Source organism: Streptomyces jumonjinensis, from assembly GCF_009600885.1.
In the GTDB taxonomy this organism is placed as follows: domain Bacteria; phylum Actinomycetota; class Actinomycetes; order Streptomycetales; family Streptomycetaceae; genus Streptomyces; species Streptomyces jumonjinensis.
This window is the reverse complement of the sequence record NZ_VCLA01000199.1, coordinates 39,653-95,704: the sequence shown is the minus strand read 5'-3', so window position 1 is coordinate 95,704 and position 56,052 is coordinate 39,653. Positions and strand designations below refer to the sequence as shown.

The following is a 56,052-nucleotide window of genomic DNA, read 5'->3' as shown; positions in this document are numbered from 1 at the left end:
CTCGCCGACGCCGGGTTGCCCCGGGAGATCGCCGAAGTCGCCGGATCCACCGAGTACGACGAGGCGGTCCGCTCCTCACATGCGCAGGCGATCGCCCTGGCCGGCGGCGATGTCGGCACCCCGGTGCTGTCGGTCGCCGGACAGGACGGCGAACGGGTCGGCTTCTTCGGCCCAGTCGTCTCTCCGGCCCCTGTCGGGGAGACGGCCGGACGGCTGTGGGACGGCTTCCTGCTGATGGCCGGTGTTCCGGGCTTCTACGAGTTCAAACGCCCCCGCACCGAGGAACCCCGCTTCGGCCTGCCCGGCTGAAGCCCCTGCCGCCGCCGGCGGTGCACATGGCGCAGGACGGCCGCGGTGAGCGGTCGCGGGCCCGAAGCGGCACCATGAGGGCCGCGGTGGCATGAATACCCGGGTGACGTCAGGGCACATGGGGAAACGGGCCGGGACGGCGGAGGCATGGCATCTCCGGACCGGCCCCGACCAGCACGGGGCCGCGATGTACCGCACCCGCCCGGGCGCGAACTGACCGGAATGGCACGGTGCCTGGCCGACGCCCGGCTTCCCGATGGCCGCTCGCTGTCATTTCATTGCGGAAGCTGAGACTCCGACTAGGAGACGAGCGGTGCCTGCGGATGCCGGCACAGCGCAAGAAAGGGGAGCGGGCACAGGTGCTGATGGAGCGCGACGAGGTGTTGGGCACGGCCGTGGCGGCTGCGGAAGCCGCGCGGGCGGGCAACGGACGCTGGATGCTGCTCTCGGCGGCGGTGGCCGGCATGGGCCGGACCGCCGCGCTCGATGCGATCGTCCGGCGGCAGGCCGCCGACGGCGCCATGCGGATCGGGTGCGCGCGTGGCGTGCCGGAGGAGACGGCGTTCCCGTTCGGGCTCGTCCGGCAGCTCTTCGCGGACGATGTCGACGTTCCCTTCTCGGCTCTCGCCGGGCCGGACGAACAACGGGTGTTCCACCGGCTGGTGACGTGTGTGGCCCGGTCCGCCGCTGAGCGTCCGATGTTGCTTGCGGTGGACGACCTGCACCATGCCGACGAGGCTTCCCAGCGCTGGATCGGCTATCTCGCGCGCCGTATCGCCGAACTTCCTGTCCTGCTGGTGCTCACCGCGTGCGCCGACCCGTCCGGTCCGATACCGCTCCCGCCCGCCACGGGCACGTCCGTCGACCTCCGCTCACTCAGCGCGTCCGCCGTCGTCCGCTTCGCCCGAGCCGCCGGCCTGGGTGAGGATCAGGCTGTGACCTGCGTTGACGCGAGTGCCGGCAATCCGGCCCTGGTGCAGGCGCTCGTCGCCGACCTCGGTGACGGGCCACTTCCCAACTCGTCGTCCGCCCCCGCACAGAGCCTTTATCGCGACACGATCACCGACTGGATCCGGCACCGGGTCGATCCGCACTCACGCCAGGTCTGCCTCGCCCTCGCCGTCGCATCCGAGGACGGGACGCCCGCCGAGCCCGATCTCCTCGAACGGATCCTTGACCTCTGCCCGCACGAGCGCCCCCCGAGCCCGAGTTCGATGCTCCGTCTCGGCAGGCTGCTGAGCCATCCCCTCGCGCGGGAAGCCGTCCTCGCCGCCGCCGAGCCGGGAGAGATCGCCGCACTGCACACACGCATCGCCGAACTGCTCGACGAGAGCGGGGCAGCCGCGACGGCCGTGGCCTCCCGGCTCCTGCACGTCGACCGGCCCGGCGAAGTGTGGATGGCCCGCTCCCTGGATGAGGCCGCGGAAGACGCGGTGCGCGCCGGTCGTGTCGCCGAGGCCGCCGCGTACCTGCGCCACGCGCTGAGCGGTCCGCTCGATCCGGACCGGCGCGCGACCTTCACCATGCGCCTCGGTGCCCTGGAGCTCCCGCACAGTGCGGCTGCCGGTATCCGCAGGCTCCGCACCGGACTGGAACTGCACACCGATGTCCAGGAGCGGGCGACTGCGGCGACCGCCCTGAGCGCGGCCCTCGTCGCGGGCCGAAGTCCCGACACCGCGCTACGGGTCCTGCACCAGGCCAGCCGCATTGCGGATGACGACGAGCTCGTGAAGGTTCTGCAGACCCTCACCGCCCTCGTCTCCTCGCACGACACCGCCGCCTGGCGCGGCGCCATCGCCGGCCTGCGCGCGCTCGCGCCGACGGCACCCGCCGCCATCGAGCCGCTGGTGTGCGGACTGATCACCGAGTACGAAGCCGGAGCCGGGCTCTGCTCGGCGGCCGAGGTACTCGCCCGGGTCCGGCCGCGCCTTGCGGCACCGGTGGACCCGCGTCTGCGGACCGCCTGGCTGGGCAGCGCGGCCACCCTCCTGCAGTGGGCGGACTGCTTGCCCGAGGCCCGCGAGCTGGCCGACATGTGCCTGCCCGCACCGCCCACACCCCCGGACCTGACGGACGTGGGCCTGCAGTGCCTCCTCAGCGTCCGGGCCGAAGCGGCACTCTGGGCGGGTGAATTCCACCGCGTCATCGCCGAGAACGCCGCCCTGGTGGAGGCATCCGCCGGGCAGGGCGTCCGCCTGCCGCATCTGACGGCGATGGTGGCGACCGCCCGTTTCGAGGTCGGCCGGCGTGCCGAGGCGTGGGAGGCGGTGACCGCCGTCGGCCCGTCCGGTGGCGACAGTTCCTGGGAGTGGAACGAGCTCAGCTACACGCGGGCCCTGCTGCACGCGGCGGACGGCAACTGGCAGGCGGCTGTCGACGACTACCTGGCCTGCGGAGCCGGCCAGAGCGCCCATGACTTCGTCAGTCCGATCGCCACGCCGTGGCGTTCCGGAGCGGCGCTCGCTCTGGGGCGGCTCGGGCTGCGGAAGGAGGCCCGCGAGCTTGCCGAGGAGGAGCTGCACCACGCCCGGACCTGGGGAACCGCGCGTACGGTCGGCCGGGCGCTGCGGGCGTACGCCGCAGCCGTGGGCGGCAGGCTGGCCCTGGAGTCGCTGACCGAGGCCGCCGAGCTGCTCAGGCCGAGCCCCGCGGCCGTGGAGTGCGCGGAGACCCTGGTCGATCTCGGCCGGGCCCACATCGGGGCCGGCAACGGCCGCAAGGGACGCGAGGCGCTGCGTGAAGCGGACGCCGTGGCGCTGCGGCTGGCCGCGCCCGCTCCCGGGACCGGGGGCCCGGCACTCTCCGGTCGTCTCCTCGACATGACGGAGAAGGCGCTGCGCGAGGGCCGGGCGCGCAGACGGCCGCAGACCGGGGACGGCGGTGAAGCGCTGACCGCCGCCGAGCGGCGCATTGCCGAACTGGCGGCCGAAGGGCACACCAACGCCCAGATCTCCTCCGTGCTGTGCCTCACCCGCCGCACCGTGGAGTCACACCTCACCAGCGCCTACAAAAAGCTGCAGATCACCCGGCGTACACAACTGGTGGCGATACTGGCACGGGACGCGGAGACGGTGCGCACCACGGCTGTCACCCCGCTCGCAGGGGTACTTGGCTGACTGGGCCGGACAGGGGCCGCGGTGCCACGGTTGCGCCCTTCCCTCTCCCCGCGAACATGGGATGGGAAGGGCCACCCGGTGCCGCGGCTGGATCCCGATCTTGTGAAGGCATTTGCCGATCCGGCTGTCGGTGAGGGGGAGCCCTGGGTGTCCCTCCGGGAACAGCCAGGGGGCATACGTCCGGCAGTACCTCCAGTCCCCCGATGAAAGCAACCGTCCGGCCAACGGTTCAGCCGCCCTCGGCGCAACCCTCTGCGTGGCCGGTGATACGTGGTGCCGGCGAGGGTTGTCCCGGCGTCGGCTTCATCGAAGAGGGGCGAGGCCGTCATCGACCGAGGCGAGTGCCACGGCGTAGCGGTGTGCGTCGTCGGTCCACCAGCGGTCCAGCCGCAGGCCCGCCGCCTCCAGTTCGGAACTGATTCTTTCCTGGGAGAACTTGGCCGATATCCCCACGTGCAGTCGCTCTCCGGCCGTGAAGGACACGACGCGGTCCAGCGCGGCGAGTGTGACGGTGTGGGAGCGCCGGGCCCGTAATGCGTTCTCGATACGTTTCTGCCGCGGGTCCCACGTGACATCGTGGTCGAAGTCGTGAAGGCGGAAGTTCGCACCGAGCTTCCGGTTGAGGACCGTCAGGCCGTTCTTGACGAAGGCATTGGTCACTCCCGCCCGGTCGTCGTAGGCGGCTATCAGGGTCTTCTCGTCCTTGACCAGGTCGATGCCCAGCAGCAGTCCGTCGCCCGGCCGCAGCTGGGCCCTCAGGGTGGCCAGGAGCTGTCGCCCCCCGGCGGGCTGGAAATTGCCGTAGGTGGCGCCGAAGAGGGTGAGCAGGACGGGGGCGTCCGCCTTGTCCAGGCCCAGCGGTGCGGTGAAGTCGGCGACGCGCGGCCGGACGTCCAGCTGCGGATGGCTGGCGCGCAGGGCTTGCTCGGCGCTGCGCAGACCGGCGTCGCTGACGTCGACGGGCACGTACTGCTCCAGGCAGCCCTCCGCATGGAGGGCGTCGAGCAGCAGCCGGGTCTTGCGGCCGGAGCCCGCGCCGAGATCCACCAAGGTGCGGGCGCGCGTCAGGGCCGCGATGTCCGCGCCGCGCCGGGCGATGATCTCCCATTCGGCCTCGTCGAGGTAGTACTCGGGCTGCTGGGAGATGGCCGCGTAGAGCTCACTGCCCCGGGCATCGTAGAGCCACTTGGTGGCGAGGCGCTTGGGTGTGCCGGTCAGTGCGCGCAGGATCTCGTGGTGTTCGGCGACCGCCGTGCCGGGGGCCGCTGTGCTGCCGGTGGGCAGGCTCATGCTCTCTCCAAAACGAGAAGCGGGGGCATGGTCAGGCGGTGTGCGCCCAGATCAGCCAGTGGTATCCGGAGTCGGAGGTGTCCGCTCTGGCGGGCACCGGCGGCATCCACGCCGCGGGCGGATTGTCGGCCTGGGGGCGTGCCAGGTCCTTGACCGTCCAGGTACGGGCCTCCCAGCCCTCCGCCTTGAGCTGTGCCACGGGATCCGTCCAGCCACTGGCCCACAGCACCCCGAGCTCGTCCAGGCTTGCGAGGACCGGCGAGTAATGCGTCGCGGTGAAGACATCGGGGTGGACGTGATCGCACCACAGCCGGCTGTCAGGGGCCGACATGTCCCGTACGGTGCGCAGCAGGGTGTGGCAGGTCTCGGAGTCCAGATAGGGCAGCAGCCCTTCGACGATCCACAGTGTCCGGGCCGTGGGGTCGAATCCGGCGTCTTCGAGCTGTTGCCTCCACTGACCGCTCAGGTCGGCGGCGACCTCGACCCGGCGACAGCCCGGCTGGAGGGAGAGCCCGGCCTGGGCCAGCCGACGCTGCCTGGCTTCCAGGAGAGCGGGGAGGTCGACCTCCATGTAGAGGAGGTCGGTGGGCAGTTCCAGCCTGAAGGCGCGGGATTCGAGGCCCGCGGCCAGCGAGACGACCTGCCGGATGCCGTCCTCGACGGCCATCCGGACTGCCTCGTCCCCCATCCGGGCCCGTATCGCGACGACGGGAGGCGAGTACCCGAGCACGGACACCACGACGTCCTGCCACTGCTGGCGTTCGGTGTCGGTGCACAGCGTGAAGGGATCCTCCAGGATGCGGTCCGCCCGGACGGTCTCCAGTTCCCTGGCAGCCGCGGTCCACCCCGCGGTCGAGTTGATGCTTTGCACAACGCTCCTTAGGACTCAATACGTGTGGGCCGGCCGCCGCCGGGTCACCTGTTCAGGCACGGCCAGGAAGCAGCGCAACGGCTGGTGGTCTGGGCCGGGATGTACTGGCAGCGTGCCGAGTCGGATGTCTTCAGTGGATCGCTCATGGAAGGTGGGACCGGGTGTCGGAACACGTGATGTCGCTCCAGTCGCGAGCCAGACGACGCATCATGGAGAAAGGTCGGGGACGGAACACGACACCGCCCCCACCCTCCCGGATGACTCGGTCCCTGCCGCTGTGAGAGACCCACAGGAGGCCCACTCTCACGACGCCAGGCCGGGCCGACGAAGATCGTCCCGCGACGCAACCCATCCTTGCCGCCTGCCCGGGCGCTTGCCATCGTGGATAACCACAAGATCAAAGCCGGCAAGGACTGCCCCCGGTGTTGCCGACCGGCCCCGGCCGCCCGCCTGCTCCGAGCCGGATCCCGCCATGGCGGCCGTCCTGATCACGTGGTCCCGAGGACGGCTCCCCGGCCCGCCCTACCAGCGTCCGGCCCACCAGAAAGTGGGTAAGAGAAGGGTTGAAAGCCCAGCTCAGCCAGGCCGGCGCGCTGGATCAGCCGGGCCGCCGGGGCGGACGGGAACGATGCCCCGGGCCCCGGTGAGGAGTGCCGGGGCGTGCGATGCTGCAGCCGTGGGGAGGCACCGGCGGCCGGACCCGGGAACTCCGGGTTATGCGAACTGGCCGGGTCGGCAGTCACCGGCGGGCTGCTGGACGATGACGTTCAAGCGGTTGAAGGCGTTGATGAGTGCGATGGCGCACACCAGGGCGGCGAGCTGCTCCTCGTCGAAGTGCTCGGCGGCACGTGCCCAGACCTCGTCCGTGACGCCGCCGGCCGCGTCGGAAGGTGCAGGCCCGGCACCGAAGCCGCCTGCTCATCGAAGCCGAGATCCGCGCCCTGGAAATCTCCCCGGAACGCACAGTCACCGACATCCTGCGCACCGGCCGGACCGCTGACCGGCACGCCGTCGAGATCACCACGGTCATCACCCCGGCCCACTACCTCGTGATCGAGCACACGCTCACCTGATGGCCCCATCCGGCCGGTGGTCCTGCGTCTGGGGAGCGGTCACACCAGGGCCCTTCGTCCTCCGCAGGCCGGCGGCACGTGACCGTCTGGGCTCCGGTGATTTCAACCCTCATGGGTGACAGAACCGAGAGCAGGCCGCAGAACGACGGGGCCTCTGCCCGACGGCACCCGGGGCCCCGCACTGGCCCGCCCCGTCTCCAAGTCGCCCTCGCACCCGGGCCGCGTCCAAGCCGTCCTCGCCTGAGAGAAGCACTGAGCCCGACTGGCGCAGCGGGCAGCATGACGAACGCCGGGAGAGTACACGCTCAGGATCGTGTGGCGGTTCCGCATTCCTCGCCGGCGGACTTCCGCATCCGTTCGTCCATCGGCGTGCTGCGGTCGTACGGGTCGACGCGTCGACCGGCCCCCGCGTCGACCGGCTGCTCGGCGCCGAACTGCGGGGTGAGATAGCCGGTGACGGCGCCGCAGCCGCCGTTGGTCATGTCGACCGAGTACGAGACGAGGGACAGCGTCCCGGGCACGGTGACCACCTTCGCGGGATCGTCCCAGTTCACCACCACCTCGCGCCGCACGACCGTGCGCGCGACCTCGCCGCCGCCCGCCGCCGGAGTGACCGGGTACACATAGGTGACATCGGCGGCCACCTGGAGGGCGCCGCGCTCACCCTCCCGATAGGTGATGCGGCCCCGGGTCCTGACCTCGTCCCCCACGAGGCGCACACGCGCGTCGTCGAACCGGCTGAAGAGCAGCAGCGGGTTGTTCTCCTCGTCCGGCGCGCGGAACGCGGTCGACAGGAAGTCCTTGACGTCCTGCTGACGCGGGTTGATCAGGGCGATCGCCCGTCCGGGGCGCTCACCGCGCAGCACCCCCGGGTCCAGGCTGGACGCGGCGAGAAAGTCCCGGGTCCGGTTGAGGGCCTGCTCCACCTGAGCTGTGCTCATCCACCCGGTGGCCTTGGCCGCGGGCACCGTGATCCCGACCGTGCCGCTCGCCCAGCGCGCCGCAGGCGACCCCCTGAACGGCTCCTCCAGTGACGGCCGCAGGGCTGTCTCCGCGGACGGCGGTCCGCCGGGGCGCTCCGACTCCGCGGCGAGCGGCTCCCCAGCCCCGTCGCCAGCACCGAACCAGCCCGCGACCCGCCCCGGATCCACCGCCACCACGAGCAGGGCGACCGCGGACAGCAGCCCGACCGCGTACCACGCCTTCCTCCGCTTCGGCCGGGCCGGAGAGTACGCGCGCCACGTCTCCGGCTTCCCGGGGTTCTCGCGCAGCCGCCGCGCCACCACCCGGGCCCGCGCCGACGGCTCCTCGGGCGCACCCGGCGCGCCGTCCACCGATTCCCGCAGAAACCGCTCCCACTCCTCGTCGGACACGGACGAACCGCCCTGCCCCCCACCCACACTCACACCCGGCTCCTCACGTCGCCCACAGCTCCGACGCCCCTCTCAAGATCAACCAGCGGATCGTCTCACGGCGGCTCCGGGGCCGGCCTCCGGCCCGTGTGCCCGTTCGCAGACTCTGCCGCAGGCGTCCGTATCCCCGAGGTGGCCAGGGACCGGCTTGCCGCGCAGCCCACCGATGACCGTCCCGACGGCGCGGTCATCGCCACCACCGCCCCGAAGCTGTCAGGCGCAGCCGAGCCTCCGTTTGGGCGCGGGCCACAGCTCGACGCCGTTGGGGGTGCGGATGTACACCCGGGAGGTGTCGGGCGTACGGAAGAGGGCGCGCTCGCCCAGCCGGAAGCCGGTGTCGCGGGCGTCGCGCGGGAGGGTGACATCCCCGTCGTACCGGGTGGTGAACTCCTCGGGGGAGAACACCCCCTCGGGGTCACGGACGTATGTCTGCTCCTCCCGCCCGTCGTTGAGGCTCAGGAAGTGCGCCGACTGCCAGTCGCAGTGCTCGGCCCCGGCGTAGCCGGTCATCCGGGTGATGGGGACCCGGCGACCCTGGGCGTCGGTCCAGATCTCGTAGTCCCTGGAGTCGGTGTAGCTCGCCGGCAGTTCGGCCGGGTCGCAGGAGGCGCTGGTCTCCGGGCCCCAGCCCGGACGGTCCGGCCGGTCCTTGGCGACGACGACCGCGACCTTGGTCTCGCCCTTCACGTCGAAGGAGTACAGCACCCGCTCCCCTTCCGTGCGCTCCACGCGATAGCCGCTCCTCGGGACATCGGGCTGCTCGATGTCGAAGTAGACCTGCAGGCCCTCCTCTGGGGTCGATCCGCCGTCACCCTTGCTCCAGGGGTCGCTGTTCCCGCCGCCGTACACCTCCCCGTCGCACTCCAGCGCCCGCCCGGCGGCGCCGGAGGCGTCCCGGATCTGCCGGGGGTCGTCCTCGTCGTCCCCGCTGACCTCCTCGACCGGCACGTCCAGCGGCCCGTCGTACGGCTTCGCCGGGGGCGTGCCCCCGATCACCGGCCCCCGCGCCGCGTCGTCGTACGCGGTCTCGCCGCATCCCGCGACCGTCGCCGTGACCGCGAGCACTGCCGCCAGCGCGCCGCCCAGACTCTTGCGCATATGTCCGCCCCCTAGGAGTTCGATGTCCGCGGTGGTCGGACGGATCACCCGACCCGCCGGTTCCACCGGCCGCACGGCGGCGGCCGGGCCAGAGGAAGAGGTGGCGGAAGAAGGATGACTGGCCCGACCTTTCTGTCGGCTGCGCCGGCCATCTGGTGGGCCTGCTTACTGCTTGCCGGCCTCTTCGGCCTTGATCACTTCTTCATAGCGCTGACCTGCGGGAAGCTCGGGATTGGCAGCTGCAGCCGGGTAGAGATCGGCGCCCTTCAGAAGCTCTTTGACCTCGGTGGCGGTCCTACCCTTCAGCGTCTGGTACATGTCACCCACGGTCTTGGCAGCCGAGAGGGTGCTACGGGCGCTGCCTTCGACCTCGCCAAGGCCGACACTGCCCCCCGTCGAAGGGGAGTACGCCGCCGTATGCGGCCGGCTCGTACTCGCTCGTGTCCTCGTCCTTGACCAGCACCGCGATGTAGCTGTGCCCGGACTCGATGCGCGAGGCGCCCTTGAGGTTGAACTCCCGCTGTCCGGTGTCCGTGTCCCACCACAGTCCACCCAGGTGGGTCGTGAACGACTTCGGCAGGGCGGGCGCGCCGTCGCGGTTGTAGAGGACTTCGTCCACGACAATGCGGCCGGTGCGGAGACGAAGAGAGGCCGGTGAGTACGCTGTCCCAGCGGCAGGCGCGGGGAGTTTCCCGGTGACGCCGATGACGGTGCGGCGTCCGCTGTGGCGGGTCAGGCATGCTTCAAGGACTACGGCGAGGGCAAGGTCCTCACGAATCCTCGCCCGGGCCGCGGCCGACACCCGGCGCACTCGCCCCGCAGGCCGGCCCCGCCCCGAAGGGCCGTCCGCACCCGGGCCGCGTCCACGTCATCCAGGGGGGCACCGCCCACCCCACCCAGGCGCTGCTCATGGCTGATGCCGAAGCCGCCGACTGGCTCACCACCACGCCGACCGAAGAGAACTGACACCAGCCCAGGGCACACGATAGGCCCCGGGGGACCAGCCATGACATCCTCCGGGGCCCGGCTCTTCGGCATCGGTCCGGTTCAGTCGTGGCCCCGGGTGTCGTGGTAGCGGGCGCTGGTGCGGTGCCATTCCCGGTTCCCGGCGAGCCAGGCTTCCAGCCCGTTCAGGAACAGTCCCAGCTGCGGAGTCGCGCAGCGCATGAGGTCGCGGCACTGGTCGTCGAAGGCGGCCATCAGGTCATTGTGCAGACGCACGCCCTGGGCGTGCGCTTCCTGGTACGAGCAGCCTTCCTCGGCGGCGATCGCCTCGCGGACACCGAACTGGTAGACGCCTGCGTCGCTCTCCTTAAGCGTGGAGTGCAGGTCGTTGACGACGACGGTGATGAGACCCGCCAGTTTCACGGCCCGGCGTACGGGCGGGTGGGAATACAGGTCGTGGGAGAGCTCATAGCCGTCGACGATGTCGATGAGCGTCAGGCACGGGGTGAAACTGTTGGCCTGGCGTGATCCGAGGTACTCCCAGACAGGTGCGATCTCTTTGCGCATGTGCCAGTTGGATTCCTGGGCCATCGCGACGAAGAGGGCCAGGTCCTCATGGCGGACCCGGGCGACCTGCTGCGGTGTGGCGTACCGGGCCGTGTGATCGATGTAGTCGCGCAGGGCCACCAGGACCGGGTCCGCGCGCATCGCGCGGTCGGTGTCGCGGTCGTAGCGGTCGGTCAGGTAGGGGCGGTCGATGGCCGACATGGCCACCGACAGCCGCCGGGCGACCTGGTCGAGGGCGGCACCGGCCCGGACGTCGTCGACGTAGTAGTCGTCCAGGGCGAACAGCGCCGCCATGGATTGCCCGGCCAGGAACAGCCGGTCCCGGTCGTCGGTGTTCGGATGGGTCAGCATCACGTACCGGCCGAAGTCGCACTTCTCCAGATAGTCGAGGTGCCCGCCGTAGAGGCCGATCCCCTCGGCCCAGGACAGCAGCATGGCGTTGATCTGCCTGCCAAGCCCCTCGTCGACCCGGAACGGGGGCGGCCCGTCCAGCCCGTCGTCGTCACGCACCGACGCCGGCCGGGGGCGGAACATCCGCGCGGCGGCGGTCCCCAGCCCGGACGGCCCGGACAGCGCCCTCGCTCCTAACCAGCAGGTCCGCTCAGCACCGCTCATGCCCATTGATTACCCCCACCAGATAGACCTGGGGACGAGAGTGCCAGTCCCCACCGGCCCCTGCCGGGCCCACGCGAGCCCTTCACCCGTTCGGGGTGCCTACAACCCAGATGAGTTACGCAGCGATACACGCCACCTGCCCGCAGGCATAGGGGTTGGCGATCAGGGGCGCGTAACTGTGGCCTCCCGGGGGAGTGGCACCCCGCCATTCGAACCTCATGGCCTTCCTCGCCCAAGCCACCCCTTACTGAGTGTTCGGTCTGGTGGTTTGTGTTCGGCCCCGGGTCAGGTTCCGCGCCGGTTCGGGGTGGCTTCGCCGGTGAGGCGGCGGGCCATCAGGTCGGCCATGCTGTTCTTCGGCAAGAGCGGCGAACTCGCCTCCAGCCGCCATGACCAGCAGGAACTGTCCATCCTTTTGGGTCAGCCTGCTCACCGACGAGGACCGCCGCGCGCTCACCCCGGTGTTCTGGATGCACATCCAGCACGGGCGTTCGTGTCCGGAGGTGGGGCAGTCGTCGCTCTCCTCACCGGTGGCATGGTGGCTGCCCCTACCGCGCCTGCTGTGCCCAGTGAGTGCCCGCGCTCGGTCGCGCATCCGGTGGAGGACCCTGCTCTCTGCCTCTTCGACGAAAATGGGTTCGAAGGAAGGATGCTGAAGTTCCGCGAGTACGGCTGTCAGAACCTGGGCTCGACATGGGGATTCGACGGCAGGGCAGATTCGTACATCGACAACACCTACCACCGTGTTGTGCTCTACTACGGGGCGAACTCCACCGGAACTTCGATCGCTGCTGGCGCACGATCAGTAAGCAGCGATCTCGGTAACGCCAGCAACAAGATCTCATCCATGCGCATTCTTCGCTGATTGTCGGCCGTTGCCTGTTGCCGACAGTGTGGCGCGGGGGGCATGCGGACTGCCTGTCTCGATTCAGTCCTCCGCATGTCGTGGGCGGTTGATTTGTGCCATCATCCGCCCACATTGACTCCGGGGGGACAGGGTGTCGGTTCAGGCGCAGACCCGTCGCAAGCGGCTCCTGCTCGGGAGTGCCACGGCGGTCGCGGCCGTCTGCGGGATGACCGGAGACCTGATCTTCAGTGAGCTGAAGGACGAGTGGGCGCTCGGTGCCTTCGCGGGCGCGGCCGTGGTCATGGCCGGCCTGACCGTATTCCTGTACCGCCACTCGGCGGACGACCTGGCCGTGTCGGTACGGGCCGGGCTGGAAGAGCGCCACCAGCTCCCCCCGGAACAGTTACTGGTGGGGCGGGAGGTGCTCAGCAGCAGCCTCATCGAGCGGCTCCGGGATGTGCCGACCCCGACGAGCGGCACACTGCCCGCGGACCCGTCCGCCGGGCAGTGTGCTGTGACCGTCGTCCACGGCGCGGCCGGCACTGGGAAGACGGCCCTCGCCCTGCACGCGGCGCACCGCGTCAAGGAGCACTACCCCGACGGTCAGCTGTACGTCGACCTGAGAGGCGGCACCGCCACGCCGCGCGACAGCGGGGAGGTCCTGGAGGTGTTCCTCCGGAACCTGGGGACGGCGCAGGAGGACATCCCCCGCAGCGTCGACGACCGCGCCACCCGCTTCCGAAGTCTCACGAACGCCATGCGCCTGCTGATCGTGCTCGACAACGCGCACAGCACGGAGCAGATCCAGCCGCTTCTGCCCGTGGGGGCCGGATGCTCGGTACTCGTGACGAGCAGAAGGAACCTGTCGGCGGGGAACATCACCAGGCGCCACCCGCTGAAGGTGGAACTCCCCGCAGAGGAACAGGCGTTGGAGATCCTCAGCGCCCACGCGGGCCGGGAACGCGTCGCGGCGGAACCCGGCGCGGCCCTGGACATCGTGAAGTTCTGCGACAGGCTTCCGCTGGCGCTGCGCATCGTCGGCGGGAAGATCTGCGCACGGGAGGACCTGACGCTCCGGCGGATGCGAGCGAGGCTCGCGGACGAACACGCACGGCTGCACGAGCTGGTCCACGAGAACGACAGCCTCCAGGCATGTCTCTCCCTCATCTACCGGGACCTGCCGGAGAGCGCACGGCAGGCGTTCGGGCTGATGTCCTCCCTACCCGTGAGTAGGCTGACCGACTGGCATGTCGGGCGGATCCTGCCGACTCCGGCGATGGCGGGAAGAGTGTGCGACGAACTCGTCGGCGTAGGCCTGATGGAGGCCCACCGGAGCGACGACGTGGAGCCCTCCTACAGCCTCCACGACCTGGTGCGCGTCTTCGCCCGGGAGCAGTACGAAGCTCTGCCCCCGGCGGAGCGCCGCAGCGCCGAGCAGCGTCTGGTCGGCGCCTACCGGGAAGCCGTCGTCTACCTGGCGGCGGGCCGGGCCCCGGAACTCGGCACCGAAGCATCCGGCCAGCGGGCGGGAGACCTGGAGCGCAAGACAGCCGGCTCCTGGGTAGCGGAGGAGAGCGAACGCATCCAGTGGGCGATCACCCGCGCCCGCCGCCTGGGCATGGAGCCCGAGGGGGTGGAGATCGCCGAGGGCCTGACGTACTTCCTCGACGACGTGAACCTGTCCCCGGACTCGGCCCGGTATCTCTTCGACGCGAGGGCCGAGCAGCGGGCCCGGGTGGTCCGGAGCCTGCGTCGCGGCCGCGCCGTGGTCGCCCTGGGGAACCAGTTGCCGGACGCTGCCCTGGAGCTGCTCCTGCCGGGCGGATCCCCGGATCCCGCCGTCACGCTGACGGCACGGGACCGAATGGTCATCGCGCGTGCCTACGGGGCCAAGAGCGACTATCCGGCAGCCTTGGACCACATGACCACGGTCGTCGAGGAACTGCGCGCGGAGAACGACCTGTGGCACGTCCAGGCATCTCTGGAGAAGCTGGGCGAGTTCCAGCGGTGGCGCGGGCAACCCGAGAAGGCGGAGGAGAGCCAACGGGAGGCACTGCGGCTGACCGACGGGTTCGGGGACAGACGGGCGCAGGCACGCCTTCGGCGCACCCTGGCCGAGACGCTCGGCTACCTGCGCAAGCTCGAGGAGGCCGCCCTGCTCCTGGAGCAGGCGATCCGTGACTTCGGCGTCCTGAATGACAGGGTGTGGGAAGCACGGAGCCAGTACGCGCTGGGCAAGATCTACCGATTGCTCGCCCGCCGCCAGGACGCTCTGGTGGCCTACGACAAGGCCGAGGACATCCTGGGCCCGATGGGCGAGCGGCAGTGGATCGGCCGCATCGACAACGCGCGGATCCGTGTGTACGCCGGTATGGAACGGTTCGACGACGCCTGGGCCTCGGCACAGGCGGCCCTCGGCCTGTTCCGGCAGCTCGGGGACGACATGTGGTACGCCCACACCCAGCGGGACGTCGGCCTGCTGCACCTGAGGCAGGGCCGACCGGGCGAGGCACTGGCACCCCTCGACGAGGCTATCGAGGTGACCCGGCGGGCCGGCGACGCGTACGCGGAGGCCATGGCCAGGCACCTGCGCGGGGTCGCCCACCGCGAACTGGGCCGGCTGGACGAAGCACGCAGCGACCTGGAGGCAACACTGGCCATTTACCAGGGCGGGGCGTACGACTGGAACCAGGCGGCGGTCCTGCATGATCTGATCCGGGTACTGCGTGCCGACGGCGCGTCCGATGAGGCCGACCACATGGAGTCTTCAGCGATCTCGACCAACCCGGCCTTCGTCCGGATGCCTGGACGGGACGGCGCCCAGGCCATCCCGGACGAGGACTGACAGCCGGCGGCCACGAAGGGGAATCCGGGGCTTCTGCAGACCGCGAGTCTCCGGCACACTCCGGCCGGCCCTTCAGGCTTCAAGATCATTCCGTGGCCTTTCCGGGCCTCCCGATATGCGCTGATCACATCAGCGCACTGATACGCCCGCCCGGCCATACCTTCACCGGACGCCCGGACGCCCTCCGTGACGACAACTCCGTAAACGTCATATACGGCTACCTGTCACCTGGTTCGCTGTTCGTCAACGGCTCACCCAACTGGAGGGCCGCACCGAGGACATCGCCGCCGCCCTCGCGCTGCTGCGGGTCGCCCGCGCTGACCTGGACGGGCTGTAGGCCGCTGCAGTCTCCGGCGAACGCGGCTGCTCCTCGGCGGCTGCGGCGTCCGCCTGACGGCCAAGCTCTACACCGGCCTTCTCCGAACTGGCGATAGCCCGGGCGAATGGGCGGGAGGGAAGACCGTGGTTCTCTCGGCTCGCCCCAGCACCAGGAACTACTGTCGCGAGCATGGTCGAACACGATGCCCTCAGTGCCACCCGCGAGGCTCACCGACGCTGCTGCCCTCACCTATGCGCAGCTGTTCCGCGACACGCTGCGTGACAGTCCCCTGGACCGCGCGATCTTGAGTGCCTTTGCCGAGGTGGTCAGTGCGAGTGGGGACGGTCAGGTCGCGGACCTGGGGTGTGGACCTGGCCATGTCACCGCACATTTGGATGAGCTGGGGCTGGCGGCGTTTGGCGTTGATGCCTCTCCTGCGATGATCAAGTTGGCTCGACAGGCCTATCCGGGCCTGCGGTTCGACGTGGGCTCGATGGCCGCGTTGAACATCGCTGACGGCGTGCTGGGCGGCGTACTCTCACGTTGGTCCGTCATCCACACTCCGCCGCGAGAACTCCCCGTCATCCTCACGGAGTTCCACCGCGTGCTGGCACCTGGCGGCCACCTTCTGATCGGCTTTTCGGCAAGCGATGATCCGTCTCACCCGACGCAGGTCTTCGATCACACAGTCGCGCCGGCCTATCGGCGGTCGCCTGATCACCTCGCCGCGATGCTGCGCAAGTCCGGGTTGGCCGAGGTGGCCCGGATGGTTCGCGAGCCCCGGCCCACCGACCGACGGCAGTTCCAGGAGATTCAACTGCTCGCCCGCAAAGCCCAGACAGAGGCTGCCTGACCGAACGCATGACCGCATCCAACCTGCCGGACGGGGAGCCGTCAGGCTCCGGGCAGCGGCTCCTGATCAGGGCTCACCGTCCGTTCGAGATCCGTTTTGGTCGGGCGAGGGGACTCCGAGGAAAACCTTCGATGACCTGCACTCCTGGCGGGCATCAAGCTGGGCGGGTTTCTCCCCTGCTCCGACAAGGCGTCGTCCCCGCCCGTGCGGGGGTCGTCCGCACCGCTCGTCGGTGGCAAGCGCGGCCACGAAGTACGGAGCCGAGGTGGACACCCCACACGGGCCCCGCAAGTGCTTCGAGGCCAAGGTCGAACGCCCTGGCAGGAAACCACTGGTCGGACGGTTCGGTGGCTTTCCGCTGAGGAGGCAGATAGGGGCAGTCATCCATGACGGTCCAGCGGTTCCGGCAGTCGCCCGGCGTCGGGAACTGGTTGGCCGGCTCCTGGCCGGACGATGCGAACTCTGCGGGCGCACGGGCGAGATGGTGGTCCATCACGTCGCCAAGCCCACCGACCTCGCGAAGCTGGAACCAAAGCCGGAGTGGGCTATCGCCATGGTGAATCGGCGGCGCAAGGGCCTCGTGCTCTGCACGCCGTGCCACACGGAGGCTCACGCCGGGAAGCCCTCCCGCACCATCACGGGGCAGTCGCTGGAGAGCGACGTGCGGTGAAGGTCGCATGCGTCGTTCGGGCTGGGGGCTTCGGAGAAGGACCTGCTCAGCAGGCACCTCGCCGACGGCCCACCAGTACGGACAACGGCGTTGAGGACCACGCCGAGGGCGGCGAGTTGGTCTTATCCGAACTAGCCCAGCACAACGGAGAGTTGCCGATTCCTCGGGCTCCGTAACGGAACGCGACTTTAGGAAAGTTGGGCTCCGCGGCTCGTCGGGCGTGTCGCGGAAGCCCCTTGTGGTGTTGCTGAGGTTTGATGGGTGATGTCGCTGGGTCGACGCCTTGAACTGCGAAGACGAGGGCGCGCCCCGCGGCATCATTCGAAGATCACCAGTAAATCGCGGACGAGCCCGTCACCCAGGTGCCCCCTCCCGACCGCCCTGGTAGCGTGCGCCACCATGTCACTGGAACTGGAACGCCCCCCGCGCCAAGCGGATGAACGCACTGCGCTCATCGGCTGGCTGGACCTGCAGCGGCAGATTCTGCGCTGGAAATGCGAAGGGCTGAGCGACGAGGACGCGCGCCGCCCAGTCATCCCGACCTCACCGGACATGACGATGGCCGGTCTCATCTCCCACATGCGCTGGACCGAGCACATATGGCTGGAAGTGCTGTTCCTCGGCGGCGACAAGAAGCAGAACCCCGCATTCGACGAGTCAAGCAAGAACGCCGACTGGCACACCGACGGCCGCCCCCTCGCAGAGCTCCTTGCGGAGTACGAGGCCCAGTGCACCCGCAGCAACGCGATCATTGCCGCGGCCGACCTGGACGACACCGGCCGCCACCCCGACTTCCGCGACGGCAGCGCCAACCTCCGCTGGATGCTGATTCACCTCGTCGAGGAGACGGGGCGACACGCAGGGCACGCGGACATCGTCCGGGAGCTACTTGACGGCACGAAGGGCTACTACTAGCGCAGCTCCGCGAAGCGGGGCTTCCCTCAGGAGCCAGGCCAACACGCCGCACGACCCATCCGGGAGAGCCCGTTACTGGTGATCTTCGCATGATGCCGCGCGCGGCAAACCCTCGTCTTCGCAGTTCAAGACTTCGACCAGCGACATCACGCATCAAACCTCAGTAGCCGCTGGCCGGGTCGGAGGTGAGACGGCCTGCGCTGGTTCGGAAGTCGGGCATCCCGAGGTGCACGGCGGTGTGCCGGGCGGACACGTCGCGCATCGCGGTGAGCTTCTGCTCGGCGGCGGCGAGGCTTGCCTCGATCGCCGCGACCTCGCCGAGCCAGCCCTGTTCCTTGGCCTCCTGGAAGCGGTCGACCAGGTTGGCGCGGATCTCCTCCAGCCTGGGCATCTGCTCGGGGTCGGGCCGCAGGACGGGGCAGCGGATGTCCCGTTGACCGAACTAGATTGGGCTCCCTTCGAGGTCAACTCACAGTGACGACAATGGGGTTGTGACTCCCAATGGCGGATCGTAGTGACTGCGCGTGTGGTGGTGGATCTGGTTTCATCGCGTGTCGTCCAGTAGGTCGGCCCGTGGAGGAATGGATGCCAGAGCACAACACGACGGTCCGGGACGTGGCGACGCTGAAGGTTGCGAGGGTCGGCCGTGTCGAGAAGACCGATGACCCTCTGCGGCCGTTCCGGTTCGTAGACGCTGATGGCACCGAGGCGGCGGCGGTCAGTGAATTCCTGCACCACATGCTCGCCGACGACGCGAGTCCGACGTCGCTGCGGTCCTGCGCCTATGAGCTGTTGGCGTGGGTCCGGTTCTTACGCGCCGTGGACGTTCCCTGGCATCTGGCGAGCCGCGTCGAGGCCCGTGACTTCGCACTGTGGCTGAAGACCACGAAGAAGCCGCCCCGGCGGCGCCGTCCCGGGCTCGGTGAACCCGGTCACGGGGAAGGCCGCGCCCGGCGAGAACTATGCCGCTCGGACCAGGCGGCACGCTCGCGCGGTGATCCGCTCGTTTTACGAGTACCACCGCGAGACCCACGGCCGACCGCTGATCAACCCGTTCCCGCAGGGCGGGGCTGCCGACGAGGGGAGTCCGAATGCACATCACAACCCGATGCAGCCGTTCCGGCAGCCCTCGCGCCGGGGCACCTATCAGCCAAGGAGCCCAAGCCGACCCCGAGAATCATTCCTGAGCAGGAATTCAACGACCTGTTCGCCGGGTTGAAGTACAACCGGGACAGGGCTCTGATCGCGTTCTACATCTCCATCGGCGCCCGCGCCTCTGAACTGCTCGGCGTCCCGCAGGGCCTGGTCGCGCCCGGGGACCAGACGATCGGCGTGGTCCGCAAGGGCAACCAGGTCTTGCAACACCTTCCCGCCTCCGCCGACGCGTTCGTGTGGCTGCGGCTCTACCAGCAAGAACTGCGCGGCATGGTCCCCAAGCACCCGTCGGAACCCCTGTGGTGGACGCTGCGACGGCCCTTCCGCCCACTGGAGTACGACGCCGCCCGGATGGTCTTCACCCGTGCCAACCAGCTGCTCGGCGCGAACTGGACCCTGCACGACCTGAGGCACAGCACGGCCAAGAGAATGGTCCGCGATCCGAACCTGACCCTCGCCGACGTGCAGTGGGTCATGGGACATGCCCACATCACCACCACGGAAATCTACATCGCTCCCACGCCCGACGAGGTCGTCGCCCACGTCCTGGCCCACCATGAACGACAGCGCGCCGAGCAGGTCAAACCGCCGGCCCCGCCGGCGCCGGGTTACCGCCCCGAGGTGCTGGCAGCGCTGTTCGGCACTTCGGCTGCGGGCGGCGAAAACCGGTGAACCCGACCGCGAGCGTCGACGTCGCCAGGGCCGTCGAGCCACACGAGGTAGACAAAGCGCTGGAGTGGGAACCGCGAGTAGGCGAAGCGAGCTGGTGGCAGACCCGTCAGAGCCGGGAGAGCCTGGTCGAGCGGCTGCTGGGATTGTTCACCGACCCCGGTGCGGGCCTGACCCGCGACAAGACCCGGCGGCGGGGCCTGGGCAAGCTGCTGGACTGGCTCGAAGGCCAACCCGGAGAGACTTGGCAGGATCGCTGGATGGCCAGCGGGGTGGACGACGCCGGCTTCGAGTGGACCGATCTGCCCCTCTAGGGACGCGGCACACCCAAGAGCCACTGGCGCGATGAACTGGCAACGGGCCTGGTGTTCCTGGTCGCCGGGCAGGCGATCCGCCCCAGCTACCCGTGGCTGCTGTGGCAGCGCGTGACGGTGATGCTCTGCGAGTCACGGGCCGCCATCGACCCCGATGCATTCCAGCAGCTCGGACAACTGGCCCAGCACGCGACCCCGACAGCGAGGTCTGACGCCCTGAACAAGCTCACCTGGATCGTGATCCGCAAGGGTGGGCTGGTCAGCGACATCACCGTCGGCGACTGCATCGAGCTGATCGCCGCACTGGAGGAACACCACTTCCGCGGCAGCGCCGGCCGGCCGCTGTTCTACGCCCTACTCAAGGAGACCGGCGTGCTCCCGGCCAGCGCACCGCTGCGGCTGCGGGCGCTTCGCGTCGAGGGCCGCCGCAGCGTCGAGCAGATCGTCGACGCGTACGGCATCGAGTGCCGGGCCGTCCGTGACCTGCTGGTCGAGTACTTCACTGAGCGGGCTCCCGAGCTCGACCACGTCTCGCTGCGTTCCATCGCCCGCAACCTGTGCCGGTTGTTCTGGCGTGACCTGGAGATCCACCATCCGGGCATCGACTCGCTCCGGCTGGCGCCCGAGGTCGCCCAGACATGGAAGGAACGCCTGGCCTACATCCGTGACGCCCAGGGCCACCCGGTGCGGCAAAGGGTGAACTTCCGCAGCGAGCTGGTGTTCGTCCGGGCGTTCTACCAGGACATCGCCCGCTGGGCCGCCGACGATCCGGCGCGATGGGCGCCCTGGGTGGCGCCGTGCCCGATCAAGGCGAACGAGTGCGCGGCGAAGAAGTCCCGGTCCGGGGTGAAGTCCCGGATGGACCAGCGGACCCGGACCCAGCTGCCGCTGCTGCCTGCCCTGCTTCGTGCCGTCGACCGGCAGCGCAAGGACGCCGAGGCCCGCATCACCGCGGCTCGCGCGACGCCGGCCGGTGGACGGTTCCAAGTCGCCGGGGAGGAGTTCGAGCGCTGCGGGTCCGGGCAGGCCCGCCGCGTCTACGTCACCGAGGTGGCCGCCGGCAGGCGGCGGAACCTGACCCACGAGGAGGAGGCGGCGTTCTGGTCCTGGGCGACGGTGGAGGTGCTGCGGCACACCGGCATCCGGATCGAGGAGATGCTGGAGCTGACCCACCACAGCTTCATCGCCTACACCCTGCCGACCACCGGCGGGGTGGTGCCGATGCTGCAGGTCGCCCCGTCCAAGACCGATGCGGAGCGTCTGCTGCTGGTCTCCCCGGAGCTGGCGGAGGTGCTGACCGCGGTGATCTTCCGGGTCCGGGCTGGGAACGCCGCTCTGCCGCTGGTGTCGGCCTACGACGTGTTCGAGCAGACCTGGAGCCCGCCCATGCCGTTCCTGTTCCAACGCCGGTACGGCACCGAGGACAGGCCGCTGACCCGCAGCTACATCCGCGAGTGTCTGGTCGCGACCTCGCAGTCCGCCCAGATCACCGCGGTCGGCGACCCGCTCGAATGGCGCCCTCACGACTTCAGAAGGATCTTCGTGACCGACGCCATCCGCTCCGGACTGCCCCCGCACATCGCGGCGAAGATCTGCGGCCACGCCGCTTTGGACACGACCATGGGCTATGCCGCGATCTACCCGGAGGAGGTGATCTCCCATCACCGGGCCTTCATCGCCCGCCGCAGAACCGAGCGGCCCAGCGAGGAGTACCGCGAGCTCACCGCCACCGAGTGGGACGACTTCCTGGCCCACTTCGAACTGCGCAAGGTCGCCCTGGGGACCTGCGGCCGCGACTACGCGACCCCGTGCCAGCATGAAAACGCCTGTGTCAGATGTCCCCTACTGCTCGTCGACCCGGCCCAGATGCCACGCCTCCAGGAGATCCACGCCAACCTCATCGACCGCCTCCAGGAGGCCAAGGACCAGGGCTGGCTCGGCGAGGTCGCCGCCATCGAGACCACCCTGGCCGCCGCCGCGCAAAAGCTGGAGGCCATGCGCGACCGGGCAGCGCAACCGTCCACCGTCCACCTTGGCATGCCCGACTTCCGCCGCGATGCCGGACGGAGCAGCGCCGAGTCCGAGGACTGAGCGCCAGCGCGTTCCCTATCTTCGACCAGCGAAATGCCGAGCCTCTCATGGAGTGCCGGGCCTGGCAGGATGCCCGGATAGAGATCTTGGAGGAAATCGAAGGCTTGGGCGCGGACGGTGCCGCCGCAATCAGTTGCGTCGGCATCACGCTACTCGGCGATACTCCATGCCGACAGGACGCACGGCGAGCTCGTTCGAAGGGCCCCGACCTGAGCTCCTGCAGGAACGGCAGATGACGAGGGTGAGATGGAAGCGACAGGCGAACGGGAAGAGTGCAGGTACTCCCTGACCGGCGACGACGACGAGGACACCCCTTGGGGTTTCGCTCACGATTGCACGGGCTTGTTCACGCCGCTCAAGGATGACCACCGGTTGGTCGACTTGCGCGGATGTGCACCGGAGGGTGGGCTGCTGGCCGCTGTCGACCGTGTCGGTGGACGTGACGCCTGCGCCGGGAACGCCTACTTGACCTTGCTCGATGCCGCTGGCGCCACGATGGGGTCTTACTTCGTCGGCGGCGTCACCGTGACCGCCGTCAAGCCGTCAGCTCTCGGTAAGGGCCTCTTCGATGTCACGGTCCGGCTCTGGTGCCAAAATGCGTTTCCTGGCTCCGCTGGGGTGTGGGAGCTGATTCGTACCAGGCAGTTGAACCGAAATGGACTGTGGAGATCCGTGGGCCCGGCGGGCCGCCTTGCATGGTTGTCCGTGGCCATGTTGTCCCGGGGATACCGGCACCGGACCGACAATGGCGACCGGGCACCGGGGCACGTGTTCAGGCTGGACGGCCGTCAGGTCATCGACGTCGACAGCTTCTATTGTGCGCTGGGCGAAGCGGTCGACGGGCCCGGCGGGTACTTCGGATGGAACCTCGACGCCTTGGACGACTGCCTCGGCGGAGGCTGGGGTGCCTCTCCTCCGTTCACGTTGGAATGGCAGCACTCGGAGGTAGCCAGGACACGGCTCGTGAGACAGCGTTCGCTGCACCAGGGCACTGCGACCTTGTTCGAGGTTCTCCTTGAGATCTTCGCCGACCACGGGGTCGAGGTCGTCCTGAAGTGAGGCGGCGACCGCCCGTGGCGCTTCGCACGCTGGCGGGCGGCCGGCAAGCAGTTGGCGGCGCGACACGCCCGAATACTCCCGGGCGCCAAGATTTCCAACCACTACTTTGAGCAACTCGACTGTGATCCGCCCCGCCAGACTGCCAGCTGGGCTAGTTCGGATAAGCACGCGTGTTCGTGGACGCAGGGGGTGCCGAAGTCGCGGGCGCAGGTGCCGAGGGCGCCCTTTCGCAGTTCGAAGTGGGCCAGGAAGTCCTGCCACTCCTGCGCGGTGGGCTCGTGGTACTCCTCTCCGGGCCGTAGCGACCGGCGTCGGGCGATGAAGGCCCGGTGGTGGTTGATGACGTCTTCGGGGTAGATCGCGGCGTATCCGAGAGTCGTGTCGACCGTCCGGTGGCCGCAGATGCGGGCGGCGATGTGCGGGGGCAGGCCGGTGCGGAGGGCGTCGGTCACGGAGATTCTTCGGAAGTCGTGAGGTGTATATCGAAGCGGCATGTCGCCGGGCCCGGTCAGCCCGCTGGCGACGAGGGCGTCGCCCAGGCAGGTGTAGATGTAGTTGCGCGGGATGGCTCGGTTCTCCGGGCCGTAGCGGCGTTGGAAGAGGAAGGGCATCGGTGCACTCGACAGACGTTCCAGAGTGTCGTAGGCGGAGACCAGAGGCATGGCCGCCTGTCCGCGCCGGACGCGGTGAATGACCGCCGTCAGTACCTCGCCGAGTTCCGGGGAGACCAGCAGCAGTCGTTCCTGGTCGAGCTTGGAGGGGGCGACCTGCAACATGGGCACAATCTCGCCGGTGGTGGGGAGCTGGTAGGCGACGAAGCTGTGGTGGGTGAGCTCCAGCGCCTCCTCGATGCGCATGCCGGTGTGGCGGAGGACCTCGACTATGGCCCAGGCCCAGAACGCGCGTTCCTCTTCCATGGTCAGATCCCGCCGCCGCCCGGTGGTGGGGTCGTCCGCATAGACGCGGGTTGATACCCCGGCCCGGCGGAGGAGAGTCTCGCCGGCCGGGGTGATGAACGTGGCCCCGGCTGGAGTCTCCCGCCCCGCGGCGAGACACCTCTCGGCGTCCTTGAGCTGCCGTTCGACAGCTCTGACCAGGGCCGGAAGGGCAGGCAGCAGGGTGCGGGTGCGCTGGTCCATGGCTGCCTTGCGTCGGAGCCGGACCTTGCCGTGATCGGTGTCGCTGTCGCGGATAGGACACGGCGCCACCCAGAGGCCCCAGCGTGCCGGCTCATCAGCAGTCCAACGGGCGAGGTCCTGATAGAACGCCCTGACCCAGGTGAACACGGTGTGCACGTTCACCCGCGGGCGGAGGGGAATGCCGTGCCGGTCGCGGACCATCCGGACGCGTTCCCGCCAGGCGGTGACGGTATCGGCGTCCAGCCGGAGCGAATCAATGCCCGGGTGGTGCTTCTCCAGGTCTCGCCAGAACAGTGCGGCCAACGCGCGGGCCATGTCCTCCAGCGTGGTGTAGTCGATGTCGACCGCGCGCTCGGTGAGGTAGTCCACCAGCAGGTCGCGTATCGCGGTGCAGGCGATGCCGTGCCGGTCGACCAGGGCCGCCGGCGTCAGCTGCCCCGGCAGCATCACTGTCTTGAGCCGTGCGGGGGCATCGGGTCCGAATACTCCGAATGCCGCGAGGAGAGCGTAGAAGAGGTGCTTGCCGTGGTAGCCGTTGGTCTGGTGTTCGCCGATGGCGTGCTGGAGCTCGACGCAGTCGCCGATGGTGATGTCCCGGACGGTCCCGCCCTTGCTGGTGACGATCCAGGTAACCCGGTTGAGCGCGTTGTTGCAGTCGTTGGACCCCGAGTGGCCGGTGGCCGAGTACTGGTCCTTGAGCGCCGCGAACCCGTCGGGATCGGTGACGCTGCGGATGTGCGCCAGCAGTTGGGCAGGCCGCTGTCGCAGCAGCCACGGGTAGGCGGGGCGTACGACCTGTCCGCCCAGCAGCGGGATCATGCCGCAGGACAGATCTGCGCGGTCGTACTTGCGTTCCCGATGACGTTCGGTCAGCCACTGCATCGGCAGACGGGTCCATTCCCGGCCGGCTTCCTCGGCCCCGCTGGCCAGCCAGCGCTCCTGCCAGGTGTGGCCGGGCTGGTCCTCCAGCCAGTCGAGCAGCTTGACCAGACCTCGGCGGCGTGTGCGCTGGTTGGTGTCGGTGTCCGCGGTGAACGGCAGGGCGACCGTGCGTTCCAGTACTTGCTCACGCGTCTCCTGCGTCTGCCACCAGATCGTCGGCACCTCGCGCGGCTCCTGCCCCGCTGGCAAAGGAGCGTGGCGGATGGGGGCGGAGGGCCGGACGGCTACTGTCTCGGTGGTCATGCCGGGCCTCCGCCGAGTGCGGCGGAACCGAGCAGTGTCTGGAGGACCTCGGAGCGGTAGCCCGGGGCAGGCATCACCGGCTTGACCGGCTCGGCGGCCCGTCGGGCGTGGTGGGCCAGCACGTGCGCGACGACTTCGTCCTCGGCGGGTTCGAGGTACTGCTCGATGGTGCTGATGTGGAGGTGTCCGAGGACCCATTGGACGTCGGTGAGTGACAGCTTGGGGTCGCGGATCATGCGTTTCGCCGCACTGTGCCGCAGGTCGTGGAGCGTCCAGTTCGCGCCCAAGGTGTCGTTGGCCGGGGTGAACACCATGCGCGCGGCGTCGTAGCTCAGCGGTCGGAGCGGGCGCCGCAGGGTCCACCACAGCGGTTCCTCTGGCCCGTCGAGGGCCTGCGGGCGGATCTGCTGCTGGTAGAGACGCAGCCAGACGAATGCGTCGCTGGAAGCCGGGATCCATTGCAGAGCCTGGGAGCCCTTGCGGATGACGCCGATCGTCTGGTCTCCGGGGCTGACCCGGTCGCGGGTCACGCCGAGCAGTTCCGAGGCTCGTGGACCGGCGGAGATGTAGAAGGCGACCAGAGCGCGGTCGCGGTGCGAGGGCAGGGCTGCGAACAGCTCGTTGAACGCCTGGTCGGGGATGCCACGCGGGGCTCGCCGGGGCTCCTTCGGCTGGTAGGGAGCCCGGCGGGTGGGGTGCCGGAAGGCGTGCATGGGGTTGTGGTGGGCGTTGAGGTGCTCGTCCTCAGCCCGCTTGGCATTCGGGAACGGATTCAGCAGCGGCCGGCCGTGCATGTCGCGGTGGTACTCGTAGAAGCTGCGGACCACCGCCCGTGCATGTCGCCGAGTGCGGGGCGCGTAGTTCTCACCTATGTACCGTTTGCCGGTCACCGGGTTGATCGACCCGGGCGGCGGAGTATCCGGGCGCCGGGGCCGTGGTGGCTTCTTGACCGTCTTGAGCCACAGCGCGAAGTCCCGGGCCTCCGCCCGGCCCGCCCGGTCCCACGCCACCTCGACGGCCCGCAGGAACCGGAACCATGCCAGCAGCTCGTATGCGTACGAGCGGAGAGATGTCGGGCTGTCGTCGTTGGCGAGCATGTCGCGCAGGAACTCGCTGACTGCCGCTACTTTCGGTCCCGTCCGCGTCGAGCAACCGGTACGGAGGGGTTGGGTTGCCGGTCTTCTCGACCCGGCCGACCCTTGGCACCGCAAGGGCCGTGACGTCCCGTAACTCTGCACTCTCCTGCACCTGATCCTCCGTAAGTCACCGTGGTCTCTACGACTCGTGATGACAGCACATCAGGACGGCGATGTGGGGCGGCCTCGGCAGCAGCCTGGCCGGGCTGAGGACCGTTCTAGTCACCGTGCGTCGACCTGCGGGGCCTCGTCGGCTCACTCCCCAGTAGTTCGGTCAACAGGTCCTCCTGGTCCTCCCGGTACGCCTGGCGGATCTGGCCCCGGCCGCCGTGGCAGATCGCGCGGGCCAGCCCGTGGCGGGGCTCCTGCACGGTGAGCTGCCGGTTCATCAAGCGGCGGTAGGTGTCGTCAACCGGGGCGACCACGGCGAGCAGGTGCATGGCCTTGTCGAGCAAGGCCGGAACTGCGCTGTCACGGCGGCCGGATCCTCGGCTGAGTCTGAGTCTGAGTCTGAGTCTGAGGCGGGGGCCGCAGCCGCGATCAGGCCGGGGCCGGGCCGGGGTCAGGGTGCGCGCAGCATTCCGCCGTCGATGACATGGTCGGCTCCGGTGATCCAGGCGGCCTCGTCGGAGACGAGGAAGGCGACGAGCGCGGCGATGTCCTCGGGTGTCCCGGGGCGTTGCAGCGGGATGCCGCCCAGTCCGGCCACCCATGTCTCCAGGGCCGTCTCGCGATCCGAGCCGTCCCGTGCGGCGGTGCGTTCCAGCAGCTCCTCAGCGGCCGAGGTGATCGTCAGCCCGGGGGAGATCCGGTTGACGCGGACGCCCCGGGGGCCGAGCCGGTCGGCGAGGTTCTTGCTGTAGGCGGAGAGGGCGGCCTTGGCGGCCGAGTACGCCGCGGCCTCCTCCATCGGTTCGTGCGCGGCGGTCGAGGAGACATGGACGATCACCCCTGCGCCCCGGGCGATCATGCCGGGGAGGACGGCCCGGTCGAGGCGGACGGCACCCATCAGATTGGTCTCAAGGTTGTGGCGCCACTCCTCGTCGTCGGTGTCCAGGACGCTGTCGGGACGGGTGACGGTGCCCCCGGCGTTGTTGATCAGGATGTCGACACCGCCCAGCTCTGTCTCCGCCGCGCGGGCCACGCGGGCCGCGTCGTCGGCCACGGCGGCGTCGGCGGTCACGAAGCGCACTCCCTCGGGGAGTCGGCCGCCGGGGGCGCGCGCGGTGGTGAGCACCGAGGCGCCCTCGGCGACCAGCCGCGCCACGATCGCGGCTCCGATGCCCCGGGTCCCGCCGGTCACGACCGCCCGCCGTCCGGCCAGACGCGCGGCCCCGCCGGTACGGGCCGTGACGCCGGTGGCGGTCGTGCCGGCCGTGAGGGGCGTGCTGTCCGTCGTCCGCGTTCCGGTACTCACCGGACAACCTCCTTCGCGTGCTGCGCCAGCCAGTCGGGGAGCGACTGGAGGCCGGGGTTGAGCGCGCGTACGGCGTCGAGGTCGCGGTCCCCGGTGAAGGTGTCGGCGGCCCGGACGTAGTACGCGAACATGTTCGCCACTTCGTCCGCCGCGAAGGCGCCGGAGGCGCGGTACTCGTCCAGGCTCGCCGGCCGGTAGACGACCTTCTCGCCCAGGGCCGCCGTGAAGAGTCCGGCGATCTCCGCGCCGGTGTGGTGGGCGCCCGCGATGCTGACGGTCCCGCCGATCAGCTCGGGGTGGCGGAAGACGCCCAGCGCGGTCCGGCCGATGTCCTCGGAGGCGATCGCGGCGAGGTGGGCGCCGGCCAACGGCAGGGTGAGGATGAGCGTGCCGTCCCCGGCCCGCACCGGTCCCATGCCCTGCAGGAACGCCTCGTAGAAGAAGGTGGTGCGCAGGAAGGTGGTGGGAACGCCCTCGGCGGTGAAGAGCCGGTCCGCCTCGGCCTTGGCGTCGAAGTGGGGCACGGTGTAGTCGCCTTCGAGCACCGGCACCGGCATCTGCCCGTCACCGCCGCGGAGCACCTCGCGGGTGTCCTCCAGGGTGGACCAGATCAGATGCCGGAGCCCGGCGGCCCGCGCGGCACGGGCGGCGTTGCCCGCCTGTTCCCGCTCCATCCGGGCCGCTGTGCGGCGGCGTACGTCCGCCTCCGGGCGCGGTGCCCAGAAGTTGGTGACGACGAAGGCTCCGTACGCCCCTTCGAACGCGGCGCGGACGGACGCCTCGTCGTCGAGGTCGGCCGCCACCACCTCGGCGCCCGCAGCGGCCAGGCCCCGGGCCGAGGCTGAGCCGGGGTCACGGGTCAGGGCGCGCAGGGCGAACGGGCCGTCGCGGTCGGCCAGGACTGCGCGGGCGAGGCCGCCGCCCTGTGAGCCGGTCGCGCCCACCACGGCGATGATCTTCTTCGCTTCGGGCATCGCTCTCTCCCTAGGTTGACGTATCAACTTCGCTGTCTCCACGGTAGGGCTGCTTGGTTGATACGTCAACCGGGAGCTAGGATGGCGGCATGCCCGACGAGCCCTGGCTGGACGAGGCCGAACAGCGCGCCTGGCGGTCCTACCTCCATATGCAGCGCCTGCTCACTGTCCGTCTCTCCTCCCGTATGCAGCGTGACTTCGACCTCTCGGCGGCCGACTACGAGATCCTGGTGAATCTCTCGGAGGCCGCCCACGGGCGCATGGGGCCGGGCGAACTGGCCGAGGCCACCCAGTGGGAGAAGAGCCGGCTGTCCCACCACCTCACCCGGATGGAGCGGCGCGGCCTGGTCAGCCGCGAGCCCTCACGGACCGGCCGCTACCCCGACGTCCAGCTCACCGAGGCGGGCCGCGCCGCGATCCGCCGGGCCGCCCCCGCCCACGCGGCGGACGTCCGCGCCCTCTTCGTGGACGTCCTCGGCCCGCAGCACCTCGCGCGCTTCGCGGAGGACTGCCGGGCGGTCACGGCCGCACTGGACGCGGAGCAGCGACCCCCGGCCCCCGCCCCCGCCGCCGGGCAGGAGCCCGGGCCGCCGGCCTGACCGGGCCCCGGCGTCCGGTTCGCGCATTCCCCTCGGGCCGTCGCCGCCCGGACCTGTCGTCGACCAGGCTGTACGGGTAGCGGTTCATCTCCCGCAGGTGTTGGTGGATGCGGTTCCAGAAGTCCCTGCTGCGGCCGATCTCGACTCGCGGGGTGGGCCCGGCGATTCCCAGCACGTACAGCCAGTGCCCGACCGCGCCCGTGTCGAGCAGCTCATCGCCCAGCCGCCTCAGCAGTCGCTGTTGCAGGCGCAGGACGGGCCGGGGAAGCGGCCCGGCGCTCCGGCCAGCAGGATCGGCCATGCCTCTTCCTGGAGCCGCCGGACGGTAAGGAGGGGCAGGCGGCGGGGAGGCACGAGTTTCATGAGCGGGGCGGGCGGGAACGGGGACGTATTCGTCAGGGCGTGCGTTCTCCTCGCAGCGGCGGCCAGATCTTGGCAGGGTTCCGTCGATGGGCTCAATCCCGCCGGGAGAGAGGGAGAGCCATGTGCCCGCCAGGTGTGGGACTTGCAGCAGGCCCCGTTGTCGGTCAGGACGCGTTAGACGGTGATCCCGCATGAGGTGAAGAACGCCTGTGCCCGCCGCCAGAAGCCGGTGGCGGTCTCCTTCTTCTCGTCGGTGAGGATCTCGCTGTAGGCGAGGCGGGAGTGGTCGTCGACGGCGGTGTGGATGTAGCTGTAGCCGGTCCAGGAACGCTGCTCGCGGCCGGCTTGGCGGCCCAGTGCCCTGTGGCCGCCGCCGTCGGGGACGTTGCCGGGATTCTTGATGTCGGCGTGGACGAGTTCGCCGGGCTCCCCGCGTTGTGGCGTATGACACGGCCGGTCGCGCGGTCCAGGTGCGTGAGCCTGGCCAGCCGGTAGCCGGTCAGCACGTGGTGGACGGTGGAGGGCGCCAGTCCGAGGAGGTGGGCGAGGCGGGCCGGGCCCCAGCGGCGCAGGGTCCGGATCCTGATGACCCGGCGCTCGGTGCGGGTCGGTGTCCGCCGGGGACCGCGGTGCGGGCGGGAGGACCGGTCGCTCATACCCGCCTCGTCCAGGTCCCGATAGCGGGCGGCCCAGCGCTGGGCGGTGGTGGGCGATACCTGGAAGCGTTCGGCGGCGCGGCGCGGCGGCCAGCCGTCCTCGACCACGCAGCGGGGCCGGACGCAGCCGTCCGAGCTCGGTCAGGGGTGCATGACGGTGGGGCATGAGGGCCTTCTGTCGTTCGGTGGAGATGTCGCAATCCACACCGAGCGACAGAAGGCCCTCACCCGTTCAAGATTCCTCAGCCGAGACTGCATCACCCGTCCACAACCTCCCTGGACAGAACAGCCAGGGCTGCGGGCAGGTCAGCTCGGCGAGGAAAGGGGTGCTGGTTGCCACCTCGTCCCCGAGGGTGATTCCGTGCCGGGGAAGCAAGGCCGGACCGACGCAAGCCGGCCCGGCCAGCCAGCCGGAGATCAGGCTTGCTTCTCCTCCGCGGCCTCCACCGATGCGGCGGCTGCCGCGCCCTGCCCCGCGAAGTGGCACGCGGCCGGGTGCTCGCCATCGCCCCGTGCCCGCAGACCCGGTGCTTCGGTGGCGCAGACGTCGGCCGCCAGCGGGCACCGGGTCCGGAACCGGCACCCCGAGGGCGGGGCCGCGGGGGAGGGGACCTCGCCGGTGAGCGCGACCTCGGTCGCGCTGTCCGGACGGTCCCGGACCGAGGGGGCGGCCGAGAGCAGCGCCCGGGTGTAGGGGTGCTGCGGGTCGCCGAAGACCTGCGCCGCGGTGCCGCGCTCCACGATGGTGCCCAGGTACATCACCGCCACCTCGTCGGCGATATGGCGAACCACGTCGAGGTCGTGGGAGATGAACAGGTACGCGATCCCCAACTCGCCCTGCAGGTCCGCGAGCAGGTTGAGGATCTGGGCGCGTACGGACACGTCCAGGGCGGAGACCGCCTCGTCGCACACGACGAGCCTCGGCCGCAGCGCGAGCGCCCGCGCGATGCTGACCCGCTGGCACTGCCCCCCCGACAGTTCGTGCAGGCGGTGCCCGGCGTACGACGGGTCGAGCCCGACCAGGTCGAGCAGGCGTGCCACCTCGGCGGCGTGGTCGCCGGGAGCGACCCGGCCCCGGTGGATGCGCCACCCTTCGGCGACGATGTCCGCCACGCGCATCCGCGGGTTCAGGGACGTGTACGGGTCCTGGAAGACCATCTGCAGGTCGTGGGCGACGCGCCGCCGCTGCCGACGACCCGCCGACGCCAGGTCGAGACCGGCGAACGAGACGGACCCGGCGAACGGCTCCAGCAGCCCCACCACCGAGCGGGCCAGCGTCGACTTCCCGCACCCGGACTCGCCCACGACGCAGACCGTCTGACCCGCCCGGACCGTCAGGTCGACGCCCGCGACCGCGTCGACACGGCGGCGCCTGAGCCCGGACCGGCCGGGAACGGTGTAGCCGGCGTGCAGGCCACGGATCCGCAGCAGGTCCGCGTCGGCCACCGGCGGGCTCGTACGGGTGGCGCTCATGAGGGAACCTCCGTGCCGGTCGCCCGGGCGAGGACCCGGTCGCTGTGATGGCAGGCGACCGAGTGCTGCCCAGTCGCCGGGCCCGGCCGGGAAGCCGCCAGGGGCACGAGCGGGGGATCGTCGGTCCGGCACGTCTCGGTCGCGTAGGGGCAGCGCGGCGCGAAGGCACAGCCGGCCGGGCGGTGTCCGGGGGCCGGCGGCTGACCGTCGATGGGGACGAGCCGACCGGGGCGGGCGGGGTCGGGCACCGCGTCGAGCAGCCCGCGCGTGTACGGGTGCGCCGGGCTGGTGTAGACGTCGTCCAGGGCACCGGTCTCGACGATCCGGCCCGCGTACATCACCGCCACGTCCTGAGCGACGCGGGCCACCACCCCCAGGTCGTGCGAGACGAGCAGCATCGCCATCCCCGTGTCGGCCTGCCGGGCGGCGAGCAGCCGCAGGATCTGCGCCTGCACGGTGACATCGAGCGCGGTGGTGGGCTCGTCGGCCAGCAGGACCGCGGGATCCAGGGTGAGCGCCATGGCGATGACCGCGCGCTGCCGCATTCCGCCGGAGAACTCGTGCGGGTACTCGCGGTACTTGTGCTCCGCGTCGGGGATGCCGACCGTCCGCATCAGCTCGACGGTCTGCTCCCGGGCGGCACGGCGTCCGGTGCCGCGACGGCGCCGCAGGGTCTCGGCGATCTGCCAGCCGACGGTGAAGGACGGGTTCAGGGCGGCCATCGGGTCCTGGAAGACCATGGCCACCTTCGTGCCCCGCAGCCGCCGCCACTGCGCGTCGGTGAACCCGGCCGTGTCCCGGCCGTCGATCTCGACCGAGCCGGCGCCGACCCGCGCGCCGGCGGGCAGCAGACCCATGAGGGCCAGCGCCGTCAGCGACTTGCCGCTGCCCGACTCCCCGACCAGGGCGGTGACCCGTCCGGGTACGAGGTCGAGGTCGACTCCCCGGACGACCGGGAGTTCGTCGCCGCGACCGCCGAACCCGATGTGGACGCCGCGAAGCCGTGCGGCGGGGGACCGCTCGGCACCGGTGGTGCGCGCGCCGTCGCCGGCGGTGGAAGGCATCGCCCGCTGCTCTCCGCTCATATCCGGGACCGGCATCGCCCGCTGCTCTCCGCCCATATCCGGGACCGGCATCGCCCGCTCCTCTCCGCTCATATCCGGGACCGCGGATCGGACACGTCACGGAAGCCGTCGCCGATCACGCCGACCGCGGTGACGACGAGCGCGAGGGCCACCGCGGGCATTGTGGAGATCCACCACGCCGAACCCAGATAGTCACGCCCCACGGAGACCGTGGCGCCCCACGACGACGTGTCGACCGGCACGCCGAGGCCGAGGAAGCTCAGCGACGCCTCGGCCACCATCACCAGGCCGACCTGGACCGTCGCCGCGACGAGCAGCGGCTGCCAGCAGGACGGCAGCACATGGCGGACCATGATGCGTATGTGCCCGGCGCCCAGCACCCGCGCGGAGTCGACGAAGTCGAGCCGGCGCGTCGCCATCGCCGACGCGCGGGCGACCCGGGCGAAGACGACCCAGCGGGTGATCGCCAGGGTGACGACGATGTTGGTGACGCTCGGGCCGAGCACACCGGCCAGCAGGATCGCCAGGAGGATCGACGGGAAAGCCAGTTGGATGTCGCCGACGCGCGAGGCGATCGTGTCCGGCCAGCCGCCGAAGTACCCCGAGACCAGCCCGACGACGAGGCCGACCGCACCGCCCACCAGGACGGTCGCGCAGGCGACCAGGAGCGAGATCCGCGACCCGGCCAGCAGGTTGGCGAGTAGATCGCGCCCCATCTGGTCGGTGCCCAGCCAGGCGACAGCCCCCGCCTCGGTGCGCTCTCCCGGTGCCAGAAGCCGGTTCGGCAGGTCCGTGGCGACCGGGTCGTACGGGTGCAGCACCGGCCCCACGACGGCGGCGAGGACGAAGAGCGCCAGCACCCCGCCGCCGATCCACACGCGGACCGGCACCCGCCGCGCGGCGCCGAGGGCGGAGCGGGTCCGGGCGGCGGCGGGGCGGTCGGCCGCGGCCGTGCTGCTCATGCGTCCTCCGGGGTGAGGCGGGGGTCGATGACGAAGTAGACGACGTCCACGAAAAGGTTCAGGACGATGTAGGACAACGTGATCGTGAGGATGGCGGCTTCGACGACCGCGTAGTCGCGGTTGGTGATCGCGTCGACCATCAGCGAGCCGATCCCGGGCCACGAGAAGACGACCTCGATGATGACCGCGTTCGCGATGAAGTTGCCCATCAGCAGGCCGAGTACGGTGACGACCGGAATCGCGATGTTGCGGCCCACGTGCACGTACTGGATCGTCCCCTCGGGCACGCCCTTGGCGCGGGCCGTACGGGCGTAGTCCTTGGCCCCCTCCTCCAGCGCGCTGCTCCGCACCAGCCGCGCGAGCCAGCCGATGAAGGGCAGCGACAGCGTGAGGGCCGGCAGCAGGACCGCGGCGGGCGAGCCGTCCACGGTCGCGGGCAGCCAGTCGAGATGGCGGGCGAACAGCAGGATCAGGACGATGCCGAGCCAGAACGACGGGATGGCCTGACCGGCCAGCGACCCGGTGGAGACCACCAGGTCGAGCACTTTCCCGGGGCGGCGGGCGCACAGCATCCCCAGCGGGATCCCGATGGCGACGGTCAGCACGAGCGCCGCGAGCGCCAGGGTCAGGGTGGCGGGGAAGCGTTCGAGCGTGTTGGTGAGGGCCGAGCCGCCGAGCCGCCAGGAGTCGCCGAGGTCGCCCCGTACGATCCCGCCCAGGTGGTCCACGTACTGCCGCCACAACGGGTCGTCGAGGCCGAAGTCGGACCGTACGCTCTCCAGTTGGCCGGCCGAGGCATCGGGCCCCACGATCAGCTTGGCGGGGTCTCCCGGGACGGCGCGCACGATGACGAACACCAGCGTCAGCGCCCCGAAGGCGACCACCACGGCCTGCGCCAGGCGTTTGGCGAGGAACGCGCCCATCAGCGCTCACCTCTTCGGAGCGGCCCGGCGGAGGCACGTACGACGAGTTCGGGAGCCAGCAGCGTGTGGATCGGCTCCGTGTCCACCGCGCCGGACCGGACGCGCTCCAGGAGCCGGTCGACGCCGGCCCGGCCCACGTCGGGCGCGGGCAGCCGGACCGTGGTCAGCGCCGGATCGAGATACGCGGAGAACGGATGGTCGCCGTGGCCGACGACGCCGATGTCGACGCCGACCCGGAGCCCGCGCTCGGTGAACGCCCGGTAGAGGCCGAGCGCGTGGTAGTCGTTCCCCGCCAGGACGACGGCGCCGCGCCCCGCTCTGCGGGCGAGGTCCGCGCCGATGGCGTACGCGGCGCCAGGGTCGAACGGCGCCGAGACGGGGACGCCCTCCGGGGCGTCCACGCGCACCACCGCACCGTCCGGAGCGCCGATCCCGCGGGCCGCGAGCGTCTCCTGGAACCCGCGGATACGCTCCGACACCGGCGAGATGTCCAGGTCCTCCTCGACCAGGTACAGCTCCCTCGCGCCGCTGTCCAGCACATGCTCGGTCGCGGCGCGGGCACCGGCGTAGTAGTCGACGCCGACGACGTCGGCGTCCAGCTCCGGCAGATGGCGGTTGAGCAGCACGACGGGCGTGCCGGACTTGCGCAGGCGGCGCCAGTGCTCCGCGCCGTGCTGGACCGGGATCGCCAGCACCCCGTCGACGCCCCAGCGCATGAGCTCCTCGGCGGCGCGGCGCTCGTTCTCGGCCGAGTCCTCGGTGACCACCAGCATGAGCGAGTATCCGCGCTCGCGTCCGCGCTCCTCGATCGCGGAGATGAGGCGGGCGAAGAAGGGGTTGGACGGGTTGGTGATGACGAGCCCGAGGGTCATGGCGTTCCGCAGCACGAGGGAGCGGGCCATGGTGTTGGGCACGTAACCGAGCCGTTCTGCCTCCCCTTTGACGCGTTCGCGCGTCTCCGGGCTCACCGCGTCCTTGTCGGCGAGCGCCCTGGACACGGTGTTGACCGACAGGTCCAGCGACAGGGCGATGTCGCGTAGCGTCGGCCGGCGGCGTGGGCTCATGGGATTCTCCGGCGCGGTGTCATCGGCGGCCCACCACTGAGAGGTCGGGCTGATTGTTCGCGGCAGGCGTGAAGCCGGTCAGCTCCCGCGCGCGCCCGTACCCGGTGACGAGGGTGACGGGGAAGAGACCGACGGCGTCCGACCATATGGTCGCGCAGGCGTCGCCGTAGAGGGCGTCGCGCTCCGGCCCCTCCGGTGTCGCCGCGGCACGCGCGAGTACGGCGTCGAGGTCCGGGTTGCGGTAGCCGAGCCGGTTGGCCTTCGAGTCGTAGAGACGCCCGATCGTGAAGGCGGCGTCGCCTGTGGTCACGGTGTTCGTCTGGAGGTTCATGTTCCAGTCGAGGCTGTTCAGCCGCTCCAGCCACATCGCCTTCTCGATGCTCTGCGGGCGCACGGTGACGCCGATCCCGGCCCACGCCGAGATCATGGCCTGGGCCAGCTCCCTGGCGAGCGGCCCGGTGGAGTCGAACCACATCATCGATGTGGTGAAGCCCCGTCCGAGCCCGGCGCGGGCGAGCAGCCGCCGCGCGGCGGCCGGGTCGTACGCCCAGGGCTCCTGCGCGGCGTGTCCGGCGACGGTCGCGGGAAGGGGCGCGCGCATCTGCCAGCCGCCCTGCCCGAAGAGGGACTCCACGATCTGCGGCACATTGACGGCGTGGCACAGGGCGCGGCGGACATCGGGGTCGGTGAACGGCTTGCGCGAGCAGTTGAACCAGTTGAAGTAGTACGTCCAGGAGGGGATGGACTCGACGGCGATGCCGGGCACCCCGGTGACCTCGGGCAGCTGGTCCGGCGGAACCGGCCAGAGCAGGTCGATGTCACCGTTGCGCAGTGCGGTGATCGCCGTCGAGGTCTCCGCGATGTACGGCATCGAGACCGCCGGCGACTCGGCCCGGCCGCCCCAGTAGTCGTCGAAGCGCGCCAGCTCGACCGACGTGGACGGGGTGAACCCGGTGACCCGGAACGGCCCCGACCCGATCGGGCTCCGCTTCTGCGCCGGGTCGGCGACCCGGCGTGCCGGGACGATGAAGAGGAGCGTGAGGTTGACCGGGAGAGAGCCGAGGGGGCCGTCGGTGGTGAAGACCACCGTGCGGTCGTCGGGCGCCTCGGCGCCGGTGACCGTCGCCCACAACGGCGTCTGCGCGGAGACGACCGTCCGGGTGTGCTCCAGGCAGGCGACCACGTCGCGGGCGGTGACCGCGCTCCCGTCGTGGAAGACGGCCCCGCGGCGGAGCGTGAAGACCCACCTGGTGTCGCCGTCGCGCCGCCACTCGGCCGCCAGCCCCGGAACCAGCGTCTTCCCCTCGCGTCGTACGAGGGTGTCGAAGACCAGCCGCTTGACGATCAGCGAGGCTTCGTCGACGGCGGTCGCGGCGTTGTACGGATCCAGGTCGGTGACCGGCTGGCCGAACGCCGCTCGCAGGGCGCCGCGGGGGGCGCCGCTCCCGACGCCGCAGCCGGAGAGCAGCACCGCCGTGGCCCCCAGGCCGGCCATCGCGAGGAAGTCCCGCCGCCCCGGGCGGCCTTCGCCGCGAACCGCTCTCCGAGCCACGGACACGTCACCGCCTCCCGTTCATGCCTTGAGCGCCAGGTAGATCAGGACCTTGACGGACGGGCTCCCGTCCGCCGGGTCGCCGGGTGCGTCGTCGACGACGGCGCCCCGAAGCCGGAGCCAGCCGCCGAAGTCGGTCGCGGACCAGCTGTGCAGCGGGCCCTCGCCGGGTGCGACGGACCGCTCCGGCCCGTCGAGGTCGCACCAGTGGAGGCCGTCCGGCGATATCTGGGTGCGCACGAGGATCCGGGGGGATCGCCCCGACGCGCCGAGGACGCGCACGAACCAGCGGGCCTCCCGGGCCCAGGCGGCCTCGTAGGGCTCGGTGGTGAACTCGCCCGTCAGCGTTGCGTTGCGCTCGATGACGGCGGTGAACGACTGCCGCATGGTCATGGGGCACTCACCAGTCCACCGAGATCAGCACGGAGTCGAGGTACAGGAAGTTCCGGACATCGGTGTGGGTGCGGACGGAGACGTAGAAGTTGAGCAGGTTCCGCAGCGACCCGTACTCCTCGTCGTAGGGCGGCACGGGCACCTCGGACATGTCGTGGACGACATCGTTGAGCTGGAGTTCGACGTTCCTGCGGGTGCCGGTGTCGATCACCCAGCGCAGATAGTGCCAGTTGACTTTGGTGGGGACCTCGTTGAAGCACAGGTCCTGCAGCTCGCCGAACTGCTGCCAGTCATCGGGGCCGGGGGCGGTGAAGTCCGCCGTCCGCTTGAGCCGCACCTTGCCCTCGAAGTGCTCGCGGGGGGTCGGCTCGGGGACCGTGGGGTACATCCAGCGGTGCTGTACGCGGTGGTCCAGGTCGGTGTTCTGGTACCGCACGACGTTGTGGTACCGCACGCCGTCGCAGATGTCGGTCGCGACGGTGAAGGCGCCGAACTGCTGCTCCGACGGGTGGTTGTTGGCGTCCCAGCGGCCGCCGCCGGGGGCGGCCGCGGCGCCGTTCTCCGCCGAGGCGGCCTCCGCCTTGTACGCCAGATACGTCTCGAACTGGACCCGGCCGCGGCCCGCCATCGTCAGCCTCCGGATGGCCACCCCGGTGTGGCCGGTGACCGGCCGGGTGGCGACCTTCAGGGCGTACGTGCCCGACATGGCGCCGTGGGTGCCCACGTCGAAGAAGCTGCAGGAGCTGAGCTGCGGCGGCCGGAAGTCCGACATGTGCTCGTCGACGGTGTCGAGGTCACCGTGCTGGTCGTGATTGCCGATCAGCTCGATCCACCCGTGCGTTCCGGTGTTGAAGTCGTCGTGGACGAGGATGCGGCGCAGGGGGTTGAACTTGGCCAGCTTCGGGTCGAGCAGCCGCGGATCGGGGTGTGGTGAAGTCGTCACCGGTCCTCTTTCATCAGGCGGACGGTGGCGTAGGACAGGTTGTGGTCGGAACGGAGCAGGTCCGCCGGGGCTCCGGACGTCTCGGTCGTCTGCGGGATCTGCACCCACTCCCGGACCTGCGTCCCCTGCCGTACGAAGAGGTGGTCGATCTTCTCGCCGGCGCGGAGCGGGATCTTCCCACCGTTGAACGAGGCGTACTCGTCGCCGCTGCGGCGGTCGGCGGTGGAGAGCGTGTCGACGAAGCCGACGTCCGCGAAGGCGTCGATCGCGCTTGCGCCCTCGGCCGCGGAACCGGAGTTCATGTCGCCGACGAAGACGATGGGCAGATGGCGGGTGTGCCGGTTGTGGCGGGTCAGCTCCTCGGCGGTGCGCCGGGCGTCGGCGTAGCGGACCTCGTCCCAGTTCTTGGTCCAGCCATTGGGGTCGGTGGCGCCGTTCTTCCGGTACTCCAGATGCATGTTGACCACGACGAAACCGGCGCCGGACTTCCGTTCGCGCAGGACGTTCCAGGTCATCGTCTTGCCGTAGATCTCGGTCGAGTCCGGCAGCCAGAGCAGGTCATGGGGCAGCTCGCGCCCGCGCCTGTCCAGATGGGAGTACCGCGTGGCGTCGTAGTAGGTGAACCGGCCGGCCCCGGACTTGAGGGGGTACCCGTGCTGCGGATGACGGGTGCCGGCGTAGTCCGCGGGGGCCTCCGCGTAGTCGTGCTCGGCGAGCGCTGCCGTGAGCGGGGCCCGGAAGGACTCGACGTCGACGCCGGGCTGCGTGGGCGTCGCGTTGTTGCCGATCTCCTGTGTGGCGACGACCCCCACCTCGGCCTCGTCGATGTCCTCCGCGACCGCCGCGGCCCGGCTCTCGGCCCACGGCCTGAGCTTGGTGGCGCAGTCGCGGCCGATCACCCGCTCGCACTCGGCCTTCGTCGGCAGGCAGCCGTGGCCGCACACGTTGTACGTACCGACGCGGACCTCCACGGCCCGCGCCGGTGACGCCTGTCCACCGCGCCCGCCCTGCTCGTCGGCCACGGCGCCGGGCCCGCTCAGCAGCGCCAGCGTCATCGCCACGCCCGGCACCAACATCGTGGATATTGCACGTAATCCTGGTGGCATCTCCGTCCCCGCTCTCGACATGAACGTTAACGTGATCTGCGACACACACCCTACTCCGGCCCCCGGCGGGGGTAAACGGTCCTGCCGCCGCTTCACTCGGCGAATCGCCTCGCCGCGGCCACCCCTGCCGTCCATCGCTCCGACGAGGGGCCGGATATCCGGACCCGGCGGCCCTGAGAGCCCGTCAGCCCAGGTACGTTCCCCGGGGCGCCCCGGATTCCCGCCGCGGTGCCGGCGGGGTCCGCAGGCCGACCGGCTGGCGGAGTTCGAGGCCGAGATCGGACGGACCCCCGCTGCCCGGCTCGCGCAGACGCTCGCCATGTGGGCGCTGCCACCGGGCGCGTGGGCCGGAAGACCTGCCCGGCTACAACCCGGCCGAGGCCGCGTGAGCTCCGGGTACTTCCAGGTCCAGTTCACGAACCGGGCCCGTGCGCAGCGCGCGGCGATGAAGCCCTCGGTGCGGGACGCGCTGGATGCCGGGATGCGGTGCCTGGCCGCCTCCCCGTACGGGCTCGGATCGAAACAGGCTCCGGCTCGCCCCCAGACCAAGGACCGGCGGGTGGTCTCCTTCCCGGACGCCATCGTCCTGTACTGGGTCCACGACACGGTCCTGGCCATCACCACCGTCGACGTCATCCACTGAGACACCGCGCCCGCCCGTCCCCGGAAGCAAACGGGGCCCGGCAATCGTCGATTGATCCGCCGTGCGGTATTCGGCCAGGCCCGGATCGCTTTGTGCCATTCGCCGACAACCCGCCTCCAGCGCCGCCGCGGTCCCGCTACACAAGGGGGCTGGGGTGGCGTCCTGCCATCCCCGTGTGGAGTGGCGCGCTGGGGGGAGGTCTGGTCGGTTGCTGACCATCAACGTGGCGGTGCTGCTCGCAGTCATCGTGGTCTGGCGGCTGCGGCGGCGTACACAGGCCCGTAGTCGCTTCGACGAGAAGCTGACCGTGGTCATCGTTCTGGCACTGGGGGTCCTGATCGCTCCGACCTCGGTGGGCCAGGGAATCCAGAACATCCTGGGGGAGCTCGCGAGCGGCGTCACGCAGGCCAGCCGGTGAGCCCCCGAACGCGCAAAAGGCGCCCGCCGGCACGGCGTCGTACCCGCAGGCCGGGCAGGCAGCGGAAGCGCGCGAACGACCGGTTGACCGGCCTCATCGTGACCGGGGTCCTGGCCATAGCCCTGGCGGTCGCCGTCGTCAACTGGCTGCTGGCCCACTGGTGGGTCCTGATCATCATCGGCGCGCTCGCGGCGCTGGTCGGCGGCGGCTGGCTCTACCAGAAGCGGCGGCAGGCACGGTGGGAAGCGGTCCGCGCACAGGGCCTGCGCTATGGCCTGTCACAACTGGACGCCCTGCATCACGCCCGGTTCGAGGACGCGGTACGAGACCTGATGCGCCGTGACGGCTGCCCGGATGCAGTCCGCGTCGGGGGCGGCGGGGACCTGGGCGCCGATGTGAAGGCCACCGACCCCTACGGGCGGCGCTGGGTGATCCAATGCAAACACCGCCGCAACGGCACCGCCGGCTCCGCCGTGGGCACCCCGGACCTTCAGGTGCTCAACGGGACCGCCCGCCAAGTCCACGGCGCCGACATCGCGGTCATCGTGACGAACGGCCGGGTCACCGCACCTGCCCTGGCCTTCGCCAAGCAGCAGCGCCTCCACGTCGTCGACCGCCACACCCTCGCTGTGTGGGCCTCCGGCTCACGCCCCCTGTGGGAACTGCTCCGGGCCGTCCCACCACCCCGCAAACCGACCGCCCTCTCCTGAGCAGACCACAGCAGCCGTTCCGCCTCGGACCGTCTGCCCTCGCACGTCCAGGCCCCCCGCGCCGTGGACGGACCGGCTGCCCGAGCTCGCTGCCCGGCCCCTGGACGGCGACACGGCCGGGCGGTGATCGCATGACTGAGCTGAGTGGCGTCGACCTCGCGCGCCAGGCCATGGTCGCGGCCCGGGAGGCGGCGAAGAAGAACGGTGCCGCCCGCACGGCGAAGCCGAAGCGGCGAACCGTCACGCTCGTACGGCGCGACGGCCGCGAGCCGCTCGGCTCGGTGCCGCGATCGGCATGATGATGACCGAGCGCGGCATGGTCGCCCCGGCCGCCGGCGGCAGCGTCCCCGCCCGGTGGGAGGCCGTCCTCGCCGCGGCCACGCCCGAGCTCACCGGTCACGTCCAGGCCATGACGTTCGACGCAGACACCGGCCGCCTGGACGTCGCCCCCGACACCCCCGCGTACGGCACGAAGCTATGCTGGAGCACGCCGAAGCTGATCGACGCGGCCAACGCGAAGGTGCCCGACGCGCACATGCGCACCCTGCGGATCCTGCCGCCCGGCGGCGTCGACACCCCGGCGGCCCCGGTGCCCGGCACCACGTCGGCGCGCGAGGAGCCGGCTCCGGCCGGACCGTCAGTCGGGCCCCGGAAGATGAACTCCGGATACATGGCCGCGCTCACCGCCCACCAGGAGCACAAGAACATCCGCGACCTCGTTCGCACCGGCCGCAGCGACTATGTTCGTGAGCTCCGCGATCCCGGTGAGCGTGTCCTCGCCGACCTTGAGCGGACGGACCCGGATCAGCCCGATCAGCTCGCCGCGCACCACCCATTGCAAACAGGCGCGCGCCGTGAACTATGCCGCGAGCACCCCGTAATTACTGCGTGATTTCACCCTCGTTGAGGGTTCTTCGGCTATAACGTTTTCAGGGATTGCGATGCCGGGACGGCTCAGGAAGCGGAGTGCCTGCCCTCTTTTTCCGGTAACGCCTGGTGATAATCAGGGCGTGCCTGATTTCTGGTCAAGTTCTTCTTTGGAACCGGTCAGTTCGCGGGTGGTCGATCGCCATGGACGGTGTCAGGTCGTAGCGTCTGAGGCTGCCGCAGACCCCGGGGCGCGGGGCTTGTCGGGGGATTGCGGCGGCACTGGGGGCTCATTTATGCGAAAGCTGTTTTGCGAGAAGTCATGAGAACGGAGATCAGGGACAACCCGGGCGCGGTCCGGTGGGGGTTCGTGATCTCTCAGAAATACTCACTTCTTTTGCGCTCCCCCCGATCGCACTATGTGTTCAATCTGTGGGAGGGGCTGACGGAGACTCGCTTGAGGCGGGCAGCAGGCCAGCCTCCCGCTTCCTGAGTGTCGATATTCGATGAATGGGGAGTTAGTGTGCAGATACGTCTGATGAGACTGCATCGTCGGGAGGTCATGAGCGTGGTTGCTCTGGCCACCGTCGGGCTGATGGTGACGGTCAATGGAGCGTGGGCGGCATTTTACACAGACAACATCGTCCCCGTTGGCGGAATTGCGGCACCTCAGTGCATGAATGACCCTGATGGCGGAGACGGGAGTGTGGACTGCCTCACAGACAACGCCGACGTCTATTACTACATGGACAGCGTCGGAGCGTTCGAACTGGAGTCTCCGGATCGTGCAGCAGTGTCATCCACGATGAGCAATGAGTACGCGCCGACGAACTTGGCTATCCACTACGATTCGACGCCCGTATTCTCTGGCTCGGGCGAGACCGACATCATCTACCAGGAGGGATCGAAGAACCTCAGCGAGAACTCCATCGGTGTCACCTGGTGCGAGGACGGTGGTGAGGGCTCAGGGCGGTACGCACTCTGGGAATGCGACCAGCAGTACATCCGCATCCGCGGCAACGGGACATACGACACCAGCGTTGCCTGTCACGAAACCGGCCATGCCGTCGGCCTGACCCACGGTATGGACGCCATCCCCGTCAAGGGAAACAACGAGCCGCGGCTCGGCTGCATGGTTACCTCTGACTGGAACAACAACCTCGGCTCCAGCAACGTCGCCAACATCAACTCGGTGTACTGACGGTGACCAGGGGAGGACTTCCATTGAGATTTCGCGCGGGTGCCGCCGTTACCGGGGTGATTGCTGTCGCTGCCGTCGCAAGTGGGCTGGCCAGCATGCAGGACGGCCAGGGGGAAGCAAGACGGGGCGACGGGGAGACGGTGCTGATTGCCGAGGGCAAGGATCGCCGCCCCAGCCAGACCGCGGAGGACTGGGTGACCTATGCCGACCACGTGGTGGTCGTCACTGCGGTCTCAGAACGCGAGACCCCGCCTGCACTGATCGAGATCGAACGCGGCGAAGGATTGACCGGCCGGGAAGTGACCTTGAGGGTCGATGAGGTGGTCTGGTCCCGCGGCGGGGCGCCCCGGGCGGCGCCGGCCGAGTGGAAACGTGCCTCCACCGGCTGGCGCTTCACCGGCGGCAGCACCAGCAACCGAACGAAGATGGCCATGAGAGACCAGCCGCGGGTCGAGACCGGCCACCGCTACATCCTGGCCCTTGACTGGGAGGAAGCCAAATGCTCCCCGGGCGACGAGCCCGAGCCCGCCCAATGGCACACCCTGGGCGAAGGTGCCGTCGTGCCCTACGACAACAACACCATCGGCGAAGGCGAGATGGAGGGGCGCCACCTGCAAGCAACACAACCCCGGGCCGAAACCGGACCCGACATGCGGCTGGAGGACCAGCTAGCCGGGCTTTCGGCCGATGACCTGGCCAAGGCCCTCAACGCGGCCAAGCCCGCGCAGACCGTGCAACCCGGATCTGCGGCAGTGGCCGACTGCGGCTGAGCGGAGCGGCGCGGGGTGCGGAGGGTATGCGCGGCGGATCCTCCCGTCACACATCCCCGCCGGGTTCGCCCCCGTCCCGAGAATTCTCGGGACGGGGGCGAACGTTTCCTGGTCCTACTCCGTCGTAGAAGAAACGTAGAAGGGCTGGCGTATGGGGTGGCAACGCACACCTGGCGGGGGCGGCCAGGACGGAGAGTCGCTGCTGGACGGATCGGCGGAGCTGGCACGGGTGCGCGCGGTCCTCGCACTGGGCGGGGTGCCCTGGGACCAGTTGGACGACGGAGTGCAGCAGGTGCGGGTGAAGTTGCTGGATGCCCGGGCCGCACCTGGGAAGGACCCCATCCGTAACTGGGCGGCATGGCTGACGGTGGTTGCCTCCCGGGTCGCATGCGACTGGCACCGCAGCCGCACCCACGACGCCGCGCTGCGGGAGCGGCTGGCCACCCGATGGGCGGACCAGCCGCCCCCGGAAGCAGAAGACCAGCGGGTGCTGGCGCTGGCGGTGGCCGGCGAGCTGGAGACCATGCCGGTGCGACAGCGGCAGGTGCTGTGTCTGCGCTACTACGCAGACCTTCCGGTTCACGACATCGCGCGGTTACTGGAGATCCCCGAGGGCACCGTCAAGAGCCGGCTGCACAGCGCTACTGCTGCGCTAAAGAAGTGCCTGCAAGACAAGGAGGTGATCTGAGATGGTGCAGTTCACGGACGCCGAGGAGGAACGGTTGCGTGCGGCCCTTCGAATGATCGGTGAGGAAACCGGGCGTGCGGAGGAGTCAGAGAAGCCTCCTGCACTGCCCAACCGCGTGATCTGGTGGAGGCGGCGAGGGGCAGCTGGCGGACTGCTGGCTGCCGCAGCGGCGGCCGCCATCGGGCTCGGTATCGCACTTGACGGCGACGACAGCGGCGGGCGGTCCGGCACCGGCGGCGATGCCAAGCTCAGCACGGAGGGCTGGATCGCCTGTTCCCAGGCGATGGTCGAGGGCGACGTGGTTTCCGTGCGCGAGGCACCCCAGCCAGGCCGGGTCATCCTGACCCTCACGGTGACGGACTGGCTTAAGCCCGACACAGGAAAGAAGCAGGCCGACTTCAACGTGGTCGACCCCGAGAGAGACGGCGCGTACAAGCGCTGGAAGCCCGGGGAGCGCCTGCTGATCGTGATCAGCCAGGAGCGCGACGAACACGTCACTGCCTACGGTCCCGACGCCTACATCACATCTCATGGAGGGCCCGACATCGCGGAGGTTCGTGCCAGGATCGAGAAAGCCATGCCCAAGGCTGTCGGGATGACATGTACGGACGGGGGGCGGGGAGACATCTGAGCGGCTGATCCGCTGAAGGGGCCCCGGCTCGGACCGATTGGAGGCCGGCGTGCGGGCCGCGCTTGCCTACAAACGGCGGGGGGAAGTCCGCGGCTCCCACGCACCGGCTCTCGGCGGCATCATGACGCGCACATCGAATAGCCCGGCCGCCGGGGGCGCTGACGTAGTAGACGACGATCGCGTTGACGGCCGGGAGGGTGACCTCCCGGTAATCCCGCTCGCGCGAGCGGGGCGTGGTGGATCCGTGGCCGTAGGGGTCGTGGGCGATGGTGGAACGCATCGTGGTGTCGATCTGCGTGCGGCGCTCCGGACGGAGAGCGGCGCGGATGTCAGCCGCGGTGCTCGGCAGAGTGACGGTCTCGCCGTGGACCTGGGTCGACCAGGGTTCAGCGGGTGGGGTGTTGCTCATCGCTCGGGCCCTTCCTCACAATGCGTGCCGTCCAGACCACGCTACGCCGCGCGGACGGTGCACCGGCACAGCGCGTACGACCCGGCCCCGGGCCCCCTGGAGAAGCCATGGACGTTCCGGCCCGGGGATGCAAGAGCCTGCGCTCGCGGTGCGGGCCATCGGGGCCGGGTCATGGCGAGTCCCCGGCTGGTGGTCTACCCGCCCGACGAGCGCGGGTGGCGGCGGGTGCGCTGGGACGGGCAGATCCTTGGCCCTGCCGACAAGGTCAGCGATATCGCGGTGTTCCTGGCGACAGACGGGATGGCCGACGCGGAGGACCTGGACCTTGCCGACCAGGCGGTGGTGGTTGGCGGGGCGGCGGGCCGGAGACCTGGGCCGAATCCCCGCCGTAGCCACCTCGACCAGGCGCAGGACCTCGGTGTGAGCGTCGGTGCGAGTGAGTCTGCGGGTCCGGACGCGGTGGTCCGTCCGGACTGGAGAGGGAACGCCGTCGATCAGCGGCTCGTGGTGGGCGGCGCGGTTGCGCGAAATGTCGTCAACCGAGGGCCTGCGGCGCCGTCCGTTTCGGTGACCTTGGGCCTGATCACCGCCGCGAGGGCGGCGGTCGTCGCCAGACTCGCGTTCGTGCACGACCCGATCACTCCTGATTTCCCTGCCGAGGACTCCCCTGACGGGGCAGGCCGGACGAGACCTGGCGTTGGCCGGGTCCGGTTCCCGCTCGTGCGGTGGGTGTTCGCCCCGCGTACGACGTGGCAGGCGCGGTGCTTGGCCGCCGAGTTCGGTGAGGGGATGGATGCCCGGACCGCATGGGTGATGGCGCGCCTGGCCCGTCACCCCGATGAACACGGCTACGCCATGGCCCACCTGGACGACGAACGCCGCATCCCGGACTGAGCGCGGTGCCGGTTCAGGCGCCGGCCTCCGGCGCGAGGGGTTCCGGCTGTCCGGCTCCCTCGCCGGCCCTGGCCGTGCTGGGGTCGGGCGCAGTGCGGTCTCGCTTGTTCAGCCAGAAGGCTTGCCCGAGGTAGTACAGGGCGACGGTGCCGGCACCGATGAAGGCGCCCCAGCCCGGGGTCAGCAGGATGACGCTGGAGTCGGTCCGGTGGGTGCTGTAGGCGACGCACTGGCTGGTCCTCACGAACCGCGAAGTCTCCCGATGACCGACGATCTCCGCCGAAGTCATGCACCCACGACCAGCACGAGCACCCCGAACCTCAGGCAGCTGATGCCCGTCATCCTGCCTCTTCCCACGTTGGTGCTCGCTGGCGGGCATCTCTGCGCGCCGCGCGGCAAGGAGGAAACACATGCTCACAGCACCCAGTGGTGGCTTGAGACGGCATCCGCCGACATGGCTGATGAATAGTCGGGCCCAGGGCAAGGCAGCACATGGCGAGAGCCGGCCGGAGGACGGATCGTCCGACAGCGACCCGGCGGAGCGAAAGGCGCTGCTGTCCCTGCCGACGGGCGCGGGTAAGACGAGGGCCGTGATTTCGCTTGTAGCTCCCCAGATTCGTGAACGGCGCACGGGGTTCTCTCCGCTGGACCAGCACGGCGTTCTCATTGACGCGCAGAACAGGATCTCAGCGGTGTGTGAGCTTCTAAGGAGCCTAGAGCGCCAGGAACTGCTTGTTCCTGGCGCTCCGGCGGGGGCAGCGCGCACCAGCGAACCGTTCATCCGTGCCTTACCGTACGCGCGCCGAAGGATGCGTGCGACGGTGTCCACAGAAGCGGATTACAGGTCGCTATGCAGACAGGTCGAGACAAAGGAACGAGCCGGCAGGGCACAGGACCGGCGTCCTACGGCGGGCGAGCGCAGGGTTCGCAGCGCAGCGGCACGCCGGGCTGTACTGCTGCGGAGCCGGGGGCGCTGCGAGAACCCGGATTGCTTCAAGGCCGACCTGCCGTACCGGACGAAAGCCGGAGAACCCCTTCTGGAGGCCGACCACATTGACGACCACGCCAAGGGCGGTCGCGATCACCCGGCTGCCATGATCGCACTGTGCCCCAACTGCCACCGGAACAAGACCCACGGCGAGGACGGACCTGCGATGACCGAACGGCTTCGGGCTGAAGCGGCATTGCTGGACACAAAGTGGCAAGAACACCGTGATCCCGGTGGCCCCCCGTAGCGTGACGGCACTGGCTGGGGCCGTGCCTCCCCGCTTCTGATCGCCGTCGACCTTTCACAGTGCAGTCTCCCGCCCAGGGTGATCGGCCAAGGGCACCGGGGCGGCGGAGGCTGGTCGGCCACCGACTCGCCGGCCGTTCCGAGACGTTCGCCGTACGCGGCACGCGCAGCACCCGGTGGCCGGAGTGACAGCTCCGCGCCGTGGCCGGGGCGTCGAATTGCAGCGCGGTCGGATCACTGCTCCGGGTGATTCCGCTTCCGCTGACGCTGTTCGTCGGTGTCGGTGTCGGTGTCGGTGTCGGCGGGAGACTGGTTTCTCTGCCGAGCGCGGGAGAAGGGAGGGGCCGGAGTTGGCGAAGACGTTGACCACCACCCTGAGTGATGGGCGCCGGGTCGAGTTGCCGGGCACGATCCGTACGATCCGGTCGGCGCTGTCCCCGGACCTGGCCGAGGAGTTCACCCGGGAGGTCGAGGACGCGGGTGCCGACGAGCTCCCCGGCGTCCTGGCCCGGTGGGCGTTGCGGACGCCGGAGGCACATGATTCGGGCGAGGAGGAGCAGATCGCCCGGATCCGCGCCGGCGAGACGGCCGGGCTCATCTACGCCGACCGGGCCGACGAGTACCGGAGCGCCGGATGATGCGGATCGCATACACCCCCGGCCGCCGACGCCGAACTCCGCGGCCTGGCACCGGAGCGGCGCAAGGACTTCGACCGGGGCATGCAGGCACTCGCCCGCGCCTCGTACGGATGCGGCTCCAGCCCGGTACGGGGCGAACGCGACCGAAGAGACGCGACGATCGCGAACACCGCGTTCATCACCTACCTCGTCAGCGAAGCCGTCGTCACCGTCACCGTCGGCAAAGCCATACGCTTCCCCTGACCGGGTGCCCTGGCAAGGCACCAACCCGTCGCCCGGCGGCAGCGTGGAGCCGGATGCCGACTCCACCGCCGTCCGGGTGCGGGGCTTCGGCGCGTAGACCGCCGCTCCTGCGCCACCGAGGATGGCATCAGGCCCGAGCGCGGGGTGTGGGACGACGAACCCGACGGCGCGAGGCCGGGCGTACGACAGGAGTACCAGCGGCGGCTGAAAGGGCGAACGCATGAACAGCGATGAGCAGCTGATGCGCGGTCGGGTCTACGGTCGCGACCACGAGGACCTCAACCCCGGCCGGCTCCCGCACCGGACCTACGCCGAACTGGTCGGCGGGCCGCTGGACGTCCACGGTGGAGTCGTCCCTGCTCGCGCGGGGGGCGTTCGGGTTGAGGTCCGCCCGTCGATCTTCGCCACTGGTGACACCAGGTCTGCTGAATGAGCATTTGTGGCAAGCCGTGTGCCTCACTGGTGATAACCAGGCCGCTTCGGCTGGTTCCATTCGCCATGTCGGCTCTGCCGGTGGCAACCACTGAGCTTCGGCTCATGTCCGATGTCGAGGGCTTGGTGAATGGAGGCGGGGCGGCGCTCGGTGTGCCGTTCATGGAGCGGGAACAAGGCCATCGGGCCGGAACCGCTCCACCCCGACGATGTGCCGCACCTTGACCGGGCGCACGATCATCGCGACCCGTTGCTCCCCCGGCATGATCCACTCGAACCGTTCGCTGCCCAGGTACTTCCGGGCCAGCCGGTCCATCCGGTCGTGCGCCTCCTCGCCCTCGACGAACCGGGCCACCACACCACTGATCTGCACTCGGTCGAAGGGATCTGCGGCGTCCGCGTGCGAGAGATAGACACGGGGGTCGCGGCGCAGATTCTCCTCCTTCACCCGACCCACCGAGGTGTTGAACGTCAGCTCCCCCTCTCCCTCCAGATCCACCCACATCGGGCTGACCTGCGGTGCTCCGTCGGCGAACACGGTTCCGACGTACCAGATGTTGGGAGCTTGCAGCCGGGCGCGGACGACTTGATCGAAGATCGCAGTCATCCCGGAGGCTACCAATCATGATCGGGGGATCGTTCCGCTCCTGCACTGGATTCCCGCCAGAGCACGGTCGGCCTCCAGGAGTACCGGGGCTGGTGGAATGATTCGTGGTATGACTGCAGTTCTGCTGCGGACGATCCGGGCCGTCGATACCGAGCAGCTGATGCTTCTGGAGGAGGAGGCAGCGCGGTTGGGCTTCAGTCAGCGGCTCCCGGTCGAGTGGCTGCGGGAGCATACGGCGGTTGGGGCAGTGCACTGTCTGTTCCCAGCGCTGGAGCATCGGCTCAGCCATCGGCCGGAGGTGTCGCCGCAGTGGCGGTGCGAGTTGCTGCTCACGGTCCGGACCGGCGAGGAGGTGTTGAGCCTGCTCGACGTCCTGCCCATCACTTTCCAGGGGCTGCCGGAGACGCTGGACGCGTCGGCGAAAGCGGACATCGCGGCCCGTATAGAAGGCGCGCTCTCCGTGCGGGAATGGGTCGAACAGGGCCGGTGATCCTCCTCCAGTGAGGACATGCTGTCAGAACCCTTCCTTGAACCCCACAGTTCTACATCTTCGACTTCCTCGGCAGCCGCAAAGGATCACCCGCCGGAGCTGGCGCAGGGGTCTGACAGCTGTGGTGGCCGAAAGAAATCGCGCGCGCTGTGCAGGGCTCCGTAAGTACGGTCTGGCGATGGACGATCAGGATGGTTACTTCGGCGAGCGTGTCGCGGCGGTCTACGACCAGGAGGAAGGGGACATGTTCGCCGCAGGTGTCGTAGACACGACGGTCGACTTTCTGGCGGGCCTGTCCGGTGGTGGACGCGCCCTTGAGCTGGGGATCGGGACGGGGCGTATCGCGTTGCCACTGGCCCGGCGCGGAGTCCAGGTCCACGGCATCGACTTGTCACAGGCGATGGTCAGCCGGCTGCGTGCCAAGCCGGGTGGTGACGCGATCGGTGTCACGATCGGTGACTTCGCGACGACGCGGGTGGACGGAACGTATTCCGTCGCGTATCTGCTCTTCAACACGATCATGAATCTGACGACGCAGGCGGAGCAGGTGGCCTGTTTCCGCAACGCTGCGGCTCATCTGGAACCCGGTGGCTGCTTCGTCATCGAGGTTCTGATTCCCGAACTGCGAAGGCTCCCGGCTGGGCAGAACGCCGTGCCTTACCACGTGAGCCCGAAGCGATGGGCCGTGGACATCTACGATGTCGCCACCCAGGCGACGAGCTCGAACTACATCGAGTTCGTCGACGGCCGCGGTGAGCTCACATCGATTCCCTTCCGGTATGTGTGGCCGTCGGAACTCGATCTGATGGCCCAGCTGGCCGGGCTGAGGCTGCGCGAGCGGTGGGACGGATGGACGAGGGAGGCCTTCACCAGTGAGAGCCGTCAGCACGTCTCGGTCTGGGAGAAGCCCGCCGGCTGACGCCGAGCGTCCCTGTTGGGCCGGGGGACGCCATTGCAGTGTGAGCGGATCGCGGGTTCAGACGGTTTGAAGGGTCGGGGCGGTCCACGGTGCGGCGGCATCGGGATGGACGGGTACACAAGTGAGACGTCGAGTCATCAGGGTGATGGCGGCTAGCGTCACCATGGCCTCGGCGCGTTGCGGGAGGCGTTCGTAGTCACGGACCAGGCGACGGGCGTGCATCATCCAGGCCAGCGTCCGCTCGGCGACCCACCTGCGGGGCAGCAGGACGAACCCGGCTGTTCCCGCAGGCCGGCTGACCGTCCTGACGGTCAGCCGGAGCATGCCCTTCGCCCAGGTGATCAGGGTGCCGCCATAGGCGGAGTCGGCCCACACCACCGTCAGCTGCGGATGCATCAGCCGAAGGCGGAACAGGACCTCGTGCCCGGCCCGGCCGTCATGGACCGAGGCGGGAGTGACCATCACGAACAGCAGCAGCCCTTGCGTATCCACCACGATGTGCCGCTTACGGCCATTGATCCGCTTGCCCGTCGCGCGACATCGAGGTCGCCCGGGGTTGAGGCCACCACAGAGGGAACCGTGTCCCGACGGTCCACCGACAGCCCTCTTCGCAGACTCGCAGACGGGGCCCTGTCGGCCCTGTTAGCTCTACAGGGCCCCGCGCGATCACCGGATGCCAGGGTGCCGCTGCCACCCGCGACGATGATCTTCAGCGGAGTTCCGGGAAGACACCGGCCTCACGAGGGCCAGCCTCGACGCATCAACAATCGTAGGCGTACTCCGCCCTGCCGGCAGTCGAGTTCCAGGTGAAGGTGGCGGACCTCCCGGCACCGATGCTCTTGCAGTCGGGGTCCCACGCCCAGTTGACGGAGACGGTGGCGTTGATCGTGTGGCTGCATATGTTCTTGACCTGCGCCCTGCCGTTCGCGTTGCTGGTCAGCGAGGCGCAGCCGACGGACGACGCAACAGGGACGGTTCCGGACGGCGCAGAGGCGGCAGCCGCCGCAGGGGCTGCTCCGGTCATAGCGAGGGTTCCGGCCGCAACTGCCAGGGCCAAAGGCGTCAGAAGATTGCGAGTACGAAGCACTTTCTGGTGTCCCTTTCAGTGGAATGCCCTCTCTGATGGAGGGCGGGTCTCGCCCTGTTGGGCGATGCCCAGAGCTTCCTGGCTCGGAGGATCCGGAACAACAGGAACGGACCGTCCTGGACAGGGCGCTGCTGTCCGACCTGCTCACAACCTTGTCCCGGACACGTCCCGGACTTGTCCCTGGCATCGCCAAGCCCAGTCGATGTCCATTTGGGCTCCCCGTGCAGCTGCGTGCCGAGTCTTCTCGGCGCGGGGAGAATCCCCGGGTGGCGTCAACTCCGGCTCAGCCGAACCGCGACCGCCGCTTCGATCGATCACCGGCTTGTCGGCGGCCGCGGTGAGCTCCTGCTCCTGGTCCAGGAGCCGCCGCAGCCAGAACCTGTCCCGGTGGCGGCCGAGCAACTTGGTGGCCGTCCTCATTCCCTCGGCGCCCACGCCCTGGACCGGCTGGAGAAGACCGGCCGCCAGCTCGCCGCCCTGCCCGACGCCCGCGCCTACTGCGACCACCGGCCGCACCACCCGCGACGAGGCCGGGCACGTTCTGCGCGAGGCGTCGCGGCTCGGCATCGAGCACCAGGTGCAACTCGACGTCCTGTCCGCCTCCGGCGTGCTCGCCTAAGACACCCCGCGCGCCGGATGGGAGCCCGAACTGCTGCGGGCCCTGGACCGCGCCGCCTGCCTGGCCCTGCTGTAGACCTATTGGGTCCAACAGGGGTAACCGGTCTTCGTCCTTGAAGCGCGGACGGGGCCTTCGGTGCGGCGGCCTGGGGAAAGTCGGCGGTGGTCCGGTGGCGCGCCCGACAGCTACGGGGATGAGGGCAGCCAAGCGGCGGGAAGGGCGACCGTCGCAGAAGCAGAAGGGCCGACAGCGGCAACGAGCCCACCGGGAGCCGTACCAGTCGCATGAGTGAAGTCCACCGTGTCGCCCGAGAACGTCGCGCCGCCGAAGGACATCGTTCTGCCCGGGAACACTGCGCCGCTGAAGTCAAGGATGCCGTCGATGGTGACGCCGGTGAGGTCGAGGTCGCAGCCCTGCCAGGAGCGGTGGGTTCCCCGGGGACGTCGATAGTGGTCGCCGACGAGGCGCAGGATGGTGTGCCGAACCTTGCGGAGGGCCAGGTTGCGGTGGTGTTCCTCCTGGTATGCGGGATCGTCGCCCGGGTCTGGTGTGAAGGGGAGCTGGAGGTAGGCGCACAGAACGTCGATGCAGGTCTGGCGCAGGGTGTGGTCGGGAGCGTCGTCGGCGAGACCTGCCAGAGCGTGGACACCACCGAGCCGGACGGCTGGGGAGTCCGAGCTGAGTTTATCGACGGCCTGGGAGAAGCGTTCTGTGTGCAGCCGAGTGGCCTCGCGATGGGCGCTGGCCTCGTCGACGCGCTGGCGGCGGTAGGCGACGACCAGGGCAACGAGCGCACCGGCCCCGGCGACCACCCCGAAGGAGAGCTTCACCAGGTCGAAGAGTGTCTTCGCATCGAGCTTCGCGTTGCTGTCGATCTCCCGGACGTCCAGCAGGGCCACGAGACCGTAGAAGACAGCACCTGCAACCACGACCGCAACGACGAAAGTGACGGTCAAGGCCCGGCCGACCCGCCACAACCGTAACTCCCGATCATTCGGAGTCGGCCGTACGTTCGGGTTCGATTGTGGCCTTTGGCTCGGCGTCATGCGGATGGAGACTAGACGTAACGTTCCCCGGTTGCAGCCAAATGATGCTCGGTGGGCCGGGGACCGTTTCCGCCTCCGGCCCGGATTGGATCACCTGGAGGTCAGGCGTGCCCTGGAGCGGATTCGGGGCACGCCGACTTTGCCGCGCTCCAGGCCCAGGAGGTTCCTCACCCCTGCCCGGCCGAAGTGCTCCAGCCTGCGAGCGAGAAGCGTTGAGCAGGGGGTACCGGCTACGGCTTGTACACGTACGGGGTCGTGGTGCTCAGAGCGGCGAAGCCGAGTCGCTGCAGGATCGGGCGGCTCTGGTCGGAGGCGTCCACCTGCAGGTAGCGGTAGCCGTGCTCGGCGGCGATCTTGGCGCGGTGCGCAACCAGCGCCCGGTAGATTCCCCGGCCGCGCCAGGCGGGTACGGTGCCGCCGCCCCAGAGGCTGGCGAACTCGGTGCCCGGGTGCAGTTCCATCCGCGCCCCGCAGACCGGCGTGTCGCCGGCCATCGCGACGACCATGCTGACCGTCCCCGGGCTCTCGGCCAGCATGTCGAACAGGCTCGGCCGCAGCCAGTCCGCATTCGTCTCGAACGCCCCCTCGTGCGCGGACAGCATGAGCTCCACGTCGGCCGGGGTGGTAACCGGGTGCAGCCGGACACTCTCGGGCAGTCCGCCGCCATCGGGCAGGTCGGCGATCCGGGCGATCATCAGGGCCTCGTCGGGCTCAGCCTCGAACCCGGCCGCCAGCAGCAGCTCGCCGAGATCCTCCGGCTGGTCGTGCGAGTAGAGCTTCCACTCGAACTCACGGCCCAGCTCGGTGAAGTACCGCACCTGCTCGGCGATTGCCGACCGCGCTGTGGCCTGGTCCAGGCCGGACCAGACGACCGCGCTCCAGCCGCCCTCGACGCAGACCTGCCGCACCACCTTGCCGACCCGCTCGACCCGGGCGCCGGACGCGTCGGCGAGGGTATCCCGCCGCATCTGACGGTCGAAGAGGGCGAGTACTTCAGAAGTATCCATCCGCGCATTTCAGCACGGGCAAGAGGGCTCACCAAGCGGATTTCCGCCCACCTGGAGGGGGAGCCGGATCAGCGGCCGCAAAGGCAGTGGATATCGCTGACCTGGGGCGATGCTGTGGTTGCTTTGCCGACTGCGCTGGGCGGGGCAGTGCGACTGCCCCTGTCGGCTCGGCGAGCGCGAGTCGTCCGCCCTTCAGCTCGGGCACGTACTTGTCGAATGCGTCAGGCGCCATCGGGCCGCGGTCGGCGGTGCAGGCTGGCGCGCGCTGCCGGAACGGGGCCGGGTGATCCGTTCCGGCCCCGCTGCCGTCGGCAGGTCGGTAGCTTCCCGTGTATGAGCGCACACCGAGCTTCCCCCGATGAGCCGTGGTCGGGCTGGTCGACCAGCCGGACGGCTCAGGCCACGTACGGAAAGCACCTGGTTCGCATCGGCCAACTCATCCCGGCACTGCTCTACATGCACGTCATGACCGGCAGGGCCTGGTCGCCGCGCACAC

The 56,052-nt window shown here is 69.8% G+C and carries 55 protein-coding genes and 5 pseudogenes (1 of these 60 running past the window's edge); 30 read left to right on the top strand and 30 right to left on the bottom strand.

What is annotated here, in order from left to right:
* Together FF041_RS35195 and FF041_RS35190 are read left to right on the top strand one after the other, a co-directional pair.
* On the top strand, positions 1–309 hold the end of the coding sequence (locus tag FF041_RS35195; protein WP_228388862.1) for a DsbA family protein. The gene continues 378 nt to the left of window position 1, outside the view; the window shows 309 of its 687 coding nt (coding positions 379–687); its start codon lies beyond the left edge, outside the window; the stop codon is at positions 307–309.
* 323 nt (positions 310–632) lie between these two features.
* Entirely contained in the window at positions 633–3,425 is a 2,793-nt protein-coding gene (locus FF041_RS35190) for an ATP-binding protein (protein WP_153526500.1), read from the top strand.
* A 303-nt stretch (positions 3,426–3,728) separates the two neighbouring features.
* On the opposite strand, the gene egtD is transcribed toward FF041_RS35190, so the two are convergent.
* The 3 genes and pseudogenes from egtD to FF041_RS39800 form a co-directional block, all read right to left on the bottom strand.
* A complete protein-coding gene (gene egtD / locus FF041_RS35185; protein WP_153526498.1) occupies positions 3,729–4,715 on the bottom strand; it encodes an L-histidine N(alpha)-methyltransferase in 987 nt (328 codons plus the stop codon).
* A gap of 31 nt (positions 4,716–4,746) precedes the next feature.
* On the bottom strand, positions 4,747–5,586 hold the full coding sequence (locus tag FF041_RS35180; protein WP_153526496.1) for a class I SAM-dependent methyltransferase: 840 nt from the start codon (positions 5,584–5,586) through the stop codon (positions 4,747–4,749).
* A 714-nt stretch (positions 5,587–6,300) separates the two neighbouring features.
* Positions 6,301–6,486 (bottom strand): annotated as a pseudogene (locus FF041_RS39800) (carboxymuconolactone decarboxylase family protein); the annotation flags it as partial.
* On the opposite strand from FF041_RS39800, the gene FF041_RS35170 reads away from it, so the two are divergent.
* Complete coding sequence (locus tag FF041_RS35170; RefSeq protein WP_153526494.1) at positions 6,477–6,659, top strand: hypothetical protein; 183 nt, start codon at positions 6,477–6,479, stop codon at positions 6,657–6,659. The pseudogene FF041_RS39800 and the gene FF041_RS35170 sit on opposite strands and share 10 nt — an antisense overlap.
* A gap of 305 nt (positions 6,660–6,964) precedes the next feature.
* Here the strand turns inward: FF041_RS35170 and FF041_RS35165 are convergent, their stop codons facing one another.
* The 5 genes from FF041_RS35165 to FF041_RS35145 form a co-directional block, all read right to left on the bottom strand.
* Positions 6,965–8,065, bottom strand: a complete 1,101-nt coding sequence (locus FF041_RS35165; RefSeq protein ID WP_323393624.1) for a hypothetical protein — start codon at positions 8,063–8,065, stop codon at positions 6,965–6,967.
* A gap of 219 nt (positions 8,066–8,284) precedes the next feature.
* Complete coding sequence (locus FF041_RS35160) at positions 8,285–9,169, bottom strand: hypothetical protein (RefSeq protein ID WP_153526492.1); 885 nt, start codon at positions 9,167–9,169, stop codon at positions 8,285–8,287.
* Positions 9,170–9,334: 165 nt separating this feature from the next.
* Positions 9,335–9,487 (bottom strand): hypothetical protein, encoded by a 153-nt coding sequence (locus tag FF041_RS35155; RefSeq protein ID WP_153526490.1) that lies wholly within the window; start codon positions 9,485–9,487, stop codon positions 9,335–9,337.
* Positions 9,488–9,518: 31 nt separating this feature from the next.
* Positions 9,519–9,788: a hypothetical protein gene (locus FF041_RS35150; RefSeq protein WP_153526488.1), complete on the bottom strand. Its 270-nt coding sequence runs from the start codon at positions 9,786–9,788 to the stop codon at positions 9,519–9,521.
* Between the two features lie 428 nt (positions 9,789–10,216).
* Positions 10,217–11,296 (bottom strand): terpene synthase family protein, encoded by a 1,080-nt coding sequence (locus FF041_RS35145; protein ID WP_194292312.1) that lies wholly within the window; start codon positions 11,294–11,296, stop codon positions 10,217–10,219.
* Positions 11,297–11,642: 346 nt separating this feature from the next.
* Here FF041_RS35145 and FF041_RS38450 point away from each other — a divergent pair, with 346 nt between their 5' ends.
* From FF041_RS38450 to FF041_RS35120, 5 genes and pseudogenes are all read left to right on the top strand, one after another.
* A complete protein-coding gene (locus FF041_RS38450) occupies positions 11,643–12,161 on the top strand; it encodes a peptidase inhibitor family I36 protein (protein WP_194292311.1) in 519 nt (172 codons plus the stop codon).
* 133 nt (positions 12,162–12,294) lie between these two features.
* A complete protein-coding gene (locus tag FF041_RS35135; protein WP_153526481.1) occupies positions 12,295–14,988 on the top strand; it encodes a tetratricopeptide repeat protein in 2,694 nt (897 codons plus the stop codon).
* A gap of 508 nt (positions 14,989–15,496) precedes the next feature.
* Positions 15,497–16,160: pseudogene (locus tag FF041_RS35130) on the top strand (methyltransferase domain-containing protein).
* Positions 16,161–16,392: 232 nt separating this feature from the next.
* Positions 16,393–16,830: an HNH endonuclease gene (locus FF041_RS40485; RefSeq protein WP_323393620.1), complete on the top strand. Its 438-nt coding sequence runs from the start codon at positions 16,393–16,395 to the stop codon at positions 16,828–16,830.
* A 399-nt stretch (positions 16,831–17,229) separates the two neighbouring features.
* Positions 17,230–17,745, top strand: coding sequence for a DinB family protein (locus FF041_RS35120; protein ID WP_153526476.1), 516 nt, complete (start codon positions 17,230–17,232; stop codon positions 17,743–17,745).
* A 160-nt stretch (positions 17,746–17,905) separates the two neighbouring features.
* Here FF041_RS35120 and FF041_RS35115 read toward each other — a convergent pair whose 3' ends face one another.
* Entirely contained in the window at positions 17,906–18,136 is a 231-nt protein-coding gene (locus FF041_RS35115; RefSeq protein ID WP_153526474.1) for a hypothetical protein, read from the bottom strand.
* 194 nt (positions 18,137–18,330) lie between these two features.
* Between FF041_RS35115 and FF041_RS35110 the strand changes: the two genes are divergently transcribed.
* The 4 genes from FF041_RS35110 to FF041_RS35095 all read left to right on the top strand — a co-directional run bounded on the left by FF041_RS35110 (position 18,331) and on the right by FF041_RS35095 (position 23,033).
* Entirely contained in the window at positions 18,331–19,572 is a 1,242-nt protein-coding gene (locus tag FF041_RS35110; protein WP_228388861.1) for a tyrosine-type recombinase/integrase, read from the top strand.
* Entirely contained in the window at positions 19,569–19,883 is a 315-nt protein-coding gene (locus tag FF041_RS35105) for a hypothetical protein (RefSeq protein ID WP_153526472.1), read from the top strand. The genes FF041_RS35110 and FF041_RS35105 overlap by 4 nt, the downstream gene beginning before the upstream one ends.
* A 51-nt stretch (positions 19,884–19,934) precedes the next feature.
* Positions 19,935–21,974 (top strand): site-specific integrase, encoded by a 2,040-nt coding sequence (locus tag FF041_RS35100; RefSeq protein ID WP_323393618.1) that lies wholly within the window; start codon positions 19,935–19,937, stop codon positions 21,972–21,974.
* Positions 21,975–22,220: 246 nt separating this feature from the next.
* Positions 22,221–23,033 (top strand): barstar family protein, encoded by an 813-nt coding sequence (locus tag FF041_RS35095; protein ID WP_153526470.1) that lies wholly within the window; start codon positions 22,221–22,223, stop codon positions 23,031–23,033.
* A gap of 101 nt (positions 23,034–23,134) precedes the next feature.
* Here the strand turns inward: FF041_RS35095 and FF041_RS39795 are convergent, their stop codons facing one another.
* From FF041_RS39795 to FF041_RS35070, 5 genes and pseudogenes are all read right to left on the bottom strand, one after another.
* Complete coding sequence (locus FF041_RS39795; protein ID WP_228388860.1) at positions 23,135–25,357, bottom strand: tyrosine-type recombinase/integrase; 2,223 nt, start codon at positions 25,355–25,357, stop codon at positions 23,135–23,137.
* A complete protein-coding gene (locus FF041_RS35085) occupies positions 25,354–26,454 on the bottom strand; it encodes a tyrosine-type recombinase/integrase (protein ID WP_228388859.1) in 1,101 nt (366 codons plus the stop codon). The genes FF041_RS39795 and FF041_RS35085 overlap by 4 nt, the downstream gene beginning before the upstream one ends.
* A 305-nt stretch (positions 26,455–26,759) precedes the next feature.
* A pseudogene (locus FF041_RS35080) lies at positions 26,760–26,939 on the bottom strand (Tn3 family transposase); the annotation flags it as partial.
* A 116-nt stretch (positions 26,940–27,055) separates the two neighbouring features.
* Positions 27,056–27,910: an oxidoreductase gene (locus tag FF041_RS35075; RefSeq protein ID WP_407698226.1), complete on the bottom strand. Its 855-nt coding sequence runs from the start codon at positions 27,908–27,910 to the stop codon at positions 27,056–27,058.
* The gene (locus FF041_RS35070) at positions 27,907–28,884 is read right to left on the bottom strand and encodes an NmrA family NAD(P)-binding protein (protein WP_153526468.1); all 978 of its coding nucleotides are present in this window, start codon (positions 28,882–28,884) and stop codon (positions 27,907–27,909) included. Before FF041_RS35070 ends, FF041_RS35075 begins: the two co-directional genes overlap by 4 nt.
* Positions 28,885–28,973: 89 nt before the next feature.
* Here FF041_RS35070 and FF041_RS35065 point away from each other — a divergent pair, with 89 nt between their 5' ends.
* Entirely contained in the window at positions 28,974–29,483 is a 510-nt protein-coding gene (locus FF041_RS35065; protein WP_153526466.1) for a MarR family winged helix-turn-helix transcriptional regulator, read from the top strand.
* A 540-nt stretch (positions 29,484–30,023) separates the two neighbouring features.
* On the opposite strand, the pseudogene FF041_RS35060 reads toward FF041_RS35065, so the two are convergent.
* The 10 genes and pseudogenes from FF041_RS35060 to FF041_RS35015 all read right to left on the bottom strand — a co-directional run.
* Positions 30,024–30,668: pseudogene (locus FF041_RS35060) on the bottom strand (leucine zipper domain-containing protein); the annotation flags it as partial.
* Positions 30,669–30,919: 251 nt separating this feature from the next.
* Positions 30,920–31,975: an ABC transporter ATP-binding protein gene (locus FF041_RS35055; protein ID WP_153526464.1), complete on the bottom strand. Its 1,056-nt coding sequence runs from the start codon at positions 31,973–31,975 to the stop codon at positions 30,920–30,922.
* Positions 31,972–33,039 carry an ABC transporter ATP-binding protein gene (locus FF041_RS35050; protein WP_153526569.1) on the bottom strand — a complete coding sequence of 356 codons (1,068 nt, stop codon included), beginning with the start codon at positions 33,037–33,039 and terminating at the stop codon, positions 31,972–31,974. The genes FF041_RS35055 and FF041_RS35050 overlap by 4 nt, the downstream gene beginning before the upstream one ends.
* Positions 33,040–33,128: 89 nt before the next feature.
* Positions 33,129–34,022, bottom strand: a complete 894-nt coding sequence (locus FF041_RS35045) for an ABC transporter permease (RefSeq protein WP_153526462.1) — start codon at positions 34,020–34,022, stop codon at positions 33,129–33,131.
* The gene (locus tag FF041_RS35040) at positions 34,019–34,945 is read right to left on the bottom strand and encodes an ABC transporter permease (protein WP_153526460.1); all 927 of its coding nucleotides are present in this window, start codon (positions 34,943–34,945) and stop codon (positions 34,019–34,021) included. The genes FF041_RS35045 and FF041_RS35040 overlap by 4 nt, the downstream gene beginning before the upstream one ends.
* Entirely contained in the window at positions 34,945–36,009 is a 1,065-nt protein-coding gene (locus FF041_RS35035) for a LacI family DNA-binding transcriptional regulator (RefSeq protein ID WP_153526458.1), read from the bottom strand. The genes FF041_RS35040 and FF041_RS35035 overlap by 1 nt, the downstream gene beginning before the upstream one ends.
* A gap of 19 nt (positions 36,010–36,028) precedes the next feature.
* On the bottom strand, positions 36,029–37,567 hold the full coding sequence (locus FF041_RS35030) for an ABC transporter substrate-binding protein (RefSeq protein WP_323393616.1): 1,539 nt from the start codon (positions 37,565–37,567) through the stop codon (positions 36,029–36,031).
* A gap of 15 nt (positions 37,568–37,582) precedes the next feature.
* A complete protein-coding gene (locus FF041_RS35025; RefSeq protein WP_153526457.1) occupies positions 37,583–37,954 on the bottom strand; it encodes a hypothetical protein in 372 nt (123 codons plus the stop codon).
* A gap of 7 nt (positions 37,955–37,961) precedes the next feature.
* Positions 37,962–38,897 (bottom strand): DUF6772 family protein, encoded by a 936-nt coding sequence (locus FF041_RS35020; protein WP_323393615.1) that lies wholly within the window; start codon positions 38,895–38,897, stop codon positions 37,962–37,964.
* Positions 38,894–39,973: an exonuclease/endonuclease/phosphatase family protein gene (locus FF041_RS35015; RefSeq protein ID WP_153526456.1), complete on the bottom strand. Its 1,080-nt coding sequence runs from the start codon at positions 39,971–39,973 to the stop codon at positions 38,894–38,896. Before FF041_RS35015 ends, FF041_RS35020 begins: the two co-directional genes overlap by 4 nt.
* A 415-nt stretch (positions 39,974–40,388) precedes the next feature.
* Here FF041_RS35015 and FF041_RS35010 point away from each other — a divergent pair, with 415 nt between their 5' ends.
* From FF041_RS35010 to FF041_RS39780, 10 genes are all read left to right on the top strand, one after another.
* The gene (locus FF041_RS35010) at positions 40,389–40,646 is read left to right on the top strand and encodes a hypothetical protein (RefSeq protein ID WP_323393613.1); all 258 of its coding nucleotides are present in this window, start codon (positions 40,389–40,391) and stop codon (positions 40,644–40,646) included.
* Positions 40,647–40,854: 208 nt separating this feature from the next.
* A complete protein-coding gene (locus FF041_RS35005; RefSeq protein WP_153484769.1) occupies positions 40,855–41,064 on the top strand; it encodes a hypothetical protein in 210 nt (69 codons plus the stop codon).
* Complete coding sequence (locus FF041_RS35000; protein ID WP_323393611.1) at positions 41,061–41,774, top strand: restriction endonuclease; 714 nt, start codon at positions 41,061–41,063, stop codon at positions 41,772–41,774. Before FF041_RS35005 ends, FF041_RS35000 begins: the two co-directional genes overlap by 4 nt.
* Before the next feature lie 131 nt (positions 41,775–41,905).
* On the top strand, positions 41,906–42,073 hold the full coding sequence (locus FF041_RS39790; protein ID WP_228388857.1) for a hypothetical protein: 168 nt from the start codon (positions 41,906–41,908) through the stop codon (positions 42,071–42,073).
* Entirely contained in the window at positions 42,070–42,666 is a 597-nt protein-coding gene (locus FF041_RS39785) for a DUF721 domain-containing protein (protein ID WP_228388856.1), read from the top strand. The genes FF041_RS39790 and FF041_RS39785 overlap by 4 nt, the downstream gene beginning before the upstream one ends.
* Positions 42,667–43,164: 498 nt before the next feature.
* Positions 43,165–43,842 (top strand): hypothetical protein, encoded by a 678-nt coding sequence (locus FF041_RS34990; protein ID WP_323371914.1) that lies wholly within the window; start codon positions 43,165–43,167, stop codon positions 43,840–43,842.
* A gap of 140 nt (positions 43,843–43,982) precedes the next feature.
* Positions 43,983–44,612 carry a hypothetical protein gene (locus FF041_RS34985; protein WP_323393609.1) on the top strand — a complete coding sequence of 210 codons (630 nt, stop codon included), beginning with the start codon at positions 43,983–43,985 and terminating at the stop codon, positions 44,610–44,612.
* Positions 44,613–44,763: 151 nt separating this feature from the next.
* A complete protein-coding gene (locus tag FF041_RS34980) occupies positions 44,764–45,300 on the top strand; it encodes an RNA polymerase sigma factor (protein WP_153526454.1) in 537 nt (178 codons plus the stop codon).
* A gap of 1 nt (position 45,301) precedes the next feature.
* Positions 45,302–45,931, top strand: coding sequence for a hypothetical protein (locus tag FF041_RS34975; RefSeq protein ID WP_153526453.1), 630 nt, complete (start codon positions 45,302–45,304; stop codon positions 45,929–45,931).
* A gap of 580 nt (positions 45,932–46,511) precedes the next feature.
* Complete coding sequence (locus FF041_RS39780; protein ID WP_228388855.1) at positions 46,512–47,234, top strand: hypothetical protein; 723 nt, start codon at positions 46,512–46,514, stop codon at positions 47,232–47,234.
* 13 nt (positions 47,235–47,247) lie between these two features.
* On the opposite strand, the gene FF041_RS34960 is transcribed toward FF041_RS39780, so the two are convergent.
* The gene (locus FF041_RS34960; protein ID WP_153526452.1) at positions 47,248–47,478 is read right to left on the bottom strand and encodes a hypothetical protein; all 231 of its coding nucleotides are present in this window, start codon (positions 47,476–47,478) and stop codon (positions 47,248–47,250) included.
* A 166-nt stretch (positions 47,479–47,644) separates the two neighbouring features.
* Between FF041_RS34960 and FF041_RS40705 the strand changes: the two genes are divergently transcribed.
* The 4 genes from FF041_RS40705 (at position 47,645) to FF041_RS34945 (ending at position 49,782) form a co-directional block, all read left to right on the top strand.
* Entirely contained in the window at positions 47,645–48,469 is an 825-nt protein-coding gene (locus FF041_RS40705) for an HNH endonuclease signature motif containing protein (RefSeq protein WP_153526451.1), read from the top strand.
* Positions 48,470–48,818: 349 nt separating this feature from the next.
* Positions 48,819–49,106 carry a hypothetical protein gene (locus FF041_RS34950; RefSeq protein ID WP_153526450.1) on the top strand — a complete coding sequence of 96 codons (288 nt, stop codon included), beginning with the start codon at positions 48,819–48,821 and terminating at the stop codon, positions 49,104–49,106.
* Positions 49,107–49,187: 81 nt separating this feature from the next.
* Complete coding sequence (locus tag FF041_RS38445; RefSeq protein WP_194292310.1) at positions 49,188–49,349, top strand: hypothetical protein; 162 nt, start codon at positions 49,188–49,190, stop codon at positions 49,347–49,349.
* A gap of 220 nt (positions 49,350–49,569) precedes the next feature.
* Complete coding sequence (locus tag FF041_RS34945; RefSeq protein WP_153526449.1) at positions 49,570–49,782, top strand: hypothetical protein; 213 nt, start codon at positions 49,570–49,572, stop codon at positions 49,780–49,782.
* Positions 49,783–49,941: 159 nt separating this feature from the next.
* Here the strand turns inward: FF041_RS34945 and FF041_RS34940 are convergent, their stop codons facing one another.
* Positions 49,942–50,388, bottom strand: coding sequence for a TIGR03618 family F420-dependent PPOX class oxidoreductase (locus FF041_RS34940; RefSeq protein WP_153526448.1), 447 nt, complete (start codon positions 50,386–50,388; stop codon positions 49,942–49,944).
* 109 nt (positions 50,389–50,497) lie between these two features.
* Between FF041_RS34940 and FF041_RS34935 the strand changes: the two genes are divergently transcribed.
* Positions 50,498–50,878, top strand: a complete 381-nt coding sequence (locus FF041_RS34935; protein WP_153526447.1) for a hypothetical protein — start codon at positions 50,498–50,500, stop codon at positions 50,876–50,878.
* Positions 50,879–51,056: 178 nt separating this feature from the next.
* Positions 51,057–51,797, top strand: coding sequence for a class I SAM-dependent DNA methyltransferase (locus FF041_RS34930; protein WP_153484747.1), 741 nt, complete (start codon positions 51,057–51,059; stop codon positions 51,795–51,797).
* A 57-nt stretch (positions 51,798–51,854) separates the two neighbouring features.
* On the opposite strand, the pseudogene FF041_RS34925 reads toward FF041_RS34930, so the two are convergent.
* Positions 51,855–52,325 (bottom strand): annotated as a pseudogene (locus FF041_RS34925) (transposase); the annotation flags it as partial.
* A 232-nt stretch (positions 52,326–52,557) separates the two neighbouring features.
* On the bottom strand, positions 52,558–52,821 hold the full coding sequence (locus FF041_RS34920) for a hypothetical protein (RefSeq protein WP_153484745.1): 264 nt from the start codon (positions 52,819–52,821) through the stop codon (positions 52,558–52,560).
* A 469-nt stretch (positions 52,822–53,290) separates the two neighbouring features.
* Here FF041_RS34920 and FF041_RS34915 point away from each other — a divergent pair, with 469 nt between their 5' ends.
* On the top strand, positions 53,291–53,503 hold the full coding sequence (locus FF041_RS34915) for a hypothetical protein (protein WP_228388854.1): 213 nt from the start codon (positions 53,291–53,293) through the stop codon (positions 53,501–53,503).
* A 185-nt stretch (positions 53,504–53,688) separates the two neighbouring features.
* Here the strand turns inward: FF041_RS34915 and FF041_RS34910 are convergent, their stop codons facing one another.
* Positions 53,689–54,432, bottom strand: coding sequence for a pentapeptide repeat-containing protein (locus FF041_RS34910; protein ID WP_323393606.1), 744 nt, complete (start codon positions 54,430–54,432; stop codon positions 53,689–53,691).
* Between the two features lie 347 nt (positions 54,433–54,779).
* Positions 54,780–55,556, bottom strand: a complete 777-nt coding sequence (locus tag FF041_RS34905) for a GNAT family N-acetyltransferase (RefSeq protein WP_153526445.1) — start codon at positions 55,554–55,556, stop codon at positions 54,780–54,782.
* Positions 55,557–56,052 lie beyond the last annotated feature (496 nt).

What these genes read in the sequence shown, in the direction of transcription:
- FF041_RS34980 (WP_153526454.1), top strand. Translation starts at nt 44,764, where the DNA reads ATGGGGTGGCAACGCACACCTGGCGGGGGCGGCCAGGACGGAGAGTCG.
- FF041_RS38450 (WP_194292311.1), top strand. Translation starts at nt 11,643, where the DNA reads ATGCTGTTCTTCGGCAAGAGCGGCGAACTCGCCTCCAGCCGCCATGAC.
- FF041_RS34920 (WP_153484745.1), bottom strand. Translation starts at nt 52,821, where the DNA reads ATGACCGGAGCAGCCCCTGCGGCGGCTGCCGCCTCTGCGCCGTCCGGA.
- FF041_RS35025 (WP_153526457.1), bottom strand. Translation starts at nt 37,954, where the DNA reads ATGACCATGCGGCAGTCGTTCACCGCCGTCATCGAGCGCAACGCAACG.
- FF041_RS40705 (WP_153526451.1), top strand. Translation starts at nt 47,645, where the DNA reads ATGCTCACAGCACCCAGTGGTGGCTTGAGACGGCATCCGCCGACATGG.
- FF041_RS35155 (WP_153526490.1), bottom strand. Translation starts at nt 9,487, where the DNA reads ATGTACCAGACGCTGAAGGGTAGGACCGCCACCGAGGTCAAAGAGCTT.
- FF041_RS35065 (WP_153526466.1), top strand. Translation starts at nt 28,974, where the DNA reads ATGCCCGACGAGCCCTGGCTGGACGAGGCCGAACAGCGCGCCTGGCGG.
- FF041_RS35070 (WP_153526468.1), bottom strand. Translation starts at nt 28,884, where the DNA reads ATGCCCGAAGCGAAGAAGATCATCGCCGTGGTGGGCGCGACCGGCTCA.
- FF041_RS35050 (WP_153526569.1), bottom strand. Translation starts at nt 33,039, where the DNA reads ATGCCTTCCACCGCCGGCGACGGCGCGCGCACCACCGGTGCCGAGCGG.
- FF041_RS34935 (WP_153526447.1), top strand. Translation starts at nt 50,498, where the DNA reads ATGACTGCAGTTCTGCTGCGGACGATCCGGGCCGTCGATACCGAGCAG.
- FF041_RS39790 (WP_228388857.1), top strand. Translation starts at nt 41,906, where the DNA reads ATGACTGAGCTGAGTGGCGTCGACCTCGCGCGCCAGGCCATGGTCGCG.
- FF041_RS35035 (WP_153526458.1), bottom strand. Translation starts at nt 36,009, where the DNA reads ATGAGCCCACGCCGCCGGCCGACGCTACGCGACATCGCCCTGTCGCTG.
- FF041_RS35040 (WP_153526460.1), bottom strand. Translation starts at nt 34,945, where the DNA reads ATGGGCGCGTTCCTCGCCAAACGCCTGGCGCAGGCCGTGGTGGTCGCC.
- FF041_RS34905 (WP_153526445.1), bottom strand. Translation starts at nt 55,556, where the DNA reads ATGGATACTTCTGAAGTACTCGCCCTCTTCGACCGTCAGATGCGGCGG.
- FF041_RS39785 (WP_228388856.1), top strand. Translation starts at nt 42,070, where the DNA reads ATGATGATGACCGAGCGCGGCATGGTCGCCCCGGCCGCCGGCGGCAGC.
- FF041_RS35190 (WP_153526500.1), top strand. Translation starts at nt 633, where the DNA reads ATGCCGGCACAGCGCAAGAAAGGGGAGCGGGCACAGGTGCTGATGGAG.
- FF041_RS34945 (WP_153526449.1), top strand. Translation starts at nt 49,570, where the DNA reads ATGAACAGCGATGAGCAGCTGATGCGCGGTCGGGTCTACGGTCGCGAC.
- FF041_RS35015 (WP_153526456.1), bottom strand. Translation starts at nt 39,973, where the DNA reads ATGTTGGTGCCGGGCGTGGCGATGACGCTGGCGCTGCTGAGCGGGCCC.
- FF041_RS34930 (WP_153484747.1), top strand. Translation starts at nt 51,057, where the DNA reads ATGGACGATCAGGATGGTTACTTCGGCGAGCGTGTCGCGGCGGTCTAC.
- FF041_RS39795 (WP_228388860.1), bottom strand. Translation starts at nt 25,357, where the DNA reads ATGACCACCGAGACAGTAGCCGTCCGGCCCTCCGCCCCCATCCGCCAC.
- FF041_RS35085 (WP_228388859.1), bottom strand. Translation starts at nt 26,454, where the DNA reads ATGCTCGCCAACGACGACAGCCCGACATCTCTCCGCTCGTACGCATAC.
- FF041_RS35095 (WP_153526470.1), top strand. Translation starts at nt 22,221, where the DNA reads ATGGAAGCGACAGGCGAACGGGAAGAGTGCAGGTACTCCCTGACCGGC.
- FF041_RS35115 (WP_153526474.1), bottom strand. Translation starts at nt 18,136, where the DNA reads ATGCCCAGGCTGGAGGAGATCCGCGCCAACCTGGTCGACCGCTTCCAG.
- FF041_RS39780 (WP_228388855.1), top strand. Translation starts at nt 46,512, where the DNA reads ATGGCGAGTCCCCGGCTGGTGGTCTACCCGCCCGACGAGCGCGGGTGG.
- FF041_RS35145 (WP_194292312.1), bottom strand. Translation starts at nt 11,296, where the DNA reads ATGAGCGGTGCTGAGCGGACCTGCTGGTTAGGAGCGAGGGCGCTGTCC.
- FF041_RS35055 (WP_153526464.1), bottom strand. Translation starts at nt 31,975, where the DNA reads ATGAGCGCCACCCGTACGAGCCCGCCGGTGGCCGACGCGGACCTGCTG.
- FF041_RS35045 (WP_153526462.1), bottom strand. Translation starts at nt 34,022, where the DNA reads ATGAGCAGCACGGCCGCGGCCGACCGCCCCGCCGCCGCCCGGACCCGC.
- FF041_RS35110 (WP_228388861.1), top strand. Translation starts at nt 18,331, where the DNA reads ATGCCAGAGCACAACACGACGGTCCGGGACGTGGCGACGCTGAAGGTT.
- FF041_RS38445 (WP_194292310.1), top strand. Translation starts at nt 49,188, where the DNA reads ATGCAGGCACTCGCCCGCGCCTCGTACGGATGCGGCTCCAGCCCGGTA.
- FF041_RS34940 (WP_153526448.1), bottom strand. Translation starts at nt 50,388, where the DNA reads ATGACTGCGATCTTCGATCAAGTCGTCCGCGCCCGGCTGCAAGCTCCC.
- egtD (WP_153526498.1), bottom strand. Translation starts at nt 4,715, where the DNA reads ATGAGCCTGCCCACCGGCAGCACAGCGGCCCCCGGCACGGCGGTCGCC.
- FF041_RS34975 (WP_153526453.1), top strand. Translation starts at nt 45,302, where the DNA reads ATGGTGCAGTTCACGGACGCCGAGGAGGAACGGTTGCGTGCGGCCCTT.
- FF041_RS35120 (WP_153526476.1), top strand. Translation starts at nt 17,230, where the DNA reads ATGTCACTGGAACTGGAACGCCCCCCGCGCCAAGCGGATGAACGCACT.
- FF041_RS35160 (WP_153526492.1), bottom strand. Translation starts at nt 9,169, where the DNA reads ATGCGCAAGAGTCTGGGCGGCGCGCTGGCGGCAGTGCTCGCGGTCACG.